The following is a 44985-nucleotide window of genomic DNA, read 5'->3' on the forward strand; positions in this document are numbered from 1 at the left end:
GGGCCGACGGCCCGCCGCCGGGTGACCACCAGTCCGGAGGCCGGCGTCGATCGGGTTCCGGTGGCGGCGCCCGCCGTGGCGACGGCGGGGCCGAGCGCCCGCGCCGTCCGCGCCCCCCCGAGAACGAGGCGCGCTCCGAGGGCCAGGGCGGCCGCCGCAGAGCCGAGGGCGAACGCCCCCGCCGCCCCGAGGGGCAGCGCAGGCGCCCCGAGGACGGCGACCGGCCCCGCAGGCGACCCGAGGGAGACCGGCCCCGCAGGCCGGAGGACGGCGACCGGCCCCGGCGCCGCCCCGAGGGAGAGCGCGGCGGACGCCCCGAAGGTCAGCGCCGCCGCCCCCCCGAGAACGAGGCGCGCTCCGGCGGACGCCGCAGGGCGGGCAGCGGTCCCCGCGACCCCCGCGACCGGGACCGCGAGCACGGATCGCGCTCGGAGGGCCGCCGCGCCGCGGGCCGGGGCACCCGGGCCTCGGCGGGCTCCGGCGGCAGGGGGGGCGGCGGCGGACGCCGCCGGTCCCGCGACGAGGAGCCGGACGACCGCCCCTGGTACAAGCGCTTCTTCGCCAAGGCGTGGAAGCCCGCGCTCGCGGCCTTCGGCCTGATGGTCATCGGCGGCGTGGGCGCCTTCGCGGTCCTGTACGCCCAGGCCCCCGACAGGGACGAGCTCGAGACCAAGGCCGAGAACACGATGTCGGCCACCCAGATCATGTGGGCGCCCCAGGGGGACGAGAACCCCGAGGTCGCGGTCACCACGGGCGAGGTCCGGCGCGTCGAGGTCAACTACGAGGACATCCCGCCCGAGGTGATCGACGGCGTGCTCGCCGCCGAGCAGCGCACCTTCTTCCAGGACCCCGGCATCAGCATCAGCGGCATCGGGCGAGCCATCCTCTCCCGCGGCGAGGCCGGCGGCGGCTCCACCATCACCCAGCAGATGGCCCGCAACTACTACAGCGACCTCGAGCAGGACGACCGCATCGTCCGCAAGATCCGCGAGATCTTCATCGCCATCAAGCTCGGCCAGCAGATGGAGCACGAGGAGATCCTCGAGGCCTACCTCAACACGATCTACTTCGGCCGCGGCGCCTCGGGCATCGAGATGGCCTCCCAGGCCTACTTCGACAAGAGCGTGTCGGAGCTGAACTCGGAGGAGGGCGCCTTCCTGGGCGTCATCATCCAGATGCCCAGCAACTTCGAGGCCAACGAGATGGGCGACTGGACCACGACGTACCTCAACGAGGAGCGCTGGCCCTACATCCAGGAGCAGCTCGCCCTCATGCACGAGGAGGGCAGCGGCCGCGGCCTGCCGCGCGAGGAGGCCGAGGCACTGGAGATCCCCGAGCGGATCCCCTACGACCCCACCGCCGAGGCCGACGTCGACCCCAAGTTCGGCTACGTGCGCAACGCGGTCATCCAGGAGATCACCGAGCGCTACGCGGGCTCGGGCATCACCGACGCGACGATCGCCACCCAGGGCCTGGTCGTCGAGACCTCCCTCGACCCCGCGCTCATGGACGCCGCGACCGGCGCCTTCGACGTCCTCCCCGGCACCCCCGACGACACCATGAAGGGCCTCACGGCGGTCGACCCCGCCACGGGCGAGATCCTCGCCTTCCACGGCGGCCCGGCAGTGTCCGAGGTCGTCAACAACTCGCTGCAGCACCGCACGCAGGCCGGATCCTCCTACAAGCCCTACGTGCTCGCCACCGCGCTCAGCAACGACATCAGCCTCCGGAGCATGTTCGACGGCGACTCGCCGCAGAACTTCCCCGAGCTGCAGAGCCCGGTGCAGAACGCGGACGGCCGCAGCTACGGGCCCGTCGACCTCGTCCGGGCCACGGCGGACTCGGTCAACACCCCCTTCGTGGAGCTGACGTCCCGGCTCGGCGCCGCCGCGGTCGACCAGACCGCGGTCGACGCCGGCGTGGACGAGGACCAGATCACGACCTCCACCCAGGGCCCGCTGGTCGCGCTCGGCACCCACCAGGTGACCGCCCTCGACCAGGCGTCCGCCTATGCCACCTTCGCCGCGGGCGGCGTCCACCGGCCGGCGCACATGGTCACCGAGCTGAGGATGGCCGACGGCACGGTCGTCGAGCCCGACGACGCGGACCAGATCGAGCAGGGCACCCAGGTGGTCTCCACCGAGGTGGCCGCCGACGTCACCTACGCCATGACCCAGGTGATCGAGGCGGGCGGAGGCTCCAACGCGGCGCTCCCCGACGGGCGCCCGGTCGCCGGCAAGACCGGTACCTCCAGCGGGGCGGTCTCCGCGTGGTTCGTGGGCTACACGCCGCAGCTCGTCGCCGCGGTCGGACTCAGCCGGGCGGACGCCAACCTCTCCCTGGAGTTCGAGGGCCAGCCCGAGAACGAGATCTTCGGTGGCACCACCTCGGCCAACGTGTGGAAGGAGTTCATGACGACGGCCGTGGAGGGCATGCCAGTCGAGCAGTTCCCGGCGCCCGCCTACGTCGGCGCGGACCAGAGCTTCCTGCCCACGCCGAGCCCGAGCGAGGAGCCCACCGAGGAGGAGAGCGAGGAACCCTCGGACGAGCCCTCCGAATACCCGGAGTGCGACCCCGCGAACATCGACCCGGAGAACCCCAACTGCGAGGGCGTCGAGTCCCCGCCGGAGTGCGACCAGTCCGACTGGGAGTGCCAGAACGAGGGGACCCCCGACGTCCCGGTGGAGTGCACCGGACCGAACCCGCCCTCCTGGTGCGAGGAGCCGACCACGCCGGGCGACCCCAACGACGACGCGAGCAGTGACGACGACGATTGGACCTGGCCCCGGAGCAGCTCCAACGAGAACAACAGGATGATCGTCCTCGGCCGGGACGAGTGACCCCCCTCCCGCCACGGCGGGAGGCCTGACGGAGGGGGCCGGTGCGCGGAGGTTCCGCGTGCCGGCCCCCTCGCGTGTCCGGCCGTCCACAGCCATCACCGGTGGTACGCGGCGGCTGGTAACCTTGGGGGCTGTATGGCTCAGAGTCCGTGCGAGGCCCGCCGACCCCGGCGCGGAACAGCTCGCGGACTCCTGCCCTCCTGCCATGGAGATTCCATGGCCGCAACAGTCCAGAGGAGGAACGTACGCCTATGCGTCGTTACGAAATCATGGTCATCCTCGACCCGAACCTCGACGAGCGCACCGTCGCCCCGTCGCTGGAGAACTTCCTGGGCGTCGTGCGCAACGACGGCGGCTCGGTCGAGAAGGTCGACATCTGGGGCAAGCGCCGTCTCGCCTACGACATCGACAAGAACCCCGAGGGCATCTACGCGGTCATCGACCTGACGGCCACGCCCGCCACGGTCAAGGAGCTCGACCGCCAGCTCGGCCTCGCCGAGGCCGTGCTCCGCACCAAGGTCCTCCGGCCCGAGGTCCACTAGGACGGCCCTGCCCGTACCCCTCACCCCCTTCCGTCCGCCCCGGTTCTGTCAGTACCGGCGCGGATGATCGGGGGAGCAGGCGAAACCGCCTGAACCGACTACCTCGAACCGGAGCCCATCCATGGCAGGCGAAACCCAGATCACGCTCGTCGGCAACCTCGTCGACGACCCTGAGCTGCGCTTCACGCCCAGTGGAGCCGCGGTCGCCAACTTCCGTGTGGCCTCGACGCCCCGCACCTTCGACAAGCAGTCGGGGGAGTGGAAGGACGGCGAGTCCATGTTCCTCACCTGCACTGTCTGGCGGCAGTACGCGGAGAACGTGGCCGAGAGCCTTCAGCGGGGCATGCGCGTCATCGTGCAGGGCCGGCTGAAGCAGCGCTCGTACGAGACCCAGCAGGGTGAGAAGCGGACCGTCTTCGAGATCGACGTCGAGGAGGTCGGCCCGGCTCTGCGCAGCGCCACCGCGAAGGTGACCAAGACGCAGCGCCAGGGTGGCGGCGGCTTCGGCGGCGGCAACGGCGGCGGAGGCGGTTTCGGCGGCGGCCAGCCCCAGCAGGGTGGCGGCGGCTACGGGAACCAGGGCGGCGGCTTCGGCGGGGCGCAGGGCGGCGGAGGCCGCAGCGGCCCCCCGGCCGACGACCCGTGGGCGACCAACGGTGGCGGCGGTGGCGGCGGGTTCGGTGGCGGCGGCGGAGGCTTCTCCGACGAGCCCCCGTTCTAGCGCTCCACCCCGCACCACGCAGCACACGGCCCGGTGCCCCAGGGCGCCGAGTCACCTTTCCATCCACAGACCATCCCCGGGAGGACCCCGGGGCTCTTGCGAAGGAGCACCACGATGGCGAAGCCGGCAGCGCGCAAGCCCAAGAAGAAGGTTTGCCTCTTCTGCCAGGAGAAGCAGTCCTACATCGACTACAAGGACACCACGCTTCTCCGCAAGTTCATCTCCGAGCGCGGCAAGATCCGTGCCCGCCGCGTCACGGGCAACTGCACCCAGCACCAGCGCGACGTCGCGACCGCGATCAAGAACGCGCGCGAGGTGGCCCTGCTGCCCTACACCAGCACCGCTCGCTAGCGGCGATATCCGAGGGAGGTTTTTGTCGTGAAGCTGATTTTGACCCACGAGGTCAACGGTCTCGGAGCCCCCGGCGACGTCGTCGAGGTGAAGAACGGTTACGGTCGCAACTACCTGCTGCCCCGCGGGTTCGCCATCCGGTGGACACGCGGCGGTCAGAAGCAGATCGACCTGATCCAGCGCGCGCGCTCCGCGCGTGACATCCGCACCCTGGACGAGGCCAGGCAGGTCGCCGGCCAGGTCGGTGCGCTCACCGTGCGCCTCAAGCAGCGCGCCGGCGAGGGCGGTCGTCTGTTCGGTTCGGTCACGCCCGCGGACATCGTCGACGCCGTCAAGGCGACCGGCGGGCCCGAGCTGGACAAGCGCCGGATCGAGGTCAAGACCCCGATCAAGTCGGTCGGAAGCCACAAGGTCCAGGTCCGCCTGCACCCCGAGGTCTCCGCGACGATCAAGCTGGACGTCGTCGGCGCCTGATCCCAGGCACCGGACGCGTCAGGGCCCCGCCTCTCCTCGGAGAGGCGGGGCCCGCTTCGTGTCGGGACGTGTTCCGGCGGGTCGGTCGTGCTATCGCGGGGGTGGGGCTTTCCTGACACGCCTCATTACCAAAAGCAACCCTTTGACTACTCTTTGTAACCTATCGTGTTGTCTGTGTTGGTGTCGCACGTCGCGGCGCCCCGCACGGAGAGGACGACGACCGATGGCCGTAGAGAGAACGACCGATCCGGACCGACACCCGCTGGTGGACCGCAGGACGATCCTGCGCGGGACCGCCCTCGCCGCAGGGGGCGTGCTCCTCGGCGGGATGATGGGCATCTCAACGGCGGGGCAGGCCTCCGCCGCCGCGATGCCCAAGGTGTACACGCGCGCCGACTGGCAGGCCAGGGCGCCCAGGAACAAGATCGACCTGGTGTCCAAGGGGCCGACCCACATCGTCGTGCACCACACCGCCACGGGCAACGTGTCCGACACCTCGACACAGCACGCCGCCGCGCTGTCCCGGTCCATCCAGCGCTACCACATGGACAGCAACGGGTGGAGCGACACCGGCCAGCAGCTCACCATCAGCCGGGGCGGGCACATCATGGAGGGCAGGGACCTGTCCCTCAAGGCGATCCGCGACGGCAAGCACGTGGTCGGCGCGCACACCGCCAACCACAACTCCCACACCATCGGGATCGAGAACGAGGGCACGTACACCTCGGAGACCCCGACCCAGGCGCTCATGGGGTCGCTGGTCGACACCTGTGCGTGGCTGTGCCTGGTCTACCAGCTGGACCCGTCGGAGGCCATCGTCGGCCACCGGGACTACAACGCCACGAGCTGCCCGGGGGACCAGCTCTACTCGATGCTCCCGCAGCTGCGCAAGGACGTGACGAGCAGGATGCGCGAACAGCTCAGCCACCTGAGCCGGGTCGCCGGAACCGAGCTGACCCTGGAGCAGCTGCCGACCTACCCGAGGGTTCCGCAGGCCGAACGGGCCGTGCCGTTCTACCACGGCCCGGCGGTCGGCGACCTCGACGCGTCCCCGTGACCCGAGGGACCTGACACGATGCCCGCCGGAGAGCCGCCCCGACCCCCCCCGGGGCGGCTCCTTCGCGTCCCGGCGGGCCCGCACCGCCGCGCGGGAGCTGCGGCGGACCGGCAGCGGCCGGGGGCACGTCCCGCGGGCGGCGCGGGCCCCGGGCCGGTACGCACAGGGGGAGACAAGCGGCCCGCTGCCGTGCGCGCGGTGTCGACCCGTCCGCCTATCGGCTTCCCGACAGGTCGACAAGCGGAGGAGGGGACATGTCCACAGGTCGACACGGCGGAGCGACTTGTCCACAGGTCGACATGTCCGCCCTGGACGGGGCCCGACGGTCCGTGGTCCCCTGGTTCACAAGGGGGAGCCCGCGGCTCGCCACCATGAGGCGTGCCTCCACGGGGCCCGGGCGCGACGCTCCCGCTTCCCCCTCCGGCGAGCGGCCCCCACGCGCCCGCCCGCCCTGCGACGGGAGTACGACGGGGCCGGGGACCGGCGCGGACCTCCAGGCGCCCGCCCGTGCGGCGGCGCCCCCCGTCAGGGCCTCGTCGCCCCGGTGACCAGCCAGGCGGTCCCCCGCGCACGGGCGCCCAGGGTGACGGCGCGCGCCAGGATCCACACCGTGAACGCGATCCACAGCCCCACCAGGCCCCACAGCGAGTCCTCCGCCAAGCGGGGGATCACCAGGGCGCACGGCAGGAACGCCGCCATCGTCCACAGCGACGCCCACGCCAGGTAGCGCTGGTCGCCCGCCCCCATCAGCACCCCGTCCAGGACCATGGTCACGCCGCTCAGCGGCTGCATGAGGGCGACCACCACCAGCGTGGCCATGATGAGGGCCCGCACCTCGGCATCGGACGTGAAGGGAACCGGGGCCCACGGAAGCACCAGGAACACCAGGACCATGAACACCGCACCCAGCATCACGCCCCACTCCACCATGCGGCGGGTGGCCTCCTTCGTGCCCCGCACGTCCCCCGCGCCCAGGTACCGTCCCACGATGGACTGGCCGGCGATCGCGATCGCGTCCATGGCGAACACCAGCAGGGCCCAGATGTTGTAGCTCACCTGGTGCGCGGCGATCGACTCGTCGCCCAGGCGCGCCGCCACCGCGGTGGTCACCAGCGCGACCACCCGCATCGACACGCTGCGCAGGAACAGGGCGAACCCCGCGGAGGCCGAGGCCCGCAGCCCCGCCGCGGTCGGGGCGAGGGAGACCCCCGCACGCCGCGCGGAACGGGAGATCGCCGCCACGTACCAGAACGCCCCCGCACCCTGCGCGATCACCGTCGACCACGCCGAACCCGCGATGCCCCAGTCCATGACCAGCACGAACACCACGCACAGCACCGCGTTGCCGGCGTAGGAGGCCACCGCGACCAGCAGCGGGGTGCGTGCGTCCTGGAGCCCCCGGAGCACACCGGTGCCCGCCATGACGATCAGCAGGAACGGCGTGCTGAGCAGGCTGATCCTCAGATAGGTCAGCGCGTAGGGCGCGATCTCGGGCGAGGCGCCCAGCAGGTCCACCATCAGCGGCCCCAGCGGCCAGCCGATCGCGATGGCCGCGACCCCCAGCAGGACGGCGAGCCACAGGCCGTCCACACCGTCGCGGATACCGCCCGCGACGTCGCCGGCGCCGAACCGGCGGGAGACCGCCGCCGTGGTGCCGTACGCCAGGAAGACGCAGACGGCCACGAGGGTCAGGAGGACCTGCCCGGCCACGCCCAGCCCTCCCAGGGCCTGGGTGCCCAGGGTGCCGACGACCGCCGCGTCGGTGAGCAGGAACAGGGGTTCGCTGATGAGGGCGAAGAACGTGGGGACCGCCAGGGCGAAGATCTCGCGGTCGTGGCGGTGCCGGAAGGGGGCGGCCGAGAGCAGTTTTGGCATGACCAGGCCACAGTATCGGACAGGCGTTCTAGTCGGGTGTGGAGTTGTCCACACCCGCCCGGATGCCTGTGGATAACCTGTGGAAACACTCCCTGTGAGGCATCTTGCACGGCCCGCCTACGCACAGTGTTTTTGCAGATCAAAGCCTATATGTGAGGGTCATGGCAAAGTTATCCACAGGTGATGTGCACAACCTGTGCCCGCCATGCCCCGCGCGGGGCGGGACATGGTGGTAATGGCTCCGTCCACAGGTCCCGTCCGCGGCGTCCCCAGCGGTCGCGATGGGGCATCCTGGAGGGGTCGGCCCGTTCGGGCCGGCGGAGTACGGTCCTGGGGAGAGCGTTCGTGAGTGTCGCTGAGCAGCCACCTGAAGAAGGCGGATACGAGCGCACCCCACCCCACGACATCCAGGCCGAACAGAGCGTGCTCGGCGGCATGCTCCTCTCCAAGGACGCCATCACCCAGGTCGTCGAGATCATCCGCTCCGCGGACTTCTACCGCCCCGCGCACCAGATCATCTACGACAGCGTCGTCGACCTCTTCTCCCGCGGCGAGCCGGTCGACGCCATCTCCGTCAACGCCGAGCTCACCAAGCGCGGCGAGGCCACCCGCGTCGGCGGCGCCCTCTACCTCCACACCCTCACCGAGGCCATCCCGACCGCCGCGAACGCCGGCTACTACGCCAAGATCGTCTCCGACCGGGCGGTCCTGCGCCGCCTCGTCGAGGTCGGCACCCGTATCGCCCAGATCGGCTACGCCGGTGACGGCGAGGTGGACGACCTCGTCGACCACGCCCAGGCGGAGATCTACAAGGTCGCCGAGAAGCGGACCGGCGAGGACTACGTGGTCCTCGCCGACATCATGCCCGGCGCCCTCGACGAGATCGAGGCGATCGGGGCCCGCGACGGCACCCTGACCGGCGTGCCCACCGGTTTCGCCGACTTCGACGCCCTCACCAACGGCCTCCACCCCGGCCAGATGATCATCATCGCCGCCAGGCCGGCCGTCGGTAAGGCCCTGGCCCTGGACACCCCCCTCCCGACGCCCGAGGGATGGACCACCATGGGGGAGGTGGAGGTCGGGGACCGACTCCTCGCCGCCGACGGCACCCCGACCCGGGTGGTGGCCGCCACCGAGGCGATGACCGACAGGCCCTGCTTCGAGCTCACCTTCGACGACGGCACCACGGTGATCGCCGACGCCGAACACCAGTGGCTCACCCATACCCGCGCCTCCCGCCGCGCGGCCCAGGAGGCCGGTGCCACGGGAAGTTCCCCCCGTGTCCTCCCCGGGGTGCGAACCACCCGGGAGATCTTCCGGACGCAGCGCCTGGACACCGCCGACCGCAGGTCGAACCATTCGGTGGTCAACACCTCTCCGATCGCGCTGCCGGAGCGCGACCTCCCCCTGCCGCCCTACTTCCTCGGAGCCTGGCTGGGTGACGGATCCTCGCAGGCGGCGCGGATCACCACCGCCGATCCCGAGGTCCTCACGAACATCGAGGCCGAGGGACTGGTCACCAAGCCGGTGGGCCGGGGCACCTGCACCTACGGGATCTTCCTTCCGGCTGAGGACCCCTCCCGTCCGGAGAGGGAGTGCGTCGTCTGCGGGACGCGGTTCACCCCCCAACTGCCGCATGTGCGCAGCTGCGGTCAGTCCTGCGGCGGAAGGGCGAGGTTCGTCTCCGAGCCCGCGCCCCACACCACCTGCGCTGACTGCGGGACCCCCTGTTTCGGCCAGACACGGTGCCGGCGCTGTATCGACGACCACGGCAGCGTCCAGGCCCTGCTCCGCTCGCTCGGGGTCCTGGGCGACAAGCACATTCCCAACGCCTACCTGAGGGCGTCCGTGTCGCAGCGGCGGGCACTCATGGCGGGCCTGCTGGACAGCGACGGCACCGTCAACGCCGGCGGCTCGGTCCAGTTCGCGGTCACGAACGAGCGCCTGGCGAACGACTTCCGCGAACTCGCCCACAGCCTGGGCCACCGCACGGGGATGTCCCGCAAGCGGGTCCGGGGGCGCACGGAGGGTTCCTCGACCTGTTACACGATCACGTTCGGTGCCACGCGCGAGGTCTTCGGGATCGAGCGCAAGCAACGGGCCCATCGGGAACGCGGTGAGGGACGGGGCTACGCCCGGATCGGGTCCAGGTTCATCACCGGGGTCCGCCAGGTGGACAGCGTTCCCGTCCGGTGCGTGCAGGTCGACCACCCCGACCACCTGTTCCTCGCGACGCGTTCCATGATCCCCACCCACAACTCGACCCTGGCCCTGGATTTCGCGCGCGCGGCGTCGATCAAGAACGACATGGCTTCGGTCTTCTTCAGCCTGGAGATGGGCCGGAACGAGATCGTCATGCGCCTGCTGTCGGCGGAGGCCCGGGTACCCCTGCACACGATGCGCTCCGGCCTGATGACCGACGAGGACTGGGCCAGGCTGGCCAGGCGCATGGGCGAGGTGGCCAACGCGCCCCTCTTCATCGACGACTCACCGAACATGTCGATGATGGAGATCCGGGCCAAGTGCCGCAGGCTCAAACAGCAGCACGACCTCAAGCTGGTCATCGTCGACTATCTCCAGCTGATGAGTTCACCGGGGCGCGTGGAGAGCCGCCAGCAGGAGGTCTCGGAGATGTCCCGGTCCCTCAAGCTCCTGGCCAAGGAGCTCGAGGTCCCCGTCGTGGCGCTCTCCCAGCTGAACCGCGGCCCCGAACAGCGCACCGACAAGCGCCCGCAGGTCTCTGACCTGCGCGAATCTGGTTGCCTTGTCGCTGAGACGCGTGTGCTGCGAGCCGACACCGGTGCCGAGGTGACCTTGGGTGAGCTCTACCGGAGCGGTGAACGCGACATTCCGGTGTGGTCGCTCGACGAGCGGCTGCGCATGGTGCCCAGGACGATGACCCATGTCTTCTCCAGCGGGGTCAAGGACGTGTTCCGGCTGCGGCTGGCCTCCGGCAGGGAGGTCGTCGCCTCCGGCAACCACCCCTTCCTCAACCTCGACGGATGGACCGCCCTCGAGAACCTCGGAGTGGGGGAGAAGGTCGCGGTGGCCCGGAGCGTTCCTGAGCCGGACCGGACGGCCGAGTGGCCCGAGGCCGAGGTCATCATGCTCGCACACCTCATCGGGGACGGTTCGTTCGTCCGTCGCCAGCCGATTCGCTACGCCAACACCGACGAGGCGAACCTCGCGGTGGTGGAGGAGGCCGCCCGGCACTTCGGCATCACGGCGGTACGGGACGAGTACGCCTCCGCGCGGACGACGACACTCCGGCTACCGGCCCCCTTCCGGCTGACGCACGGGAAGCGGAACCCCATCGCAGCGTGGCTGGACGGTCTGGGGCTGTTCGGACTGCGCAGCCACGAGAAGTTCGTTCCCGAGGGGGTGTACTCCCTTTCCGACCGCCAGATCGGCCTGTTCCTCCGGCATCTGTGGGCGACGGACGGCAGCGCCTACTGGAACGAGAAGGGCGGCCAGGCACGCATCTACTACTCGACCACGAGCCGTCGTCTGGTCGACGGCATCGCCGTACTGCTCGCCAGGCTCGGCATCATGACGCGGATCAAGAAGGTGCGGAAGAGCGGCTACCGGGTCTGTTACACCCTTGACGTCTACGGGATGGACAACCAGCGCCGCTTCGCGGAGGTCGTCGGATGCCACGGTGCCCGGTCGGCGCGGCTTGCAGAGTGCGTGGCCGGCATGGAGGGTCGACGGGGCAACACCAACCTGGACACGATCCCCGTGCAGGTGTGGGACAGGGTGCGGACGACCATCGGCGCCAAGGGCATGACGCACAGGCAGTTCTCCACCGCCATGGAGACGGAGTTCTGCGGCAGTGCGATGTGGAAGTCCGCCCCCAGCCGGACGCGGCTGTCCAGGGTGGCAGCCGTGCTCGACGACGGCGATCTGGAACTCCTGGCCACGAACGACGTCTTCTGGGACGAGGTCGTGGAGATCGAACCTTTGGGAGAACGAGAGGTGTTCGACGCCACGGTGGAGGGCACCCACAACTTTGTCGCGAACGGCATCAGCGTCCACAACTCCATCGAGCAGGACGCGGACATGGTCATCCTGCTCTACCGCGAGGACGTGCACGACAAGGAGTCGCCGCGGGCGGGCGAGGCCGACATCATCGTGGCCAAGCACCGCAACGGCCCCACGGCGGACGTGACCGTGGCCTTCCAGGGCCACTACAGCCGGTTCGTCGACATGGCGCCCGGATAGGCCGTCGCGTCCACGGCCGCGTCCACGCCGTCCAGGTCGGGTGAGCCCAGGCTGTCGTGCACCAGGTGCACGGCGGCCCCGGTGATCCCGCAGAACTCGGAGATCCCCACGCGCAGCTGGATGTCCAGTGACGTGTCGAAGCCGTGCGCCGCGTACTCCTCGGAGGGGTCCGCCCGGCCGGGTTCGTCCCCGGGGCGCAGGACCGGGTCGCACCCCTCCCGGTACAGGTCGAGGGCGTCGACGGTGTATCCGGAGGAGGGGCCCGCCGCCCCGCGACGGGCCCCGTTTATCGGTCAGCCTCTTTGCCTATTTGTGGTCAAGCCGATTTGTCGACAAAGAGTCACGGCCGTCTCACCGGGAGTCCCCGACGATCATCCCCTCCCGCATCTCCAGGTGGCGGCCGGCGAACCTCCCGCGCATCGTCCGGTCGTGTGTCACGATCACCAGAGCCCCGGTGAAGTGCGACAACGCCTCCTCCAGCTCTTCCACGAGACCGGGGGAGAGGTGGTTGGTCGGCTCGTCCAGCAGCAGGAGGTCGTGGACCCCCGACGCCAGTCGGGCCACCTCGATCCGGCGGCGCTGCCCGACCGAGAGCGACGCCACCGCCTGGTCCATCTCCTTGGGGCGGAACAGTCCGAGCGAGGCCAGTTCCTCCCGGTGCTCCTCGGCGGGGCCGGGGCGGCCGGACGCGTACGCCTGGAGCACGGTCCGCCGGGAGGGGGACACACCGTCCTCCTGCCTCAGGAAGCCGACCCTCGCCGGGACGGAGACCCGACCCGGGCCGGGGGCCAGCTCCCCGGCGAGGACCCGGAGCAGGGTCGACTTCCCCGCCCCGTTGGGGCCGGTGACCAGGACGCGCTCACCCGGTGCCAGCTCCAGTGCGGGGACGTCGAGCCGGTGGTCGACCCGCACCCGCTCCAGTTCGGCGACCGGCGCCGGGCCGGGCTCCCCTTGCGGGGCCCCGGTGAACTCGGCGGTCATGCGGAGCGGGACCGGAGGCGGAGCCACCGGGTCCGAGGCCAGCCTCTCCAGCCTCTCCTTGGCGTTGCGGATACGGCTCATGGAGCCGTGCGCCCGACTGCGCATCCTGAACCCGCCGTGCCCGAACGCGGCCTTGTCCACCTTGCGCGGGATGGCCCGGAGCGCGGCGACGCCGTTGTCCGCCAGCGTCCTCTGCCTGGCCAGGTCGGCCCTCCAGTCCTGGTACTCCCGGATCCACCGGGCCCGGGCCGCCGCCTTCGCGGCCAGGAACCCGGAGTACCCGTTGCCGTACCTGTTGATCCGGTGGAGGTCGTGGTCGACCTCCAGGACGGTGTCGGTGACTCCGGCGAGGAAGGCGCGGTCGTGGGTGACGGCGACCACCGTGCCCCTGTGGTTCCGGAGCCGGTCCTCCAGCCAGGCGACCGCGCGGTCGTCCAGGTCGTTGGTGGGCTCGTCCAGGAGGAGCAGTTCGGGCGAGGCCGCCAGCATCGCGGCCAGGGCCAGACGTGAGCGCTCCCCTCCGGAGAGCGTGCGCAGCGGGCGCTCGCGGTCCAGTCCGGGAAGGCCCAGGCCGTGGAGCCCGGCGTCGACGCGCGCGTCGGCGTCGTAACCGCCCCGTGTCTCGAACTCGGCGAGCAGGTCGCCGTAGCCGTCCATCTCCCGGGCCGTGGCGGAGCCGAGGCGGGCCTCGGCCACGCGCAGCCGCGCCTCCAGGTCCCGCAGGTCGGCGAGTGCGGAGTCGATCGCGTCCGCCACGGTGCCGGTCCGCACGCCGACCCCCTCCAGGGTCTGGGGCAGGTAGCCGACCCCGCCGGGCGCCCTGACGGTGAGGTCCCCGTTGTCGGGGCGCTCCTCGCCCGCCAGCAGGCGCAGCAGGGTGCTCTTGCCCGATCCGTTGTCCCCGATGACTCCGACGCGTTCGCCCGGGCCGATGGTCAGGGTGACACGGTCGAGGACGGTGTGGTCGTCGTAGCGTTTGGTGATCTCGTCGAGGGTGAGCTGGGAGTGTGCTCGAAGTGCGGCGGTGTGCATGTGCGCGCCTCCTGGGCTGCGGTGCGGTCTGGCGGTACGGGGCCGCGGATCGCCGGAGGAGCACGCGTGCCGGCTGGTTTCGGACAGGGCTCGCACGGGCGAGACGGGGTCCGGTACAGCGGGAACGCTGAGGCTTCCCTGGATCGACCGCGGTACGGCGACGCCGGCGGAGCCGCACGGTGCCGGAGGGGCGACAGGGGTGTCGCCGCTGGGCAGCGGGTGCGGCGGTGCTCGGACGCGGGCGTCTGGCGCGGATCTACAGGAAGATGTACAGCCTCATGTGCAAGACGGTACGTCTCGTTTTGCCTGGCGTCAAGTGTGCTTTCGGTGAGACGGGGATCACTCTCGGTCGGCGCTTCGGGGCCTATATGCGGACGACCGGATTCTGATTAATTGCCAAACCGTTTTAGCGGCGGAGTGGCGTTGTCCGGTTCGGGGGCCGGTTCCGGGACGCGTGAAGGGGCCGCCCCCGCAGGGGCGGCCCCTTCACGTCACTCGCTCTTCATGAACTCCGGAGCACTCGCCGCGGTGGCGAAGGGCTCACTCGACGGTCGCTCGTGCGGCTACAGCCAGCGGGCCTCCGGGCGGGTCCGACCGTTGTGGTCGGTGACCAGCACCCAGTGCATGATCGGGTATTCGGACGCGATGGCGTCGGCGTCCTCGCGCGGTTGCGGGACGTGCACGGGCTCGGGCGTAAGGCCGGAGAGACGGCGGGTCGCAGCCGCGGGGCGGATACGCCGACGGGGCGTCGCGGAGCGAGTGGGGTGTGGTGCACGGTCTGTCCAGCGCGCCATGGGCCCTCCTCGTTTCCGTATCAGATGTTATGAGTTAACCCTATGTTCACCTTCGCGTCAATTCGATTGGCTTGCGAAGGTTCGCGCCCGCTGGGTAGGGATGCCGTGTTGCGGATCTGAAAGGGGTTCTTCCCCGGGGGGTGTTCTCCCATGCCGGGGCGGTGTGGGCGGGCCTCCCGGCATGCGGGCGGCTGCGGTGCGAGGGCAGGGAGGTGTGGCCTCGAGGCAAGGTGAACGGAAGGTGAACGAAGGGCGAATCAGGCGGGGCGGCCCCGCGCCAGGGTCCGCACCCGGGGCCGCGGCCGGCACGGGGAGCCCGGAGCACGACGAAGGGCATCCGCCCTCGGCGGATGCCCCGTGACGGTGGTCGGGACCTGCGGCGGCTCACTCCTTGAAGATGAGCCCCACGACCTCCAGGTAGAGCTGTTCCGGGTACGGGATGAAGGAGATCCGGCTCAGGGCCTGGTCCTGACCGGCGGACTCCATCACGAAGGTGCCGTAGCCGAGGAAGCGGCCCACCAGGGTCCGCTCGAACCTCATGTCCGTGACCTTGCCCAGCGGCATCATGTTGACCTGTCGGGTGATCAGCCCCGTGGTCAGCAGGAGGCGCGCCGACGTGATGACGAAGTAGTCCACGGACCACTCCGCGACCCGCCAGACGAACCACACCAGCACCAGCAGCCACAGCCACCAGATGATCGCCAGAGCCGCGGCGCTGTCCGCGATCTGGGTGTTGCTGATGATGCCGGCGACGATCAACGCACCGAGGACGGCCCCGACCGGTCCGATGAGGACCGCGGGGTGCCGACGGATGGTCACGACGTCCTGCTCGTGCGGCAGAAGGTAACGGTTGACCGACGCCGGAGCGCTGTTACTCGACGCTACGAGCCGCATGGCACCCGTCCATCCCCACTACGGCAGCAGTGCGTTGACGAAGCGGGACATGGACTCCGCGCCACCCATCAGACCGCCCAACGCGCTCTGGATCACACCAGCGGCGCTTTCAGGTTGCGTGAGCAGATAAAACGCCACGAAACCGATGAGAGCGTAGCCGCCCCATTTCTTCAACTTCGCCACGACTGACTCCCCTTGGAATCCACCTGACCCACCAACCCAGCAGTGATTGTTCCATTGACAATGATGCCCGTAAAGCCTGGGGCGCACCCTCGGCGTGGCGGTATGTCCGGCCTACCGCGCTTGCGGGCTCTGTCCGGTTCCGGTGGTGTTGGTGAACCAGTGTTCGGTCGACCGGAATACGGTCGAAGCCCCTCGCAGGTCAGGGCATTAGGGATGGTTTGTCCGGAGAAGGGAGGGACTTCCCCGGGACCGATTGGTTCCCCGGCCGGAGGCGAGTGACGGTCGGGCCGAAACTCGTGGTTCGTGCGGAGCAGATCCCTAGTGCTGCTCGGCGAAGGCCAGGGCGAGCACCTGGAGGTGCTGCCGGGCGATCCGCTCGACGAGATCGGGGGTGGCCCGGCCCATGACGTCCTCGGCGCCGTGTCTGGCGGCGTCGACGCAACGGGTGACGGTGGAATCGTGGTGGACGCCGGAGAACTCCGTGGACAGTCGGTCGACGACGGAGCCGTAGCGGGGGTCGCGGTCGGTCGAGGGGGAGGGGGTCTCGGGCATCTCACTCCTTGAGGGCCGTGGGGGCTGATGGCGCAGCGTGCGCGGTCGGGGTCTTTGGGTAGTCGGCGGAGGGTTGCCTGAACGCCGCGCAGGAAGCGGACACGGGCCTCCGCTCCGGCGGACCCCGGCCGTGCGGCGTGGTTTCGGTCCGGCTGTCCTTCGCGGTTATGGGTGGTCAGGAACCATGATCACTCTAATCTGTTACGTTCCAATCTCGAAATGAATTCGGCTAATGCAAGCCGTGTCGACGCTTGCGTCCGGAGGGGTGCGCCACCTGGTCTGACGCGGCTGCCTCCGGGTTCAATGCCCGATTTTCGGTCGATCATTCGTCCGGCGTTCAAAAGAGCCGAAAAAGCGCCCAACCGGTGATCCGGTTGGGCGCTGAGGCTCCTGGGGTCGAGGGGAGGGCTCAGGCGCAGCCGTACAGGCGGTCGCCCGCGTCGCCCAGCCCCGGGAGGATGAACCCGTTCTCGTCCAGGCGTTCGTCCACCGCGGCGGTCACCACGCGCAGGGTGGCACCGTGGTCCGGCGCCAGGGTCTCGGCCAGCTTCTGCTCCACCGCGACCAGTCCCTCGGGGGCGGCGAGCAGGCAGATCGCGGTGACGTGGTCCGCGCCCCTCTCCACCAGGAGCTTGAGCGCGGCTGCCAGGGTGCCGCCGGTGGCCAGCATCGGGTCCAGCACGTAGCACTGGCGGCCGGACAGGTCCTGCGGCAGCCGGTCGGCGTAGGTCGCCGGCTGGAGCGTGTCCTCGTCGCGGGCCATGCCCAGGAAGCCGACCTCCGCGGTCGGGAGCAGGCGGGTCATCCCGTCGAGCATGCCCAGACCCGCGCGCAGGATCGGGACCACGAGGGGCGTGGGACGCGTCAGCTGTGTTCCGGTGGTCTCCACGAGAGGAGTCCTGATGGTGACGTCCGTCACTCGGACGTCGCGGGTCGCCTCATAGGCGAGCAGGGTCACCAGCTCGTCGGTCAGGCGCCGGAAGGTCGGTGAGTCGGTCCGCACGTCGCGCAGGGTGGTCAGTTTGTGCGCGACCAGGGGATGGTCGACGACCAGGGTTTCCAAGGCGTTCTCCGGGTGAGCTGGGATAACGGGACGGTGGCTGGGGATGGGGGTCCGCCCGAGTCTAACCGCGCGTACCACCCGGAACAGGGCGTCCCGGAGCCGCGCCTGTCACGCGGTGGACCTGCGGGGGCGCCCGTCCGCTCCCGGGGCGGCCCGACGGAACCGCCGGGGCGGCAGCGCGGGCCCCGTTCTCATGAGAGCGTGGTCCGGACTGACACGGACCGAGGGAGGCGGCGGAGCGGGAGTGATCGTTACCATTGCACTCGCGCGGGCGCGGCTCTTCCTCGTCCGCACCGATACACCGGCCGGGTTGGGGTGACGATGACAGTACTCGATCATGGTGACGACGACTCGGGTGATTTCGCGGCGGTCGCGTACAGGGAAGAGGAGTACTGGGACGTCGACCTCCTCCCCGTGACGCTGACGCACGACCTGAAGGGCCTGATCCACGCACTGCGCCAGCAACCGAGCATCAGCGGCTCCCTCGGACTGGTCTCGGTCGGCGACGACTTCTTCATCATCGTGCGGGTCTACGGGGAGGACGTCTCCCTCTTCCTCTCCGACGTCACCGCGTCGGTGGACTGGCAGGTCGCCAGGGACGTCCTCGACTACCTGGACATCGACCTCCCCGACGACGACGACCTCGACCAGGTGCTCCCCGCCGGTGACCTGTCCATCGTCGCCGACCTCGGCCTGGACGAGATGGAGCTCGGCGCCCTCGCGGGCGATCTCGACCTGTACCCCGACGAGGTCCTGGCGAGCGTGTCCGAACGCCTCGGATTCGCACAGTCCTTCCAGCGTGTCCTGGACGGGATGGGGTAAGGGACCCCTGGTAAAACACCCTGGAGAACAGGAGAGCACGCGGTGTCGACCTTCGCAGCTGTCTTCGCCCCCAACGGGAAGACATGGCGGGGAACCGAGGTCGAACTCGGGGACGTGGACGTCATCGACGACGTCACCGACCTGATGCTCGACTTCGCCGCAGAGCGGGGCAGCGACAGCGCGCTCCTTCTGGTGGAAGCCGACGACGAGTGGTTCGCCGTCGTGCGCGCCTCGGACGACGGCGGTGAGCCGCGCGTGTACCTCTCGGACGGCCGTGTGGTCCACGACCACCCCGTGGCCTCGGTCCTCTCCGAAGCGGGCGCCCTCGGCGCCCCGCAGCCCTCGGAGAGCGCGGGCGCGCGCCCCAACCCGGTACCGGTGGGCGACGGCGACCTGATCACCGACCTGGGCGTGGACGGCGACGAGCTGCGCTCGCTGTCCGTCGGCAGCGGCGTCCTTCCCGCCGACGTCCTCGCCGTCGTGGCCGAGCGGGCCGGGTTCGGCGACATCCTCGACGCCATGAGGCTGTGACGTGGACGACCGCGGGGTCCTCGACGCCGCGCTGTGGACGGCGGTCGCCGAGGCCGAGCTAGCCCTGGCCACGGGCGACGTCCCGGTGGGGGCGATCGTCCTGGACGCCGCGGGCGCGGTCCTGGGGACGGGGCACAACGAACGCGAGGCGGCGGGCGACCCCACGGCGCACGCCGAGGTGCTGGCCCTGCGGGCCGCGGCCCGCGCACGCGGTGAGTGGCGCCTGAGCGGCTGCACGCTGGTCGTCACCCTCGAGCCCTGCGTGATGTGCGCGGGCGCGACGGTGCTCTCCCGGGTGGACCGCCTGGCCTTCGGCGCGCGGGACGCCAAGGCCGGCGCTGTGGGGTCGGTGTGGGACGTGGTCCGCGACCCGCGGCTCAACCACCGGCCGGAGGTGGTGCCGCCCGACCTGGTCGGCGCGGACGTCGCGGCGAGGTGCGCCGAACTCCTGACCGCGTTCTTCGAGCACCGCCGCGGGGGTCGGGACCGCGGCTGACCAGCCCGCCCCGGAGGACGTCCGGGACGCCGCCGGAACCGCTCGCGCCATCCGGTTTTCCGCACGGCGGAGCATCCGGTAGAGTTGCTCGCGGTGGAGTCGCCTAGTGGCCGATGGCGCCCGCCTCGAAAGCGGGTAAGGGGCAACCCTTCGAGGGTTCAAATCCCTCCTCCACCGCACGAGGCCGAAGTTCACGCAGGTGAGCGTAGGGCCGGTAGAGGTAGCGAGGGCCGGTTGATCCGGGCCGGTGCACATACGGTGCACACGGTCGGAGAGACCGGCCTTTCGCGTGTCCGGGGTTCGATCCCCGGGGAGGCTCCGTCAGGATCCTCACGCGGCGGTGGCGAGAGCCTTCACACGGGCCGGCGTCCATCGCGTCGGCCACCTCGTCCAGGCGGTCGGGGAACAGGCGTCGGCCCTCTTCGTACCAGGTCCGCCGTAGCGACCTCTTATGCCGGGCGCAGGTCGGGCAGCGCGATTCCAGGGTGGAGCCGCAGGGGGCGTCGATCACCTCGGTGGCACCGGTGGCGATGTTCGTGCGTCGGAGAGAGACGGGGCGGATGCGCACGCCGTGGTCGGCGGCGACCTGTTCGGCCACCTCACGGGCCAGGGGTTGCGCGAGGCGTTCGGCCCTCGTTGACTTACCGGTAGGCGTCGGCATCGGCCCACCCGCAAGTGGGGTGGCGACGAAGCCTTGATAGGCGGGTCGGTTATGACGTGGTGGGGCGGCATCATGTGCTCCATCACGCTGGTGTTCCTCGTGGTGGAGTACCGACAACTGCGTTTGGCGAAACGGGCCCAGGAACCCGCCCCTCCCTCCGAGGCAGAGCCAGCCGCGTAGCCTGCTGCCGGCACAACTGGACACACGTACAGAGTGGGAGCCCTCGTGACCGTACGCAGTCCCCTTGAACTTCTGGTGCTGAGGGCAGCTGCCGGAATGATGTTCGTCGGTGCTCTGATCATGCTGGTGTGGGCCAGCCCCCTCATGGGGGAGCCGATGTGGCCGCACATGCTGTTCGCCGGAGTCATGTCGGTGTGGGCACCGATGCACTACTGGCTGCTTCGTCGTCACGACCGAGTTCAACGTTCCGTCTCCCCAGCGACGGAGGAGCCCGCCCCGTAGCGATCAGCCATCGCGGTGATGTCCTCGTCCGGACCGAGCATCCCCTCTTGAGCGACCCAGGAGCCCTGACCATGTTCGATCGGTTCACCCAACAGGCGAAGGACGTCACCGTCCTGGCGCGCGAAGAGGCCGTGGAACTCAGGCGCAACCACATCGGCACCGAGCACCTGTTGCTCGGACTGCTGAAGCAGGGAACGGGGATCGCGGCCGGCGTCCTGGGGAGCTTGAGCCTGGACCACGGAACCGTCCGGGCCGAGGTGGTCAGGACCGGTGGTCGTGGACGATGGCGTTTCCGGTCCTACCTGCCCTTCTCCCCCGACGCCAGGAAGTCCCTGGAACAGACGCTGTACGAGTCGTTGCAGGTGCGGCACGACTTCATCGACACGGAGCACCTGTTGCTCGGTCTGCTCCACGAGGACCACGGCGCGGCGCTTCCCGTGTTGCGCGGCCTCGGTGTTTCCCCGGAGTTGGTCCGTGAGCAGGTGCACGGAGTATGGGCTCATCTGTCGCAGCAGATCCAGGAGCAGGCGCACGGGCGAGCGGGCTGACCGCCAGGACGATGGGAGTCGTCTTGGGCGGGAGCCTGTTCGGCATCCGCCTGGAGAGCTACGAGAAGGTAGGGGACCAAGCATCCCCTCGTGAGTGATCCAGGAGCCTCGGCCATGTTCGAGCTGTTCAGCCCCCGCGCCCGGCGCGTTGTCGTCTTCGCCCAGGAAGAGGCCAAGAGGTTCAATCACCAGGTGATCGGGCCAGAGCATGTGGTGCTGGGAATCCTGTCGGACGGAGAGGGAGCCGCCGCCGAAACCCTGGTGGGCTTGGGCGTTCGCGACGATGCTGCTGTGATCGAAGTTCTCAAGATCACCAAGCCCAGGAGGGGCGGCGCGGGTGAGGGTTATCTGCCGTTCTCGTCTGAAGTAACGACGGCCTTTCAGCACGCCGCGACCGAGGTTCGAAGCTCCGGAGCAGACGAACTCGAACCGGAGCATGTTCTTCTGGCGCTGCTGCGTAAGAAGCGAGGAACGGGAGCCAAGTTGCTCCGTGGCCTCGGCATCTCACCTGATGCGGTTCGCGATCAGGTGCGGACGATGATGGCTCAGCCGGCTGAAGAAGCCGGAAAGAGACCCGTGGGCAAGCGGATCGACTACTACGACGACCCCAAGGCCCCGACGGCGAACAATCTCGTCCCGTCGGTGAACGTGTTCGTGGTCAACGAGCGCGACGAGGTGCTGATGATCCGCCGTACCGACAACGACAACTGGGCCGTCCCTGGCGGTGCGCTGGGTCTGGGCGCTTCCGTGCCCGACGCCGCCGTTCGGAAGACGCTGGAGGTGACCGGCATAACCTGCGTGATCACCGGCACCATCGGCATCTACAGCGACCCGAAGCACATCATCTACTACACGAGCGACGGCGAAGCGCGGCAGGAGTTCTCGCTCGTGTTCGCGGCATATCCGCTCGCGGGTGAGCCCACGCCGAGCGACGAGTCCAGGGAAGTCGTCTGGGTGCCCAAGCACGAGCTGACCGGCTACCGGATGGACCGGTCCATGCGTTTGCGCGTGGAGCACTTCCTTGCCGGAGGGCCGACCTACATCGGGTGAGGGGCCGCGATCCTCGGCCAGGCGCCGTTCCACGAACCGCAGCGACGCCGTCAGCAGCGGCGAGGGGCGGGTACGGGGAGCGCACCTGTTCGGCTGCCCCAGAGGAGGGCGCCCAGCGACGGGGAAGCGGTCCTTCGAGCAGTTCTCGCGCGAGCTCCCGCGTCCAGCGAACATGTTCCGCATGTACCGGGCCAGCCGGTGGGAGTTTCCGGCCCTTGGACGAACCGGCCCCTGCCGTGGACGGCGATGACAAGTCCGGTTGCCTCCAGCGCGGAGAGGGCTTGACGGGCCGTCCCCCGGGAGACGTCGTACTGGCGGACGAGGGCGGCTTCGCTGGGCAGGGTGCCCCCGGGTGCGAGGTCACCGCTCAACCGCCCCCGGTTCGCCGGGGGCGGTCTTCTCGTCCGCGGGTTCGGGGCGGCGGGCCTTCCGGCCGTACCCGGCCCGGGGCGCGGGCGGCCCGCCCCGCCGCCCGCGCCCTCCCGCTACGGGGCGGGGGCCGGGCCCGTGCTCCCGCGGGCCGCGAAGGCCGCCGCGGGAGACCACCGCTCCGCGACGGGGAGGCCGTCGGCGCACTCCAGCGCAGACGCGCCGACCTCCGTCCCGTACCGGTAGACGTCCACGCTCACGCTGGTCAGCGCCGGAGAGGACAGGCGGCACAGGGTCGAGTCGTCCCACGCGACCATGCTGACCTGCCCGGGGACGGAGACGCCCATGTCGCGGGCGGCCTCCAGGCCGGAGACGGCCATGACGTCGTTGTCGTACAGGATCGCCGTCGGGGGCCGCTCGCGGCCGAGCAGTTCCCGGGTGAGCCGTGCGCCCTCCTCGTGCGAGTAGTCGCCCTCCAGGACGACGGGGGCGGCGATCCCGGCCCGGCGGCAGCCCTCGGCGAGGGCCGCGGTGCGGGCACGGGTGTGCAGCAGCCGGGCGGGCCCGGACACCCGGGCGATCCGCCGGTGCCCCAGGTCCAGGAGGCGTGCCAGGGCCTCCCGGACCGGGGTCACGTGGTCGGTGCGGACCGCCGGGGCGCCCGGGGGGTCGGGCTCCTGGACGCCCGCCAGCACCGTCGGCAGGCCGAGCCCGCGCAGGAGGGCGGGCCTCGCGTCCTCCGCAGCGAGGTTGACCACGACCACCGCGTCGACCAGGCGCCGCTCCGCCCACCGGCGGTAGGTGGCCTCCTCGGCGTCCGCGTCGGTCACCAGGTGCAGCAGGAACGCCATGTCGCGGGCGGCCACGCGCTCCTCGATCCCGGCGACGAACTCCATGAAGAACGGTTCCGCGCTGAGCAGGCGGCGCGGCCGGGCCAGGACCAGCCCGACCGCGCCGACGGGTTCGGGACGGCCCATCAGACCTGTTTCGCCGACGCGTGCGGCGTGTTCGCCGAGCGGAGGACGTGCGCCGTGGTCAGCGAGAGGGGGTCGATCTCCGCCCCGGTCCGCACCGTGAAGCTGTGCGTCTCCCCGGCCAGCAGGTCCACGAGCATGTCGTCCACCTCGGCGTCGCGGGCCGCCCGGTCGGCGAGCACCGAGACGTCGCGGGCGAACGAGGACGCGCGCACGTCCACCCGGTAGCCGCCCGGGACGGGGACCGCCACGGCGGTCAGGGCCTCGGGGTCGTAGGCCAGGTGGCGGTCCTCCCGGAACGTGTGGACGACGCGCACCTCCCCGGACGCGGCCACGAAGACCTCCCGGTCGGGGTCGGCGGGGGCGAGGAGCCGCCGTTCCGGCTCGACCTCGGCGGTCGAGCGGGGCGGCACGGAGATCTGTGCGCTCCCGGTGTGGAGCACCTCGCCCCCGAAGCCCTGGCGCCGCAGGTCGAGGGGGCCCGTCCAGGGTTCGTCGGTGTCGTTGACGGCGATGACGACGAGGCGCCCGTCCCTGGGCTGGACGGTGAGCATGCGGGGCGCGTAGGCGCGGCGGAGCGCGTACCAGAGGGGCTTGGGCCTCTCGTCGCCGTCCACGGCCGCCCAGGAGGTCACCGGCCAGCAGTCGTTGAGCTGCCAGACGAGGGCCCCGGAGGTGCGGGGCCACCAGGACCGGAAGTGCTCGATGCCGAAGGCGACCGCGCGGGCCTGGTTGAGCTGGGTGGCCCAGTGCCAGTCCTCGAAGGTGCGCGGGGTGCGCAGGTGGGCCGAGTACCCCCGGTCGAGCTTGCCGTTGCCGTCCTCGGCCTTCTGGTGCAGGAGGAAGGCGGGCGAGGTGGGTGTGAGCGGCTCGTCGTGCACCCAGTCGGTGAGGGTGGTCCAGGTCGGGGGGCCCTGGAAGCCGAACTCGGAGCAGAACCTGGGGACGTGGTCCTGGTAGGCCCGGTAGTCGGTCTGGTTCCAGACGGTCCACTCGTGGCGGGTGCCGTGCGCCTCGGCGTTGGGGTGGACGTCGTCCGGGGCGAACCCGGGGCTGTACGGGCTGCCCGCGGAGTAGAAGCGGGTCGGGTCGAGTTCGGCGACGATCCGGGGGAAGAGGTCGGTGTAGTAGCCGTGGCCCCAGGTGCGGTCGCCGAGCTGCTCCTGCCAGCCCCAGTCCATGAAGCCCCAGAGGTTCTCGTTGCCGCCGTTCCAGAGGGCGAGCGAGGCGTGCGAGGTGAGGCGGGCGACGTTCTCGCGTGCCTCGGCCTCGAACTCGCTCCGCAGCGGCTCCTCCTCCGGGTAGGCCGCGCAGGCGAGGAGGAAGTCCTGCCAGACGAGGACGCCGCGCTCGTCGCAGACGTCGTAGAAGTCCTCGCTCTCGTAGATCCCGCCGCCCCACACGCGCAGCATGTTCATGTGCGCGTCGACGGCCTGGTCCACGCGCCGGGCGAGGCGGTCGCGGGTGATCCGGGTGAGGAAGTGGTCGTCGGGGATCCAGTTGGCGCCCTTGACGAAGATCGGCCTGCCGTTGACGGTGACGGTGAAGGGGGTGCCGTGCTCGTCGGGCTCGGTGTCCACGGTGACGGTGCGGAAGCCGATCCGGCGTTCGGCCGTGTCCAGGGCCGCCGGGGCGTCGGAGCCGGCGGACGCGTCGCCGCCCGGGGCGAGGGTGACGGCCAGGTCGTACAGGGGGTGGTCGCCGTAGCCGACCGGCCACCACAGGCGGGCGTCGGGGACCTCCACGACGACGACGCCGGTGTCGGCGTCCGGGGCCAGGGTCGCGGTGGCCGTGTGCCCGGCGACCTCGGCCGTCAGGGTGAGGGCGGCCGGGGCCTCGGTGAGGGAGCGCTCGACGTCGGCGTGGACCTCGACCCGGCCGACGCCGTCCTCGCCGACGGTGACCAGCGGGCGGACGGAGGCCAGGCGGGCGGTGCTCCAGCGCTCCAGGCGCACGGGCTTCCAGATCCCCGCGGTCTGGAAGTCGGGGCCCCAGTCCCATCCGAAGGAGCAGGCCATCTTGCGGACCATGTTGTACGGGTGGGTGTTGGTGTGGGGGCGCGCGCCGAGTGCGTCGCGGACCTCCTCGGCGTACTCCAGCGCGGGCCGGAACGAGACGGTGAGGTCGTTGGAGCCCTCGCGGAGGACGCGGCCCACGGGGAAGCGGTAGCCGCGGTGCATGTTGGCGGTGGTCCCCAGCTCCACCCCGTTGAGCTCGACGGTGGCCACGGTGTCGAGGCCGTCGAAGGCCAGGTCCACGTGTTCGGAGGGGGCGGCCTGCTCGGCGTCGAAGGTGAGGGTGTAGCGCCAGCCCACGCGGTGGGCCCAGGCCAGCTCGGTCTCGTTGGAGTCGAGGTAGGGGTCCGGGATGAGCCCGGCGGCCAGCAGGTCGAGGTGCGCGCTTCCCGGTACCAGGGCCGGGACGGAGCGCCCCGCGATGTGCTCGGGGACGGTTCCGGTGGCGCTCGTCAGCAGCCAGCCGTCATGCAGGGTGCGGCGGATCATCCTCTGCCTCTCCGGGGGTGTGGGGACGGCCGCCCGGGGGAGGCGGGCCGTCGGCGGCCGGGCGCGCCGATGTGCGCCGGACCACTCCGGAGATTCTTACTTCGATGAACTAACTAAGTCAATGGGGTGCGGTGACCCCGTCGGAGGTGAGCGGTCCGCGCCCCCGCTCACGGACGGGGCCTGCGCCCCGCCGATCGGCCCGCGGGCTGGTCCGCGCCGGCCTCCCCGGATGCCCGGTCGCGGGCCGCCTGCCGGGGGCCGGGCGACCGCCCCCGGGGGGAGGGGCGCGTGCGGCGGTACGCTGGTACGCGCCCCGCCGGGGCGCGGCGGCAGGGCCTCTGGGCGTACACCGAGGCCGCTCCCCGCGCGGACGCCACGGCACGGAAGCGGCGGAGGTTCCCTTGGGCGGTCCATCACGCGCCACCCCCCACACCACGAGCAGGGCGGCGGTCCTCGACGTCATCCGGGCGGCGGGCACCATCAGCCGGGCCGGGCTGGTGGCCGCGACCGGGTTCACCGGGGCGACCATCTCCACGGTCGTCCGCGCGCTCATCGACGACGGCCTGGTCCGCGAGACCGGCCGCGCCGAGTCGACCGGGGGCAAGCCGCGCGTGCTGCTCCAGCTCGACCACGGGGCCCGGTACGCCGTCGGCGTGCACCTCGACCCGATGGGCGTCACGTACGCGCTCACCGACCTCACCGGCGCCGTCGTGTCCAGGGTGACCAGGGCCGACGCGGGCGGCGACGACCCCGCCGCGATGGTCGCCCGGACGGCCCGCCAGGTCGACTCGCTGGTCGAGGGGGCCGGGGTGGAGCGCGACCGGGTCCTGGGCGTGGGGCTCGTCTCCGCGACCGGGGGCGCGAGGCCGCTGCCGTCGATGCGGCACTGGGCGCACTTCCCCGTGGCGGAGGAGCTGGAGAGGGCCTGCGGCCTGCCCGTGGTGCCCGGCAACGACGCGACCGCCGCCGCGCTCGGCGAGTACTGGTCCGGAGGCGTCGGCGAGACGTCGGTCTTCGCCGCCGTGTACATGGGGACCGGCATCGGCGCCGGGATCCTGGTCGACGGCATCCCCTACCACGGGGCCAGCGGGAACGCCGGGGAGATCGGGCACGTGTGCCTGGACGTGGACGGCCCGCCGTGCTGGTGCGGCGCGCGCGGATGCGTCGAGGCGCTCGCCGGGCCCGCCGCGGTGGTGCGTGCCGCGCGTGCGGACGCCGGACTGGCGCGCGCCGCCGGGCTGGGGGCGGCGGGGGCCGGCGGCACGGACGGCGGCCCGACGGACGGCCCCGGGGGCGGCGGGCGCGCGGAGCGGTCCGAGGCGGCGGAGTTCGCCGCCGTGGTCCGGGCCGCGCGTCGCGGCGAGCCGACCGCGCGCGCCCTCCTGGAGCGCTCCGCCCGGTACCTGGCGGCGGCGGTGCGGACGCTGGCCAACGTCATGGACCTGGACCTGCTCGTGCTGACGGGGCCGGGCCTGGCGGTGGCGGGGTCCGTCTACCTGCCCGCGATCAGGTCCGAGCTGGAGGGCGCCTTCTTCGCCCGCGCCAGCCACCCCGTCGAGGTGCGCCTGTCCGCGTCGGCGGCGACGGCACCCGCGATCGGGGCGGCGACCATGGTCCTGCAGTCGCGGCTGGTGCCGCTGCGGCCGCGCGTGCGCCTGCCCGAGGACCTGTCGGAGTCGGCGGCGCCCGCTCCCCGGTGAGCGGAGGCGGAGCGGGGCGCGTACCGCTCCGCCGGGCGCGTCCGGCCCCGACCCGGGCCGTGCCCCGGCCCCTGCGCCGCCGGGGCGCGTGGACGGCCGCAACGCCGCGACCGCCCGGGGCCTCCGCCGCGGACGCGGCTCAGCCGGCGCCCTCCAGGTCGGCGAGGGCCCGGTCGAGCCAGGTGAGCCAGAAGAGCTCCAGCTCGATCCCGCCCTGGAGCACCAGGCGGTGCACGCGGTCCCGCTCGGTCCCGTGGCCGCGCGCCGCGTCGCGCCTCTCGAACTCCCGGTACTCGGCCAGCCGCTCCCGGTGCAGCGCGCGGTGGCGGCGCAGCTCGTCCACCATGTCCCCGCCGACCCCCACGACGCCCGTCGCGCGCAGGCGCAGCAGCAGGGGGTCGCGGGGCGCGCGCGGGTCCTCGCGCACGCCGACCCACCGCTCCAGCTCCTCCCGGCCCGAGGGCAGGACCTCGTACTCCTTCTTCTGCCCCCGGGTCGGCCCCTCGCCGTCCAGGGCCCTGATCAGCCCCGCCTTCTCGAGCTTGCCCAGCTCCCGGTAGATCTGCTGGTGGGTCGCCGACCAGAAGTACCCGATCGAGCGGTCGAAGCGGCGGGTCAGCTCCAGCCCGGAGGACGGCTTCTCGAGCAGGGCGGTCAGGATCGCGTGGGGCAGGGACATGAGCGCATTCTAGGAAGGTCCGGGGACGTCAGGCGTCGGGCGGAAGGTGGCGGACCCGCACGGTCCCGCCGGTGACGGACGTCTCCAGGGTCTCCAGCCCGGCGGTCGCCGGACCGTGGACGACCGACCCGTCGTCCATGTCGAACTCGCTCCCGTGCCAGGGGCAGCGCAGGCACCCGTCCACGACGGAGCCGTCCGCGAGCGGGGCCCCCATGTGCGTGCACGTCCCCAGCACCGCCCGCACGGCGTCCCCCGTCCGGACCACCACGACCGGCACGTCGCCCAGCGAGGCGCGCACGGGCTCCCCCTCGTCGAACCCGTCGAGCGGGCCGAGGTCGTGCCAGCCGCCGGGCACCAGGTCGGTCAGGTGGTCCGCGCTGTTGGCGCCGCCCGCCCGGTAGTAGGCGATGTGTCCCCCGAGGGAGCCGCCGAGGGCGACCGCCCCCATGCCCGCCAGGGCCAGGGCCCGCCCCCAGCCCTGGCGGTCACGCGCCCGGGCGAGGGAGGAGGACGCGAACAGCAGGCTCCCCGCGGCGTTCGACGCGGCGTGGACCACGCCCACGCGCTGCTGCCTCTCGTGCTGCTGCGACCAGTCGGCGAGCCCGCTCACCACCGCGGGCAGGGTGGCCAGCAGTCCGGTGTTCACCAGCGCGTGGGCGCTCCGGCGGTTGTCCCCCGGCAGGAGGTCGAGCAGGACCGCCGACATCCACGCGCCGATGGGCAGCTGGACCAGGATCGGGTGGGCCGGGTGCCCGAGCTGCACACCGTTCAGCAGGTCGCGCGCCCGGCCGCGGGGGATGCGCCCCGCCACCCGCTTGAACAGGGAGACCGCGGGGTCGAGTCCGTCGTTCCGTTCGATCTTGCGTACGCCTTCACCAAGCCTCATGGTGGGACGGCTACCCCGGTCCCCCGGGTTCACTCCCCGTTCCGGGGGGCCGGGGAGGGCTTGAACCGGATTTTCCCTGTCCGGCCCCGGGGCGCGGGCACCCCGGGAGCGGCCCCTCCGCCGGGCCCCGGCTACAGCGCGGCGGCCAGTCTGGTGCCCTGGTCGACGGCCCTCTTGGCGTCCAGTTCGGCGGCGACGTCCGCACCGCCGATGACGTGCACGCCGATCCCCGCCGCCGCCAGCTCGTCGGCGAGGTCGCGGCGCGGCTCCTGGCCGGCGCAGAGCACCACGGTGTCCACGTCGAGCACGGTCTTGTCGTCCCCGACGGTCAGGTGCAGGCCCTCGTCGTCGATCCGGTCGTAGGAGACGCCGGCGATCATCTCCACACCCCGGTGGCGCAGTTCCAGGCGGTGGATCCACCCGGTGGTCTTCCCGAGGCCCGCGCCGACCTTGTCCGCCTTGCGCTGGAGCAGGTGCACGGTGCGCGGCGGGGCCTGGCGCTCGGGGGTCCGGAGCCCGCCCGCCGTCGTGTGGCCGGTGTCCACGCCCCACTGGCGGAAGAACACGTCGGGGTCCCGGCTCGCGCCCTCGCCGCCGTCGGTCAGGAACTCGGCGACGTCGAAGCCGATGCCGCCCGCGCCGATGATCGCGACCCGTGCGCCCACGTCCGCGTTCCCCCGCAGGACGTCCGCGTAGCCGACCACCTTGGGGTGGTCGACGCCGGGGATCTCCGGCGTGCGCGGGACGACCCCGGTGGCCACCACGACGTCGTCGAAGCCGGTCAGGTCGGCGGCGGTCACGGTGGTCCCCAGCCGCACGTCCACGCCGTGCTTGTCCAGCTGCACCCGGAAGTAGCGCAGGGTCTCGTCGAACTCCTCCTTGCCGGGCACGCGGCGGGCCATGCGGAGCTGGCCGCCGATCTCCTCGGCCGCGTCGAACAGGGTGACCTCGTGGCCGATCCCGGCGGCGGACACGGAGAAGGCGAGGCCGGCGGGGCCGGCGCCGACGACGGCCACGCGCTTGCGGTTCCTGGTGGGGGAGAGCACCAGTTCGGTCTCGTGGCAGGCACGCGGGTTCACGAGGCAGGAGGTGATCTTGAGGCTGAAGGTGTGGTCGAGGCAGGCCTGGTTGCAGCCGATGCAGGTGTTGATCTCCTCGGGGGTCCCGGCGGCAGCCTTCGCGACGAAGTCCGGGTCGGCGAGGAACGGCCGGGCCATGGAGACCATGTCGGCGTCGCCCCCGGCGATGACGGCCTCGGCGACCTCCGGGGTGTTGATGCGGTTGACCGCGACCAGCGGGACGGACACCTCGCCCATCAGCTTGCGGGTCACCCAGCTGTAGGCGCCCCGCGGCACGGACGTGGCGATGGTGGGGACGCGGGCCTCGTGCCAGCCGATGCCGGTGTTGATGATGGTCGCGCCGGCCTCCTCGACGGCCTTGGCGAGCCGGACGACCTCGTCGAACGTGGAGCCGCCGGGCACCAGGTCGAGCATGGAGAGCCGGTAGACGAGGATGAAGTCGTCGCCGACGCGCTCGCGGACGCGCCGCACGATCTCGACGGGGAAGCGCATCCGGTTCTCGTAGGAGCCGCCCCAGCGGTCCTCCCGGTGGTTCGTCGCGGAGGCGATGAACTGGTTGACGAGGTAGCCCTCGGAGCCCATCACCTCGACGCCGTCGTATCCGGCGAGCCTGGCGAGCTCGGCCGCGCGCGCGAAGTCCTCGATGGTCTGCTCGACCTCGGAGTCGGACAGGGCACGGGGGGTGAACGCGCTGATGGGGGCCCGGATCGCGCTGGGCGCGACGGACTGCTCGCTGAAGGCGTACCGGCCCGTGTGCAGGATCTGCATGGCGATCCGGCCGCCCTCGCGGTGCACGGCGTCGGTGATCACGCGGTGTTCGGCGGCCTCGGCCTCGGTGGTCAGCTTGGCCGCGCCGGTGTAGGTGGCGCCCTCGGGGTTGGGCGCGATGCCGCCGGTGACGATGAGGCCGACGCCGCCGCGGGCACGCTCGGCGTAGAAGGCGGCCATCCGCTCGAACCCCTGGGGGGCCTCCTCCAGGCCGATGTGCATGGAGCCCATGATCACGCGGTTGGGGAGGGTGGTGAAGCCCAGGTCCAGGGGTTCCAGAAGGTGGGGGTAGTCGCTCATGCTCGTCTCCTCGCGCGGTTGCCCGGTCGGTGTCCGGCCGACCTCGACTTCATTATGCAACAAGTTGCAAAATGACTCGCGCGGTGCCCCGGCGACGGTTCGCGGACGACGTCCGAGCGCGCCCGGGAGCACGGTCGGGGCGGAGCCGCGGCGCGACCCGGAGGCCACGGCGTCCACGCGCGCCCGGGGGTGCGGGACCGCCGGGCGTCCGGCTCAGGCCGGCTCCACCGGCAGGAGCGCGGGGCGCTTGGCCGCGCGGCCGTCGCCCGAGGAGCGGCCGCGCAGGCGTCGGAGGATCCACGGGCCGAGGAAGGTCCCCAGCCAGCGGACCTCCTCCGCCACCGCGAGCAGCGCGCTCCGCTCGGGCATCCGGGGCAGGGCGTCCGCCCACGACCCGTCGGCGCCGGGGAGCGTCAGCGCGGAGGCCAGCGCTCCGGCGATCCGGTCGTGCCCCAGCGGCGTGCAGTGCAGGCGGTCGGTGGCCCAGAGGCGCCGGTCCGTGGACACCTCGTGCGCGGCGACGTCGGCCACGACGACACCGTGCCGCCCGGCCGCGGCGCGCAGGCGCTCGTTGAAGTCCAGCACCCTGGGCAGCAGGGGCTTGGTCAGCGGGGCGATCCTGGCGATGTCGGGGAAGGTCAGGGTCGCCACCCGGGCCCCCGACGCGGTCAGCTCGGCGAACATCGCCTCCATGTGGCCGACCACCGCCCCGGCGTCGTACCCGGACCGGATCACGTCGTTGACCCCGGCGAACACGGTGGCCACGTCCGGGCGCATCTCCAGGGCGGGGGCCAGCTGCTCCTCGCGCACCTGGCGGGCCAGCCGCCCCCGGACCGCGAGGTTGGCGTACTCCACCCGCGCACCGGTGGCGGCCAGGCGGTCGGCGAGGCGGTCCGCCCAGCCCCGGAGCCCGGTCTCGTCGTCACCGTCCCCGACCCCCTCGGTGTGGCTGTCGCCCAGCGCCACGTAGCGCAGGTCCCCCTCGAGCTCCATGCCCTCTCCTCCTCCTCGTGGACAGCACCGGAAGAGTACTCCACTCGATGACTAATCATTTAGGGGAGTAGGGGTAGGCGGACGGAGGCGCGTGGCGGTCCGGCACGGCGCCGGTCCCTGCTCCTAGCGTGGACCGGGGCGCCCCCGTGGCGCCCCGGACCTGCGATGACGCGCCCAGGAGGAACCAACGTGGCCAGGAACACCGTCGCCGAACAGCTCGTCCGGACGTTGGTCGCCGCCGGGGTGACCCGGATCTACGGGGTCGTCGGCGACAGCCTCAACCCGGTCGTCGACGCCGTCCGCGAGACCGACGGCATCGAGTGGATCCACGTGCGCAACGAGGAGGCGGCGGCGTTCGCCGCCTCGGCCCAGGCACAGATCGACGGGGGGCTCGCCGTCTGCGCCGGGTCGTGCGGCCCCGGCAACACCCACCTCGTGCAGGGCCTGTACGACGCCCAGCGCAGCGGAGCCCCCGTCCTGGCCATCGCCTCCCACATCCCCTCGCGCCAGATCGGCACCGGCTACTTCCAGGAGACCCACCCCGAGAGGCTGTTCGCGGACGTCACCGAGTTCCGCGAACTCGTCTCCGAGGCCGAGCAGATGCCGCGCCTGGCCCGGATCGCCGTCCAGCACGCCCTCGGCACCCCCGGCGCGGCGGTCCTCGTCCTGCCCGGGGACATCGCCGGGCGCAAGGCCGTGGGCCCGGCCGACACCAGCCCGGTGGCCGCGGGACGCGCCACCGCCTGGCCCGCCGAGGACGACGTGCGCGCGCTGGCCGAACTGATCAACGCCGCCGACAAGGTCGCCCTGTTCTGCGGCGCCGGGGCCAGGGAGGCGCACGACGAGGTGATGGCCCTGGCCGGACGGGTGCACGCCCCGGTCGGTCACACCCTGCGCGGCAAGGAGTGGATCCAGTACGACAACCCGTACGACGTCGGCATGATCGGCCTGCTCGGCTACGGCGCGTGCTTCGAGGCCCTGCACGGCGCCGACCTGGTGCTGATGCTCGGGTGCGACTTCCCCTACGACGACTTCCTGCCCAGGAAGAACGTCGTCCAGGTCGACCACGACCCGCGCCGCCTCGGCCGCCGGGTGCCGCTCCGGCTGGCGGTGCACGGGGACGTCGCGGCGACCCTGCGCGCCGTGAGGCCGCTCGTCGGGGAGCGCACGGCCGCCTCCGCCACCCGGTTCCTCCACGACATGCTGGCCCGCCACGAACGCGCGCTGACCAAGGTGGTGGACGCGTACACGAGGGACATCGAGCACCACACGCCCGTCCACCCCGAGTACGTGGCGAGGATCCTCGACGAGGAGGCCGACGGGGACACCGTGTTCACCGTCGACACGGGCATGAACAACGTGTGGGCCGCCCGCTACCTGACCCCGAACGGCCGCCGCCGGGTGATCGGGTCGTTCACGCACGGCACCATGGCGAACGCGCTGCCGCACGCGATCGGCGCGGCCTACGCGGCGCCCGACCGGAAGATCGTCTCGCTGTCCGGCGACGGAGGGCTGAGCATGCTGCTGGGCGAGCTGATCACCGTCCACCAGCACGACCTGCCGATCACCACGGTCGTGTTCGACAACTCCTCGCTCGGCATGGTGAAGCTGGAGATGATGGTGGACGGGATGCCCTCCTTCCAGACCGACCACCCCCGCGTGGACTACGCGGCCGTCGCCGGGGCGATCGGCATGCGCGCCCTGCGGGTGGAGAGCCCCGACCGGGTCCGCGACGCGCTCAGGGAGGCCCTGGCGGCCCCCGGGCCGGTGCTGGTGGACGTCGTGACCGACCCCAACGCGCTCTCCATCCCCTCCCGCATCACCGCCGACCAGGTGGCGGGCTTCGCCCTGTCCGCGGGACGGACCGTGCTCCGGGGAGGGGTGGGGGCGATGGTGGACATGGCCCGCTCCAACCTGCGCAACATCCCCCGGCCTTAGGCCGCGGGGGCCGGTCGCCCGGGCGGGGGAGAGCGGCCCGGAAACGGCCGACCGGGACCGGGATCGGGGCCGCGAACGGCGAAGGCCCCGACCGGTGTCCGGTCGGGGCCTTCGTCTCGGCAGCTAGCCGCTGCGGAGGATAGGGGATTCGAACCCCTGAGGGCTTGCACCCAACACGCTTTCCAAGCGTGCGCCCTAGGCCACTAGGCGAATCCTCCGCGCACAACTCTACACGCCGGAGGGGGGTGGTCCGAACGGGTTCGCCGGGGCGCTCCCCGAGGGCCGCCGGGAGGGTCCCGGGAAGGCTCCGGGGAGCGCCCCGGCGGGCGGTCGGGGCCGTCGCGCGGACCCGCTCCGGCCCTGGTCCCGCCCCCTGCGGGGCCGCCCGTCGGCTCAGCCGGCCCGGCTGGACCGCACCCCCTCGATGGCGTTGTTGCGGAACGCGTCCACGAACAGCGAGTGGTCCGCCCGGGCCTGGGCCGCGTAGCGGTGGGCGAAGCGCACGCACCACTCGGTGAACTCCGCCTCCCGGCCGTCGAGCACCGTCATGAGCGCCTCCTCGGTCTCCCACGCCACCAGGGTCGCGTCCGCGTGCGAGTCGGACACGCAGTGCGCCTTGGCGGTGGCGCGGCCCAGGTAGTCCAGTACGGGCACGACCTCCTCGGGCTCGGTGAGCCCTTCCCAGTCCAGGTCGTTCGTGTACGGGGACACCTCGCTCACCACGAAGCCCACGCCGTCGATCTCGGTGTGCCCCAGCAGCGGGTCGGCGTGCGCCTGGAGCGCGCGCTGGGACACGGCGGTGCGGTGCCCGTGGTGCTCGAAGGCCTCCATGATGCGCCGGTCCGTCACCACCCGGGACGGCGCGGCCACGTTCCCCTGCTTGACGGACAGGACGATGTCGTTGTCCCACGCCTCGGACCGGCCCTCGATGAGCACGCTGTAGGCGGGGAGCCCCGCGGAGCCGATCCCGAAGCCGCCGCTGCCCACCACGTCCTTGACCCCGTAGTCCAGCGAGGCGAAGCGCCGGTCGTCCGGGATGGTCCCCAGGTAGCCGTGGTAGGCGGCGAGCACCTTCTCGCGCTCGCCGTCCTCCAGCCGGCGCACCCGGGGCCCCTCCCGGAACCGGCGGTTGTAGCCGTCCCTGTCGGTCATGGACGCCAGCATGGCGGCGCGGCTGCGGAGGCGGGCGCGCTGGAGCACGTCGTGGACCGTGCCGTCGGTGTTGTCCAGCTTGAGGGAGAAACCGGAGTCGCCGCCCCGCGTCGCGAACTGGCGGACCTGGGACACGTAGGCGTCGACGTAGCACGGCACGATCGCGCCGATGTCCTCGTCGGACAGGGCCTTCTGCCATCCCATCAGGGCGATGCTGGAGACGAACCGGAGCACGTCCCACGTGAAGTGGCCGAGGTAGGCCTCGTCGAAGTCGTTGACGTCGAAGACCAGGCGCCCGGTCGAGTCCATGTAGGTGCCGAAGTTCTCGGCGTGCAGGTCGCCCTGGATCCACACCCGTGAGGTGCGGTCGTCCGCCCAGGGGTCCTCCATCGACGCCACGTCGGAGTAGAAGAGCGAGGCGCTGCCCCGGTAGAACGCGAAGGGACTGGCGGCCATCTTGCGGAACTTGGCCCGGAACGCGGCCGGGGCCGTGGACATCAGGTCGGAGAAGGCGTTCTCCAGCGTGTCCACGATGAGGTCTTGCCGCTCGGAGGAGCGGTCGGTGGTTTCCAGGGGGTCGAACATGCCGTCCATGATGGCCCCGCGGGGCCGTCATGGCCATGCGTGCCGGGATCCGGGCGCCGTGGGACGCCCCGCGGGGGCGGGCGCGCGGGGTTGCCAGAGCGGTCGGGAGGTCGGATACACTCGGGGCAGACCCCTCGTGCGGCGTCACCCTATGAACCTCCCCAGGGCCGGAAGGCAGCAAGGATAAATGGGCTCTGGCGGGTGCGCGGGGGGTCCTTTCTGTTTCTCGGGCCCGGTCGGACCCTCCCGGTTCCCCGATCCGGTGCGAGCTGTCACTGCCGGCGGGTTGAATGGACGGGTGGCAGGGACCAGGGGAGTGAGCACACCGTGAGCATCGCGCTGTACCGCAAGTACCGCCCCGCGACGTTCGGTGAGGTGCGGGGCCAGGAACACGTGACCGACCCGCTCCGCCAGGCGTTGCGCAGCGGTCGCATCAACCACGCCTACCTGTTCAGCGGCCCGCGCGGCTGCGGCAAGACGACCAGCGCGCGCATCCTCGCCCGTTCGCTGAACTGCGCCGAGGGGCCCACCCCGGACCCGTGCGGGACCTGCGACTCGTGTGTGGCGCTGGCCCCCGACGGCGGCGGCAGCATCGACGTCATCGAGATCGACGCCGCCTCCCACGGCGGTGTGGACGACGCCCGCGACCTGCGCGAGCGCGCCTTCTTCTCACCGGTCAACTCGCGCTTCAAGATCTACATCATCGACGAGGCGCACATGGTGACCCGTGAGGGTTTCAACGCGCTCCTCAAGCTGGTGGAGGAACCGCCCCCGCACCTCAAGTTCGTGTTCGCGACCACCGAGCCCGAGAAGGTCATCGGCACGATCCGCTCGCGGACGCACCACTACCCGTTCCGGCTCATCCCGCCGAGCACGCTCCGGGAGCTCTTCGAGGACCTCCTCAAGGAGGAGGGGATCTCCTACGACCCCGCCGCGCTGCCGCTGGTGGTCAGGGCGGGCGCCGGTTCCGCCCGTGACGGGCTGTCGGTGCTCGACCAGCTCATCGCCGGGTCCGGCGAGGGCGGCATCACCCGTGAGGGCGCCGTCTCCCTGCTGGGCTACACCGACTCCAGCCTGCTGGGGGAGATGGTCGACGCGCTCGGCGCCCGCGACGGCGCCGCCGTGTTCGGGCTGATCGACCGCGTGGTCGAGGGCGGGCACGACCCGCGGCGGTTCACCACGGACCTGCTGGAGCGCTTCCGCGACCTGGTCGTCCTGGCAGCGGTGCCGGACGCCCTGGACAAGGGCCTGGTCAACGTGGCCGACGAGGCGGCGGAGCAGATGAGGGGGCAGGCCGCCCGGATGGGGCCCGCCGAGCTGACCCGCGCCGCCGACATCCTCAACCAGGGCCTGACCGAGATGCGCGGAGCCACCGCGCCCCGCCTGCTGCTCGAACTCATGTGCTCGCGGGTGCTCCTGCCCGGCACCGACGGCAGCCAGGGCGCGGCCCTGCTGGCACGCCTGGAGCAGATGGAGCGCCGGATCGCCTCGGGCGCCGTCGCCCCCGCCGCACCGGCCGCGCCGGTCCGGTCCGCCGCCCCGGCCCCCGAGCCGGTGCGGGCCCCCGAGTCTCCCGCGCCCCGACCCTCCCGTGCCCCGGCCGCCCCGCAGGCGGCCCCCGCGTCCCCGGCCCCCGCGCCGGCCCCCGCCCCCGAGCGCGCCGCCGAGCCGGCGGGCTGGGACGCCCCGGCCCGTCCGAGCACGCCCGAACCCGCCCGCCACGCACCGTCGGCTCCCGCCGCCCCGTCCGGCGGGGGCGGCGCCCTCGACCTGGGACGCGTCCAGGGGTCGTGGAGCCAGATCCTGGAGGCGGTCAAGGGTCTGCGCCGGTTCACCTGGATGGTGCTCTCCGGCGGCGAGGTCCGGCCGGTGGGGGTCGAGGGCAACGCCGTCCTGCTCGGCTTCTCCCGCCCCAGCGAGGCCAAGGGCTTCAGCAACAGCGGCAGCGACCAGGTGGTCGCCAACGCGATCCGGCAGGTCCTCGGCATCGAGGTGCGGGTCGCCGCGGCCGGCAGCGCCGCGTCGGCCGCGGCGCCCGCCCGGCGCCCCGAGCCCGCGCGCCCGGCCGAGCCCTCCGGGTGGGACGCCCCCGCCCCGGCACGGCCGGCCGAACCCGCCCCTCCGCCCGCCGCCCCGGAGCCGGAGGCCGCGGGCCGGGCCGCAGGCCCGCCGCCGGACCGGATCGTCACCGGTCTGGAGGAGCCGCCGCCGGACCCCTACGAGGACGCGGCCGCGTCCCCGCCGCCGGAGTACGACGACCCGTCCGCCGGCCGGTCGCAGCCCCGGACGGCCCCCGCCCCCGGGCGCCAGGAGGCCGCACCCTCCCCGACTCCCGCTCCGGCCCCGGGCGGTGCGCAGCGGCCGGCTCCGGCGCCCTCGGGCGGACCGTCGTCCGCGGCCGTGGACACCGCGCCGGCAGGGGGACGGGGTTCCGCCGCGGGCCGGGCCCCCGCCGGCGGGTCCGCGTCCCCCGGCGCGGGCGGGACGTCGCTCATCGAGACGGAGCTGGGCGGCCGCATGATCGAGGAGATCGAGCACGGGGCCGACACGGACGCGCCCTTCTAGGTGCGGCGGGCACCCACCCCGCCGGGCGGCGGGCGGCGCCCGCCGAGCGCGCTCCCCGGGAGCGTCCGGAAGCGTTGCCGGTGTGAGGTGGGGGGCGGGACGGGAGCACCGTTTCGGTCACCGCGCCGGCGTGCCCGGCGGAGGCCCCGGCCGCCCCCGGCCGACGCGGTCAGTCCCGGGGGCCCACTGCGGCCAGGACCGTCTCCACGAGCTCGTCCGCGTACGCGTGGGTCAGCGGCCCGGTGCGCATCAGCCAGCGGTGGTGGAGCGGTCCGGTCAGCAGCTCGGTGACGATGTCGAGGTCGGCCCCGGGGGCGAGCTGGCCCGCTTCGCGCCCGGCGCGCAACCGGTCCTTGAACGCCTCCGTGTTGGGCCGGAGCAGGCGCTCGTTGACGGCCTCGGCGAACACGGGGTCGTTCTGGAGCTCGGTCGTGAACGCGCGGGTGGTCCGGTCCATCTCGGGGTCGTTGAACTCGTCGACGATGGCGCGGAGCACGGTCCTCAGGTCGGCGGCCAGGTCGCCGGTGTCGGGCAGGGGTTCGCCGGCCGTGCCGCCGGTCAGCGCGGTGAAGACGTCGAACACCACGGCGGCCTTGGAGGGCCACCAGCGGTAGATGGTCTGCTTGCCCACACCGGCCCGCGCGGCGATCGCCTCGACGGTCACCTTGGTGTAACCGACCTCGCCCAGCAGTTCCGACGCGGCGCGCAGGACGGCGCGTCGCGCCCGTTCGCTGCGGCGGCGGGGGTCCGGGCCGCGCCGGGGTGCCCGGGAGTCTTCCAATGGGGTGCTCTCAGCCATACCTGCCACGTTAACCGCTCAAAAATGACGAGACGTATCGTCTTGACACCGATACCCTACAGAGGCAGGATCACATCTGGCGAGACGTCACGTCTCGCTTCAAGTGAAAGGAGGTCCGCATGTCCAAGAACAGTGACGGCCTTCTCGGCATGGGCGGACAGCGCACCACGGTCTCCCGCTCCGCGATGCGCGGGGGCTCCGGCGGGGGCAAGGGCGGCCCCAGCGCCGAGGCCCAGGAGCGCAAGCAGGAACTGCTGCGCAAGCTCCGAGAGAAGAACGCGCCCGAGAGTTCCGAGGAGTCCGAGGACACCGAAGGAACGGCGTGAACGCACGGCGGCGGCCCCCACCGGAGACGGTCGGGGGCCGTCGGCGTTCGCGCTCTCAGTGCCCGTCCGCGCGGTCCCGGCCCCCGTCCGGCCGGACGCCGCTGTGAGGACCGGACGCCCTCACGCGTCCCAGGCGCGGCCGTCCGCCGAGTCCAGCCACACCCGGTGCGCCCCGTCGCCCGACACCGACAGACCGAACCGGTCCGGTTCGGGGCTGCCCAGCTCGGCCCACAGGGCCAGGGCCTCCTCGAACTCGTCCCAGATGCTCCTCGGGCCGCCCTGCTCGATCATCCACGACGTTCCGTAGGGGTAGACCCTCACCCACGAGCCGCCCTCCCGGTCGCACACCCACACGCCCGATCCCGTCCCGATCCACCGCCGCCGCACCCGCCAGTCGGGCACCATCACCGACAGGGCGAACGCCGTCGTGAAGGCCATGAGCGGAGCCAGGGGGTCGGTCTGCGTGAGCCGGTACTCGTCCGGCTGCTGCCCGGAGTCGCGCGCGGGCGGGGCCGCCGGGTCGGGCGTGCGCAGCGGGACGAACCCCACGCCGCCGTGGAAGCTCGCCCGGGCGGTCCCGTCGCCCGGGCACTCCACCCGGGCGAGCACCCCGGCCCCCTCCAGCAGCCCCCACGGGCACACCACCAGCCCGCCGGGCCGCACCTGGTCGAGCCACGCGGGCGGGAGCCGCCGCACGCCGCAGGTGGAGACGATCCTGTCGTAGGGGGCGCCCTCCACGCGGCCCCCGTACCCGTCGGCCACGTGGACGGCGGGGGAGAGGCCCTCCGCGCGCAGGGCCCCGCGCGCGGTCCCGGCCAGGCGGGGGTCGATCTCCACGGAGGTGACGGCTCCGTCGCCCAGCCGGTGGGCCAGCAGCGCGGTGTTCCAACCGGTCCCCGTGCCGATCTCCAGCACCGTGTTCCCGGCGGCGAGGCCGGCGAGCTCCAGCATGCGGGCGAGGACCGTGGGGGCCGCGCTGGAGGAGGCCGAGGCCGCTTCCGGCGCGGGGGCCGCCGGCTCGGGCTCGCGCGGCGCGGGCGCCTCGCGGTCCCGGGGGATCCCGGACTCGTCCACCTGGGTGACGATGGCGTTGTCGGCGTAGACGGCGGCCAGCCAGCGCTCCGGGTCGTTGGTGGCGTCGAGCACGCCGCCGCGCGCGGTCAGCGCGCCGGTCTCGGGGATGAACCGGTGTCGCGGAACCGACCGGAAGGCGTGGATCAGCGCGGCGTCGGTCAGGGTGCCGTCCGCGATCATCGCCTCGATCAGTGCCGAGTGGCGTTCACTGGCGGTCAACACGTCCTCAGTCCCCCGTGGCTGTCGTGATGCCGGCGGCGCCCGCGGGCTCCACCGGGACGGCCGTGCCCCGCGGGACATCTCTTCGACCGAAAGTGATATTACCGCTACTCTTCGCGCTGGCCACGGGTCGGGGCGCCTTCCGGAGAGTCGACTCCGCGTCGCCCCGCCCGGCCGCCGGGCCGCCCCGGGTCGGTCCAGCATGTTCCCTGACGACCGGTTAGTCTCACAGCGACAGCCACACAACTGCGAGACCCAGCACCATGAGTGCGGCGAGGAGACGGCCGTGAACCCTGGCGGAATGGACATGCAGGCCCTGCTCCAGCAGGCCCAGCAGATGCAGCAGCAGCTCGTGGAGGCCCAGCAGGCCCTGGACGAGGCCGAGGTCGAGGGCACCTCCGGCGGCGGCCTGGTCAAGGTCAGGCTGAGCGGCCGCGGCCAGGTGGAGGACATCACGGTCTCCGCCGACGCGATCGACCCGAGCGACGCGGACGAGAGCGCGCAGACCGTCGCGGACCTGGTCCTGGCGGCCATCCGCGACGCCGAGGCACAGGTGGAAAGGCTCCAGCAGGAGAAGATGGGCCCGCTCACCCAGGGGCTCGGCGGCGGCGGGATGCCCGGGGGCATGCCCGGCCTCCCCGGTTTCTGACCCGGAGCGGCCGCCGGGCGGGGCGGCCTCCGCGGCGCGTACGCGAGAGGTCGTCGCGCCGGATACGGTGGTGTCAGGGGATACGGACCGCCCCGCCGATCCGGTCCGACCTGGTGGGTAGGCGATGTACGAAGGCGCGGTGCAGAATCTGATCGACGAGCTGGGGCGACTGCCCGGCGTCGGTCCGAAAAGCGCGCAGCGAATCGCCTTCCACCTGCTGTCCGCCGAGCACGCGGACGTCAAGCGCCTGGTCAACGCGCTGGTCGAGGTCAAGGAGAAGGTGCGTTTCTGCTCCGTCTGCGGCAATGTCGCGGAGGAGGAGCAGTGCCGTATCTGCCGTGACGCCCGGCGCGACACCGCCGTCATCTGCGTGGTCGAGGAGTCCAAGGACGTCGTCGCCATCGAGCGCACCCGCGAGTTCCGCGGCCGCTACCACGTCCTGGGCGGCGCGATCAGCCCGATCGAGGGCGTCGGCCCCGACGACCTGCGCATCAAGGACCTGATGGTCCGCCTGGCGGACGGCCAGATCACCGAGCTGATCCTCGCCACGGACCCCAACCTGGAAGGGGAGGCCACCGCGACCTATCTGGCGCGGCTGGTCAAACCCATGGGTCTGAAGGTGACGCGCCTGGCCAGCGGGCTGCCCGTCGGCGGCGACCTGGAGTACGCCGACGAGGTCACCCTCGGCCGCGCCTTCGAGGGCCGCCGCAGTCTCGAGTTCTAGCTCACACTTCGCCGTAATCCAGGCGAAATATGAGTAACCTCCGTTTCACCGGGTAGGCCCGAGCGCTGGTGCGTCATGCACTCCGAGCGTTCCCGTCCCAGGTCGGACGGTGTAGACGACGGCGTCGCTGGCTACACTCCATTTCATTGTCTTGATCCCAACTCCTCAGGAGCAATCGATCGTGGCCCTAATCGTGCAGAAGTACGGTGGGTCTTCCGTATCCGACGCGGAAGCCATCAAGCGAGTAGCCCAACGGATCGTGGCTCAGAAAAAAGCGGGATATGACGTCGTCGTCGTGGTCTCGGCCATGGGCGACACCACCGACGAGCTGATCGACCTCGCCGAGCAGGTGTCCCCGCTGCCGCCCGCGCGCGAACTCGACATGCTGCTCACCGCCGGCGAGCGCATGTCGATGGCCCTGGTCGCCATGGCCATCGAGAACCTGGGCTTCGAGGCCCGGTCCTTCACCGGTTCCCAGGCCGGTGTCATCACCACGTCGCTGCACGGCAACGCCAAGATCATCGACGTGACCCCGGGCCGCATCAAGGAGGCCGTGGACGAGGGCGCGATCTGCATCGTCGCCGGGTTCCAGGGCGTGTCCCAGGACACCAAGGACATCACCACCCTTGGCCGGGGCGGCTCGGACACCACCGCGGTGGCGCTCGCCGCCGCGCTGGAGGCCGACGCCTGCGAGATCTACAGCGACGTCGACGGTGTGTTCACCGCCGACCCGCGCATCGTCCCGTCCGCGCGGCGCATCCCCCAGATCTCCTACGAGGAGATGCTGGAGATGGCTGCGTGCGGGACGAAGATCCTGCACCTGCGCTGCGTCGAGTACGCGCGCCAGTACAACATGCCCCTGCACGTCCGTTCATCTTTCAGCCAGAAGCAGGGGACCTGGGTCGTCCCGGAAGTCGAGGAAAGCGAAGGCATGGAACAGCCGATCATCTCCGGGGTCTCCCACGACCGGAGCGAAGCCAAGATCACCGTCGTCGGAGTGCCCGACAAGATCGGTGAGGCCGCGACGATCTTCCGGGCCCTGGCGGACGCCGAGATCAACATCGACATGATCGTGCAGAACGTGTCGGCGGTCTCGACCTCGCGCACCGACATCTCCTTCACGGTCCCCAAGGACTTCGGGAAGGAGGCGGTCGCCGCGCTGAAGAAGGTCCAGGAGAAGGTCGGCTTCGAGTCGCTGCGCTACGACGACAAGATCGGCAAGGTCTCGCTGATCGGCGCGGGCATGCGCTCCTACCCCGGCGTGACCGCGCGCTTCTTCGACGCGATCGCCGCCTCCGGCACCAACGTCGAGATGATCTCCACCTCGGAGATCCGCATCTCGGTCATCGTCGAGGAGGACCAGGTCGACGAGGCCGTCCGTGCGGCCCACAGTGAGTTCCGGCTCGACGCAGACCAGGTCGAGGCCGTCGTCTACGGAGGTACCGGCCGATGAGCAACCGTCTTCCCACCCTCGCCGTCGTCGGCGCCACCGGAGCGGTCGGCACCGTGATGCTCGGCATCCTGTCCGAGCGCGAGAACGTCTGGGGCGAGATCCGCCTCGTCGCCTCCCCGCGCAGCGCGGGCAAGGTCCTGCGGGTCCGCGGCGAGGACGTCGTGGTCCAGGCCCTGGCCCCCGAGGTCTTCGACGGCGTCGACGTCGCCATGTTCGACGTCCCCGACGAGGTCTCCAAGGAGTGGGCCCCGATCGCCGCCGCCCGCGGCGCGGTCGCCGTCGACAACTCCGGCGCGTTCCGGATGGACCCCGACGTTCCGCTCGTGGTGCCCGAGGTCAACGCGGACCAGGTCGCCAACCGTCCGCGCGGCATCATCAGCAACCCTAACTGCACCACGCTGTCGATGATCGTGGCCATCGGCGCGCTGCACCGCGCCTACCAGGTCTCCAGCCTGGTCGTGTCCTCCTACCAGGCCGCCTCCGGTGCGGGCCAGGAGGGCATCGACACCCTGCGCGACCAGATGGCGAAGGCAGGCGCCGACCGCGGCCTCGGCGACAGGGCGGGTGACGTCCGCGCCGCCGTCGGCGAGCTCGGCCCGTTCCCGGCGCCCCTGGCCTACAACGTCGTGCCGTGGGCCGGTTCGCTCAAGGACGGCGGCTGGTCCTCGGAGGAGCTGAAGGTCCGCAACGAGTCCCGCAAGATCCTGGGTCTCCAGGACCTCCGGGTCTCCGCGACCTGCGTGCGCGTCCCCGTGATCACCACCCACTCGCTGGTCGTGCACGCCACCTTCGAGCGGGAGGTGACCGCCGACGCCGCCCGTGAGCTGCTCGGTTCCGCCGAGGGCGTCGCGGTCCTGGACGACCCGGCCCGGGGCGAGTTCCCGACCCCGGCCGACGTGGTGGGCACCGACCCGACCTGGGTGGGACGGATCCGCCAGTCGCTGGACGACCCGAAGGCGCTGGAGCTGTTCCTGTGCGGGGACAACCTGCGCAAGGGCGCCGCGCTGAACACCGCGCAGATCGCCGAGGTCGTCGCCCGGGAGTTCACCTCCTAGGGGCATCGATCCGGGGGCGGTGGCCGCTCCCCTCCGCGGAGGGG

39 protein-coding genes, 2 tRNA genes, 1 other RNA gene and 2 pseudogenes are annotated in these 44985 nt (G+C 72.0%); 24 read left to right on the plus strand and 20 right to left on the minus strand.

The features are described from left to right. The 6 genes from ACWGL3_RS09620 to ACWGL3_RS09645 all read left to right on the plus strand — a co-directional run. A partial coding sequence (locus ACWGL3_RS09620) for a transglycosylase domain-containing protein (RefSeq protein WP_452461148.1) occupies positions 1-2840 on the plus strand: 2840 nt, incomplete at its 5' end. A 251-nt stretch (positions 2841-3091) separates the two neighbouring features. Then, positions 3092-3382 carry a 30S ribosomal protein S6 gene (gene rpsF / locus ACWGL3_RS09625; protein ID WP_267947333.1) on the plus strand — a complete coding sequence of 97 codons (291 nt, stop codon included), beginning with the start codon at positions 3092-3094 and terminating at the stop codon, positions 3380-3382. A gap of 121 nt (positions 3383-3503) precedes the next feature. Beyond that, the gene (locus tag ACWGL3_RS09630) at positions 3504-4103 is read left to right on the plus strand and encodes a single-stranded DNA-binding protein (RefSeq protein ID WP_267947332.1); all 600 of its coding nucleotides are present in this window, start codon (positions 3504-3506) and stop codon (positions 4101-4103) included. Positions 4104-4217: 114 nt separating this feature from the next. Continuing rightward, on the plus strand, positions 4218-4454 hold the full coding sequence (gene rpsR, locus ACWGL3_RS09635; RefSeq protein ID WP_013155832.1) for a 30S ribosomal protein S18: 237 nt from the start codon (positions 4218-4220) through the stop codon (positions 4452-4454). A 27-nt stretch (positions 4455-4481) separates the two neighbouring features. Further along, on the plus strand, positions 4482-4928 hold the full coding sequence (gene rplI, locus ACWGL3_RS09640; RefSeq protein ID WP_267947331.1) for a 50S ribosomal protein L9: 447 nt from the start codon (positions 4482-4484) through the stop codon (positions 4926-4928). A gap of 223 nt (positions 4929-5151) precedes the next feature. Continuing rightward, positions 5152-5985 carry a peptidoglycan recognition protein family protein gene (locus ACWGL3_RS09645; protein ID WP_267947330.1) on the plus strand — a complete coding sequence of 278 codons (834 nt, stop codon included), beginning with the start codon at positions 5152-5154 and terminating at the stop codon, positions 5983-5985. A gap of 525 nt (positions 5986-6510) precedes the next feature. Here the strand turns inward: ACWGL3_RS09645 and ACWGL3_RS09650 are convergent. Further along, positions 6511-7860 (minus strand): MATE family efflux transporter, encoded by a 1350-nt coding sequence (locus ACWGL3_RS09650; protein WP_267947329.1) that lies wholly within the window; start codon positions 7858-7860, stop codon positions 6511-6513. Positions 7861-8205: 345 nt separating this feature from the next. On the opposite strand from ACWGL3_RS09650, the gene ACWGL3_RS09655 reads away from it, so the two are divergent. After that, positions 8206-12081 (plus strand): replicative DNA helicase, encoded by a 3876-nt coding sequence (locus ACWGL3_RS09655; protein WP_452461149.1) that lies wholly within the window; start codon positions 8206-8208, stop codon positions 12079-12081. Here the strand turns inward: ACWGL3_RS09655 and ACWGL3_RS09660 are convergent. From ACWGL3_RS09660 to upp, 7 genes are all read right to left on the minus strand, one after another. Then, positions 12048-12191 carry a hypothetical protein gene (locus tag ACWGL3_RS09660; RefSeq protein WP_267947327.1) on the minus strand — a complete coding sequence of 48 codons (144 nt, stop codon included), beginning with the start codon at positions 12189-12191 and terminating at the stop codon, positions 12048-12050. The genes ACWGL3_RS09655 and ACWGL3_RS09660 overlap by 34 nt on opposite strands. Before the next feature lie 241 nt (positions 12192-12432). After that, entirely contained in the window at positions 12433-14094 is a 1662-nt protein-coding gene (locus ACWGL3_RS09665; protein ID WP_267947326.1) for a TlrC/CarA/OleB/SrmB family ABC-F type ribosomal protection protein, read from the minus strand. Between the two features lie 563 nt (positions 14095-14657). Continuing rightward, positions 14658-14888, minus strand: coding sequence for a hypothetical protein (locus ACWGL3_RS09670; RefSeq protein WP_267947325.1), 231 nt, complete (start codon positions 14886-14888; stop codon positions 14658-14660). A 384-nt stretch (positions 14889-15272) separates the two neighbouring features. Beyond that, positions 15273-15782, minus strand: coding sequence for a PH domain-containing protein (locus tag ACWGL3_RS09675; RefSeq protein ID WP_267947324.1), 510 nt, complete (start codon positions 15780-15782; stop codon positions 15273-15275). Between the two features lie 18 nt (positions 15783-15800). Beyond that, positions 15801-15965 carry a hypothetical protein gene (locus ACWGL3_RS09680; RefSeq protein ID WP_170293704.1) on the minus strand — a complete coding sequence of 55 codons (165 nt, stop codon included), beginning with the start codon at positions 15963-15965 and terminating at the stop codon, positions 15801-15803. Positions 15966-16283: 318 nt separating this feature from the next. Next, on the minus strand, positions 16284-16517 hold the full coding sequence (locus tag ACWGL3_RS09685) for a hypothetical protein (protein WP_267947323.1): 234 nt from the start codon (positions 16515-16517) through the stop codon (positions 16284-16286). A 409-nt stretch (positions 16518-16926) separates the two neighbouring features. Beyond that, positions 16927-17580, minus strand: a complete 654-nt coding sequence (gene upp / locus ACWGL3_RS09690; RefSeq protein ID WP_267947322.1) for a uracil phosphoribosyltransferase — start codon at positions 17578-17580, stop codon at positions 16927-16929. 321 nt (positions 17581-17901) lie between these two features. On the opposite strand from upp, the gene ACWGL3_RS09695 reads away from it, so the two are divergent. From ACWGL3_RS09695 to ACWGL3_RS09710, 4 genes are all read left to right on the plus strand, one after another. Beyond that, entirely contained in the window at positions 17902-18402 is a 501-nt protein-coding gene (locus tag ACWGL3_RS09695) for a tRNA adenosine deaminase-associated protein (protein ID WP_267947321.1), read from the plus strand. A gap of 42 nt (positions 18403-18444) precedes the next feature. After that, positions 18445-18933 (plus strand): tRNA adenosine deaminase-associated protein, encoded by a 489-nt coding sequence (locus ACWGL3_RS09700; RefSeq protein ID WP_267947320.1) that lies wholly within the window; start codon positions 18445-18447, stop codon positions 18931-18933. 1 nt (position 18934) lies between these two features. Then, positions 18935-19429 carry a nucleoside deaminase gene (locus ACWGL3_RS09705; protein ID WP_267947319.1) on the plus strand — a complete coding sequence of 165 codons (495 nt, stop codon included), beginning with the start codon at positions 18935-18937 and terminating at the stop codon, positions 19427-19429. A gap of 92 nt (positions 19430-19521) precedes the next feature. Next, a tRNA-Ser gene (locus ACWGL3_RS09710) sits at positions 19522-19606 on the plus strand. 289 nt (positions 19607-19895) lie between these two features. On the opposite strand, the pseudogene ACWGL3_RS09715 reads toward ACWGL3_RS09710, so the two are convergent. Beyond that, positions 19896-20090: pseudogene (locus ACWGL3_RS09715) on the minus strand (replication initiator); the annotation flags it as partial. Positions 20091-20315: 225 nt separating this feature from the next. Here ACWGL3_RS09715 and ACWGL3_RS09720 point away from each other — a divergent pair. The 4 genes and pseudogenes from ACWGL3_RS09720 to ACWGL3_RS09735 all read left to right on the plus strand — a co-directional run bounded on the left by ACWGL3_RS09720 (position 20316) and on the right by ACWGL3_RS09735 (position 22150). Further along, entirely contained in the window at positions 20316-20552 is a 237-nt protein-coding gene (locus tag ACWGL3_RS09720) for a hypothetical protein (protein ID WP_452461150.1), read from the plus strand. 47 nt (positions 20553-20599) lie between these two features. Then, on the plus strand, positions 20600-21100 hold the full coding sequence (locus tag ACWGL3_RS09725) for a Clp protease N-terminal domain-containing protein (RefSeq protein WP_267947317.1): 501 nt from the start codon (positions 20600-20602) through the stop codon (positions 21098-21100). Between the two features lie 114 nt (positions 21101-21214). Beyond that, a pseudogene (locus ACWGL3_RS09730) lies at positions 21215-21628 on the plus strand (Clp protease N-terminal domain-containing protein); the annotation flags it as partial. A gap of 48 nt (positions 21629-21676) precedes the next feature. Further along, positions 21677-22150: an NUDIX hydrolase gene (locus ACWGL3_RS09735; protein WP_267950578.1), complete on the plus strand. Its 474-nt coding sequence runs from the start codon at positions 21677-21679 to the stop codon at positions 22148-22150. A gap of 50 nt (positions 22151-22200) precedes the next feature. Here the strand turns inward: ACWGL3_RS09735 and ACWGL3_RS09740 are convergent, their stop codons facing one another. The 3 genes from ACWGL3_RS09740 to ACWGL3_RS09750 form a co-directional block, all read right to left on the minus strand. Further along, the gene (locus ACWGL3_RS09740; RefSeq protein ID WP_346660226.1) at positions 22201-22521 is read right to left on the minus strand and encodes a GntR family transcriptional regulator; all 321 of its coding nucleotides are present in this window, start codon (positions 22519-22521) and stop codon (positions 22201-22203) included. A gap of 114 nt (positions 22522-22635) precedes the next feature. After that, on the minus strand, positions 22636-23496 hold the full coding sequence (locus ACWGL3_RS09745) for a LacI family DNA-binding transcriptional regulator (protein ID WP_267947316.1): 861 nt from the start codon (positions 23494-23496) through the stop codon (positions 22636-22638). Further along, the gene (locus ACWGL3_RS09750; RefSeq protein WP_452461151.1) at positions 23496-25997 is read right to left on the minus strand and encodes a glycosyl hydrolase 2 galactose-binding domain-containing protein; all 2502 of its coding nucleotides are present in this window, start codon (positions 25995-25997) and stop codon (positions 23496-23498) included. The genes ACWGL3_RS09745 and ACWGL3_RS09750 overlap by 1 nt, the downstream gene beginning before the upstream one ends. A 401-nt stretch (positions 25998-26398) precedes the next feature. On the opposite strand from ACWGL3_RS09750, the gene ACWGL3_RS09755 reads away from it, so the two are divergent. Beyond that, the gene (locus ACWGL3_RS09755; RefSeq protein ID WP_267947314.1) at positions 26399-27697 is read left to right on the plus strand and encodes an ROK family transcriptional regulator; all 1299 of its coding nucleotides are present in this window, start codon (positions 26399-26401) and stop codon (positions 27695-27697) included. A 139-nt stretch (positions 27698-27836) separates the two neighbouring features. Here the strand turns inward: ACWGL3_RS09755 and ACWGL3_RS09760 are convergent, their stop codons facing one another. From ACWGL3_RS09760 to ACWGL3_RS09775, 4 genes are all read right to left on the minus strand, one after another. Further along, a complete protein-coding gene (locus tag ACWGL3_RS09760; RefSeq protein WP_267947313.1) occupies positions 27837-28376 on the minus strand; it encodes a PadR family transcriptional regulator in 540 nt (179 codons plus the stop codon). Positions 28377-28404: 28 nt separating this feature from the next. Then, a complete protein-coding gene (locus ACWGL3_RS09765; RefSeq protein ID WP_267947312.1) occupies positions 28405-29262 on the minus strand; it encodes a Rieske 2Fe-2S domain-containing protein in 858 nt (285 codons plus the stop codon). Between the two features lie 131 nt (positions 29263-29393). Continuing rightward, a complete protein-coding gene (locus ACWGL3_RS09770; protein WP_267947311.1) occupies positions 29394-31409 on the minus strand; it encodes an NADPH-dependent 2,4-dienoyl-CoA reductase in 2016 nt (671 codons plus the stop codon). A gap of 213 nt (positions 31410-31622) precedes the next feature. After that, positions 31623-32402, minus strand: coding sequence for an SGNH/GDSL hydrolase family protein (locus ACWGL3_RS09775; protein WP_267947310.1), 780 nt, complete (start codon positions 32400-32402; stop codon positions 31623-31625). A 189-nt stretch (positions 32403-32591) separates the two neighbouring features. On the opposite strand from ACWGL3_RS09775, the gene ACWGL3_RS09780 reads away from it, so the two are divergent. Next, positions 32592-34340, plus strand: coding sequence for a pyruvate dehydrogenase (locus ACWGL3_RS09780; RefSeq protein WP_267947309.1), 1749 nt, complete (start codon positions 32592-32594; stop codon positions 34338-34340). Between the two features lie 133 nt (positions 34341-34473). Here the strand turns inward: ACWGL3_RS09780 and ACWGL3_RS09785 are convergent. Both ACWGL3_RS09785 and ACWGL3_RS09790 read right to left on the minus strand, forming a co-directional pair. Further along, a tRNA-Ser gene (locus ACWGL3_RS09785) sits at positions 34474-34558 on the minus strand. A 175-nt stretch (positions 34559-34733) separates the two neighbouring features. Then, entirely contained in the window at positions 34734-36086 is a 1353-nt protein-coding gene (locus ACWGL3_RS09790) for a DUF2252 domain-containing protein (RefSeq protein ID WP_452461152.1), read from the minus strand. Positions 36087-36202: 116 nt separating this feature from the next. Here ACWGL3_RS09790 and ffs point away from each other — a divergent pair. Together ffs and ACWGL3_RS09800 are read left to right on the plus strand one after the other, a co-directional pair. Beyond that, positions 36203-36298: signal recognition particle sRNA small type (ffs, locus tag ACWGL3_RS09795), an RNA gene on the plus strand. Between the two features lie 106 nt (positions 36299-36404). Beyond that, positions 36405-38642: a DNA polymerase III subunit gamma and tau gene (locus ACWGL3_RS09800; RefSeq protein WP_452461153.1), complete on the plus strand. Its 2238-nt coding sequence runs from the start codon at positions 36405-36407 to the stop codon at positions 38640-38642. Positions 38643-38811: 169 nt separating this feature from the next. Here ACWGL3_RS09800 and ACWGL3_RS09805 read toward each other — a convergent pair whose 3' ends face one another. Next, positions 38812-39441: a TetR/AcrR family transcriptional regulator gene (locus tag ACWGL3_RS09805; protein WP_267947306.1), complete on the minus strand. Its 630-nt coding sequence runs from the start codon at positions 39439-39441 to the stop codon at positions 38812-38814. Between the two features lie 119 nt (positions 39442-39560). Here ACWGL3_RS09805 and ACWGL3_RS09810 point away from each other — a divergent pair, with 119 nt between their 5' ends. Then, a complete protein-coding gene (locus ACWGL3_RS09810; RefSeq protein ID WP_267947305.1) occupies positions 39561-39767 on the plus strand; it encodes a DUF6243 family protein in 207 nt (68 codons plus the stop codon). Positions 39768-39887: 120 nt separating this feature from the next. Here ACWGL3_RS09810 and ACWGL3_RS09815 read toward each other — a convergent pair whose 3' ends face one another. Further along, a complete protein-coding gene (locus ACWGL3_RS09815; RefSeq protein ID WP_267947304.1) occupies positions 39888-41060 on the minus strand; it encodes a methyltransferase domain-containing protein in 1173 nt (390 codons plus the stop codon). 301 nt (positions 41061-41361) lie between these two features. Between ACWGL3_RS09815 and ACWGL3_RS09820 the strand changes: the two genes are divergently transcribed. The 4 genes from ACWGL3_RS09820 (at position 41362) to ACWGL3_RS09835 (ending at position 44941) form a co-directional block, all read left to right on the plus strand. Beyond that, positions 41362-41709 carry a YbaB/EbfC family nucleoid-associated protein gene (locus tag ACWGL3_RS09820; protein ID WP_267950577.1) on the plus strand — a complete coding sequence of 116 codons (348 nt, stop codon included), beginning with the start codon at positions 41362-41364 and terminating at the stop codon, positions 41707-41709. A gap of 124 nt (positions 41710-41833) precedes the next feature. Next, entirely contained in the window at positions 41834-42433 is a 600-nt protein-coding gene (gene recR / locus ACWGL3_RS09825; RefSeq protein ID WP_267947303.1) for a recombination mediator RecR, read from the plus strand. 181 nt (positions 42434-42614) lie between these two features. Next, positions 42615-43886 carry an aspartate kinase gene (locus tag ACWGL3_RS09830; RefSeq protein ID WP_267947302.1) on the plus strand — a complete coding sequence of 424 codons (1272 nt, stop codon included), beginning with the start codon at positions 42615-42617 and terminating at the stop codon, positions 43884-43886. Continuing rightward, positions 43883-44941, plus strand: a complete 1059-nt coding sequence (locus tag ACWGL3_RS09835; RefSeq protein WP_267947301.1) for an aspartate-semialdehyde dehydrogenase — start codon at positions 43883-43885, stop codon at positions 44939-44941. The genes ACWGL3_RS09830 and ACWGL3_RS09835 overlap by 4 nt, the downstream gene beginning before the upstream one ends. Positions 44942-44985: the final 44 nt, after the last annotated feature.

The organism is Nocardiopsis sp. NPDC055824 (assembly GCF_053616335.1).

Bases quoted from the DNA above. Each gene is read 5' to 3' on its own strand.
- rpsF (WP_267947333.1), top strand. From the start codon at position 3,092: ATGCGTCGTTACGAAATCATGGTCATCCTCGACCCGAACCTCGACGAG.
- ACWGL3_RS09630 (WP_267947332.1), top strand. From the start codon at position 3,504: ATGGCAGGCGAAACCCAGATCACGCTCGTCGGCAACCTCGTCGACGAC.
- rpsR (WP_013155832.1), top strand. From the start codon at position 4,218: ATGGCGAAGCCGGCAGCGCGCAAGCCCAAGAAGAAGGTTTGCCTCTTC.
- ACWGL3_RS09645 (WP_267947330.1), top strand. From the start codon at position 5,152: ATGGCCGTAGAGAGAACGACCGATCCGGACCGACACCCGCTGGTGGAC.
- ACWGL3_RS09650 (WP_267947329.1), bottom strand. From the start codon at position 7,860: ATGCCAAAACTGCTCTCGGCCGCCCCCTTCCGGCACCGCCACGACCGC.
- ACWGL3_RS09665 (WP_267947326.1), bottom strand. From the start codon at position 14,094: ATGCACACCGCCGCACTTCGAGCACACTCCCAGCTCACCCTCGACGAG.
- ACWGL3_RS09670 (WP_267947325.1), bottom strand. From the start codon at position 14,888: ATGGCGCGCTGGACAGACCGTGCACCACACCCCACTCGCTCCGCGACG.
- ACWGL3_RS09675 (WP_267947324.1), bottom strand. From the start codon at position 15,782: ATGCGGCTCGTAGCGTCGAGTAACAGCGCTCCGGCGTCGGTCAACCGT.
- ACWGL3_RS09685 (WP_267947323.1), bottom strand. From the start codon at position 16,517: ATGCCCGAGACCCCCTCCCCCTCGACCGACCGCGACCCCCGCTACGGC.
- ACWGL3_RS09695 (WP_267947321.1), top strand. From the start codon at position 17,902: ATGACAGTACTCGATCATGGTGACGACGACTCGGGTGATTTCGCGGCG.
- ACWGL3_RS09745 (WP_267947316.1), bottom strand. From the start codon at position 23,496: ATGGGCCGTCCCGAACCCGTCGGCGCGGTCGGGCTGGTCCTGGCCCGG.
- ACWGL3_RS09750 (WP_452461151.1), bottom strand. From the start codon at position 25,997: ATGATCCGCCGCACCCTGCATGACGGCTGGCTGCTGACGAGCGCCACC.
- ACWGL3_RS09760 (WP_267947313.1), bottom strand. From the start codon at position 28,376: ATGTCCCTGCCCCACGCGATCCTGACCGCCCTGCTCGAGAAGCCGTCC.
- ACWGL3_RS09765 (WP_267947312.1), bottom strand. From the start codon at position 29,262: ATGAGGCTTGGTGAAGGCGTACGCAAGATCGAACGGAACGACGGACTC.
- ACWGL3_RS09770 (WP_267947311.1), bottom strand. From the start codon at position 31,409: ATGAGCGACTACCCCCACCTTCTGGAACCCCTGGACCTGGGCTTCACC.
- ACWGL3_RS09775 (WP_267947310.1), bottom strand. From the start codon at position 32,402: ATGGAGCTCGAGGGGGACCTGCGCTACGTGGCGCTGGGCGACAGCCAC.
- ACWGL3_RS09790 (WP_452461152.1), bottom strand. From the start codon at position 36,086: ATGGACGGCATGTTCGACCCCCTGGAAACCACCGACCGCTCCTCCGAG.
- ACWGL3_RS09805 (WP_267947306.1), bottom strand. From the start codon at position 39,441: ATGGCTGAGAGCACCCCATTGGAAGACTCCCGGGCACCCCGGCGCGGC.
- ACWGL3_RS09810 (WP_267947305.1), top strand. From the start codon at position 39,561: ATGTCCAAGAACAGTGACGGCCTTCTCGGCATGGGCGGACAGCGCACC.
- ACWGL3_RS09820 (WP_267950577.1), top strand. From the start codon at position 41,362: ATGGACATGCAGGCCCTGCTCCAGCAGGCCCAGCAGATGCAGCAGCAG.
- recR (WP_267947303.1), top strand. From the start codon at position 41,834: ATGTACGAAGGCGCGGTGCAGAATCTGATCGACGAGCTGGGGCGACTG.
- ACWGL3_RS09835 (WP_267947301.1), top strand. From the start codon at position 43,883: ATGAGCAACCGTCTTCCCACCCTCGCCGTCGTCGGCGCCACCGGAGCG.